The organism is Methylobacterium sp. Gmos1 (assembly GCF_053764715.1).
Genome location: NZ_JBSNCC010000004.1, coordinates 556,784 through 597,301, shown reverse-complemented (window position 1 = coordinate 597,301; position 40,518 = coordinate 556,784). Strand labels below are relative to the sequence as shown.

General features: G+C 68.0%; 43 protein-coding genes and 4 pseudogenes (1 of these 47 running past the window's edge). 15 read left to right on the top strand and 32 right to left on the bottom strand.

Annotated features, from left to right (window positions below):
* Window positions 1–125: 125 nt before the first annotated feature.
* From ACS5PV_RS11900 to ACS5PV_RS11885, 4 genes and pseudogenes are all read right to left on the bottom strand, one after another.
* A pseudogene (locus ACS5PV_RS11900) lies at window positions 126–398 on the bottom strand (transposase domain-containing protein); the annotation flags it as partial.
* Window positions 399–495: 97 nt separating this feature from the next.
* Window positions 496–783: an IS66 family insertion sequence element accessory protein TnpB gene (tnpB, locus tag ACS5PV_RS11895; RefSeq protein WP_455395528.1), complete on the bottom strand. Its 288-nt coding sequence runs from the start codon at window positions 781–783 to the stop codon at window positions 496–498.
* Window positions 780–1,181, bottom strand: coding sequence for an IS66-like element accessory protein TnpA (tnpA, locus tag ACS5PV_RS11890; protein ID WP_455395527.1), 402 nt, complete (start codon window positions 1,179–1,181; stop codon window positions 780–782). The genes tnpB and tnpA overlap by 4 nt, the downstream gene beginning before the upstream one ends.
* Before the next feature lie 110 nt (window positions 1,182–1,291).
* A pseudogene (locus tag ACS5PV_RS11885) lies at window positions 1,292–1,852 on the bottom strand (IS481 family transposase); the annotation flags it as partial.
* A gap of 409 nt (window positions 1,853–2,261) precedes the next feature.
* Here ACS5PV_RS11885 and ACS5PV_RS11880 point away from each other — a divergent pair.
* A complete protein-coding gene (locus tag ACS5PV_RS11880; protein WP_455395526.1) occupies window positions 2,262–2,699 on the top strand; it encodes a hypothetical protein in 438 nt (145 codons plus the stop codon).
* Window positions 2,700–2,712: 13 nt separating this feature from the next.
* On the top strand, window positions 2,713–2,982 hold the full coding sequence (locus ACS5PV_RS11875; RefSeq protein ID WP_455395525.1) for an HGGxSTG domain-containing protein: 270 nt from the start codon (window positions 2,713–2,715) through the stop codon (window positions 2,980–2,982).
* 97 nt (window positions 2,983–3,079) lie between these two features.
* Here ACS5PV_RS11875 and ACS5PV_RS11870 read toward each other — a convergent pair.
* The 10 genes and pseudogenes from ACS5PV_RS11870 to ACS5PV_RS11825 form a co-directional block, all read right to left on the bottom strand.
* Window positions 3,080–3,937 (bottom strand): annotated as a pseudogene (locus ACS5PV_RS11870) (DUF3987 domain-containing protein); the annotation flags it as partial.
* Between the two features lie 11 nt (window positions 3,938–3,948).
* On the bottom strand, window positions 3,949–4,764 hold the full coding sequence (locus ACS5PV_RS11865) for an IS5 family transposase (protein WP_455395524.1): 816 nt from the start codon (window positions 4,762–4,764) through the stop codon (window positions 3,949–3,951).
* 3 nt (window positions 4,765–4,767) lie between these two features.
* Complete coding sequence (locus tag ACS5PV_RS11860) at window positions 4,768–5,574, bottom strand: DUF3987 domain-containing protein (protein ID WP_455395523.1); 807 nt, start codon at window positions 5,572–5,574, stop codon at window positions 4,768–4,770.
* Entirely contained in the window at window positions 5,564–6,427 is an 864-nt protein-coding gene (locus ACS5PV_RS11855) for a bifunctional DNA primase/polymerase (RefSeq protein ID WP_455395522.1), read from the bottom strand. The genes ACS5PV_RS11860 and ACS5PV_RS11855 overlap by 11 nt, the downstream gene beginning before the upstream one ends.
* 312 nt (window positions 6,428–6,739) lie before the next feature.
* A complete protein-coding gene (locus tag ACS5PV_RS11850) occupies window positions 6,740–6,883 on the bottom strand; it encodes a helix-turn-helix transcriptional regulator (protein ID WP_455395521.1) in 144 nt (47 codons plus the stop codon).
* A 206-nt stretch (window positions 6,884–7,089) separates the two neighbouring features.
* A pseudogene (locus ACS5PV_RS11845) lies at window positions 7,090–7,380 on the bottom strand (transposase); the annotation flags it as partial.
* Between the two features lie 411 nt (window positions 7,381–7,791).
* Window positions 7,792–8,502: a hypothetical protein gene (locus ACS5PV_RS11840; protein ID WP_455395520.1), complete on the bottom strand. Its 711-nt coding sequence runs from the start codon at window positions 8,500–8,502 to the stop codon at window positions 7,792–7,794.
* Between the two features lie 20 nt (window positions 8,503–8,522).
* Window positions 8,523–9,719 carry a tyrosine-type recombinase/integrase gene (locus ACS5PV_RS11835; protein ID WP_455395519.1) on the bottom strand — a complete coding sequence of 399 codons (1,197 nt, stop codon included), beginning with the start codon at window positions 9,717–9,719 and terminating at the stop codon, window positions 8,523–8,525.
* 415 nt (window positions 9,720–10,134) lie between these two features.
* Entirely contained in the window at window positions 10,135–10,872 is a 738-nt protein-coding gene (gene aqpZ / locus ACS5PV_RS11830) for an aquaporin Z (RefSeq protein WP_455395518.1), read from the bottom strand.
* Window positions 10,873–10,992: 120 nt separating this feature from the next.
* Window positions 10,993–11,448, bottom strand: coding sequence for a PRC-barrel domain-containing protein (locus tag ACS5PV_RS11825; RefSeq protein WP_455395517.1), 456 nt, complete (start codon window positions 11,446–11,448; stop codon window positions 10,993–10,995).
* Window positions 11,449–12,089: 641 nt separating this feature from the next.
* Between ACS5PV_RS11825 and ACS5PV_RS11820 the strand changes: the two genes are divergently transcribed.
* From ACS5PV_RS11820 to ACS5PV_RS11800, 5 genes are all read left to right on the top strand, one after another.
* Window positions 12,090–12,263 carry a CsbD family protein gene (locus ACS5PV_RS11820; protein ID WP_455395516.1) on the top strand — a complete coding sequence of 58 codons (174 nt, stop codon included), beginning with the start codon at window positions 12,090–12,092 and terminating at the stop codon, window positions 12,261–12,263.
* 109 nt (window positions 12,264–12,372) lie between these two features.
* The gene (locus ACS5PV_RS11815; RefSeq protein WP_455395515.1) at window positions 12,373–12,885 is read left to right on the top strand and encodes a CsbD family protein; all 513 of its coding nucleotides are present in this window, start codon (window positions 12,373–12,375) and stop codon (window positions 12,883–12,885) included.
* A 45-nt stretch (window positions 12,886–12,930) separates the two neighbouring features.
* Window positions 12,931–13,260 carry a CsbD family protein gene (locus tag ACS5PV_RS11810; RefSeq protein ID WP_455395514.1) on the top strand — a complete coding sequence of 110 codons (330 nt, stop codon included), beginning with the start codon at window positions 12,931–12,933 and terminating at the stop codon, window positions 13,258–13,260.
* 72 nt (window positions 13,261–13,332) lie between these two features.
* Window positions 13,333–13,827: a YidB family protein gene (locus tag ACS5PV_RS11805; protein WP_455395513.1), complete on the top strand. Its 495-nt coding sequence runs from the start codon at window positions 13,333–13,335 to the stop codon at window positions 13,825–13,827.
* Window positions 13,828–13,948: 121 nt separating this feature from the next.
* Window positions 13,949–15,667, top strand: coding sequence for an Ig-like domain-containing protein (locus ACS5PV_RS11800; RefSeq protein ID WP_455395512.1), 1,719 nt, complete (start codon window positions 13,949–13,951; stop codon window positions 15,665–15,667).
* A 124-nt stretch (window positions 15,668–15,791) separates the two neighbouring features.
* Here the strand turns inward: ACS5PV_RS11800 and ACS5PV_RS11795 are convergent, their stop codons facing one another.
* From ACS5PV_RS11795 to ACS5PV_RS11745, 11 genes are all read right to left on the bottom strand, one after another.
* Window positions 15,792–16,334 carry a hypothetical protein gene (locus ACS5PV_RS11795; RefSeq protein ID WP_455395511.1) on the bottom strand — a complete coding sequence of 181 codons (543 nt, stop codon included), beginning with the start codon at window positions 16,332–16,334 and terminating at the stop codon, window positions 15,792–15,794.
* Window positions 16,335–16,421: 87 nt separating this feature from the next.
* Window positions 16,422–16,985, bottom strand: a complete 564-nt coding sequence (locus ACS5PV_RS11790) for an Hsp20 family protein (RefSeq protein ID WP_455395510.1) — start codon at window positions 16,983–16,985, stop codon at window positions 16,422–16,424.
* 400 nt (window positions 16,986–17,385) lie between these two features.
* Window positions 17,386–18,132 carry a YebC/PmpR family DNA-binding transcriptional regulator gene (locus ACS5PV_RS11785; protein ID WP_455395509.1) on the bottom strand — a complete coding sequence of 249 codons (747 nt, stop codon included), beginning with the start codon at window positions 18,130–18,132 and terminating at the stop codon, window positions 17,386–17,388.
* Window positions 18,133–18,323: 191 nt separating this feature from the next.
* On the bottom strand, window positions 18,324–19,193 hold the full coding sequence (phnE, locus tag ACS5PV_RS11780; RefSeq protein ID WP_455395508.1) for a phosphonate ABC transporter, permease protein PhnE: 870 nt from the start codon (window positions 19,191–19,193) through the stop codon (window positions 18,324–18,326).
* Window positions 19,190–20,074 (bottom strand): phosphonate ABC transporter, permease protein PhnE, encoded by an 885-nt coding sequence (gene phnE / locus ACS5PV_RS11775; protein ID WP_455395507.1) that lies wholly within the window; start codon window positions 20,072–20,074, stop codon window positions 19,190–19,192. Before phnE (ACS5PV_RS11775) ends, phnE (ACS5PV_RS11780) begins: the two co-directional genes overlap by 4 nt.
* Before the next feature lie 189 nt (window positions 20,075–20,263).
* On the bottom strand, window positions 20,264–21,205 hold the full coding sequence (gene phnD / locus ACS5PV_RS11770) for a phosphonate ABC transporter substrate-binding protein (protein WP_455395506.1): 942 nt from the start codon (window positions 21,203–21,205) through the stop codon (window positions 20,264–20,266).
* Between the two features lie 32 nt (window positions 21,206–21,237).
* Window positions 21,238–22,059, bottom strand: a complete 822-nt coding sequence (gene phnC / locus ACS5PV_RS11765) for a phosphonate ABC transporter ATP-binding protein (protein ID WP_455395505.1) — start codon at window positions 22,057–22,059, stop codon at window positions 21,238–21,240.
* A 75-nt stretch (window positions 22,060–22,134) separates the two neighbouring features.
* Window positions 22,135–22,752 (bottom strand): chloramphenicol acetyltransferase, encoded by a 618-nt coding sequence (locus ACS5PV_RS11760; RefSeq protein WP_455395504.1) that lies wholly within the window; start codon window positions 22,750–22,752, stop codon window positions 22,135–22,137.
* Between the two features lies 1 nt (window position 22,753).
* Complete coding sequence (locus ACS5PV_RS11755; protein ID WP_455395503.1) at window positions 22,754–23,431, bottom strand: DUF1045 domain-containing protein; 678 nt, start codon at window positions 23,429–23,431, stop codon at window positions 22,754–22,756.
* 116 nt (window positions 23,432–23,547) lie between these two features.
* Entirely contained in the window at window positions 23,548–24,192 is a 645-nt protein-coding gene (locus ACS5PV_RS11750) for a L,D-transpeptidase (RefSeq protein ID WP_455395502.1), read from the bottom strand.
* 215 nt (window positions 24,193–24,407) lie between these two features.
* Window positions 24,408–25,958, bottom strand: a complete 1,551-nt coding sequence (locus tag ACS5PV_RS11745; RefSeq protein ID WP_455395501.1) for an acetolactate synthase large subunit — start codon at window positions 25,956–25,958, stop codon at window positions 24,408–24,410.
* A 228-nt stretch (window positions 25,959–26,186) separates the two neighbouring features.
* On the opposite strand from ACS5PV_RS11745, the gene ACS5PV_RS11740 reads away from it, so the two are divergent.
* From ACS5PV_RS11740 to ACS5PV_RS11710, 7 genes are all read left to right on the top strand, one after another.
* The gene (locus ACS5PV_RS11740) at window positions 26,187–26,630 is read left to right on the top strand and encodes a RusA family crossover junction endodeoxyribonuclease (protein WP_455395500.1); all 444 of its coding nucleotides are present in this window, start codon (window positions 26,187–26,189) and stop codon (window positions 26,628–26,630) included.
* Complete coding sequence (locus ACS5PV_RS11735) at window positions 26,627–27,310, top strand: hypothetical protein (RefSeq protein WP_455395499.1); 684 nt, start codon at window positions 26,627–26,629, stop codon at window positions 27,308–27,310. Before ACS5PV_RS11740 ends, ACS5PV_RS11735 begins: the two co-directional genes overlap by 4 nt.
* Window positions 27,311–27,434: 124 nt before the next feature.
* Window positions 27,435–28,496, top strand: a complete 1,062-nt coding sequence (locus ACS5PV_RS11730; RefSeq protein ID WP_455395498.1) for a zinc-binding metallopeptidase family protein — start codon at window positions 27,435–27,437, stop codon at window positions 28,494–28,496.
* Between the two features lie 161 nt (window positions 28,497–28,657).
* Window positions 28,658–29,653: a fumarylacetoacetate hydrolase family protein gene (locus ACS5PV_RS11725; protein ID WP_455395497.1), complete on the top strand. Its 996-nt coding sequence runs from the start codon at window positions 28,658–28,660 to the stop codon at window positions 29,651–29,653.
* 321 nt (window positions 29,654–29,974) lie between these two features.
* Entirely contained in the window at window positions 29,975–31,231 is a 1,257-nt protein-coding gene (locus ACS5PV_RS11720) for a TadE/TadG family type IV pilus assembly protein (RefSeq protein WP_455395496.1), read from the top strand.
* 85 nt (window positions 31,232–31,316) lie between these two features.
* Window positions 31,317–31,760: a VOC family protein gene (locus ACS5PV_RS11715; protein WP_455395495.1), complete on the top strand. Its 444-nt coding sequence runs from the start codon at window positions 31,317–31,319 to the stop codon at window positions 31,758–31,760.
* A gap of 307 nt (window positions 31,761–32,067) precedes the next feature.
* Entirely contained in the window at window positions 32,068–32,946 is an 879-nt protein-coding gene (locus ACS5PV_RS11710; RefSeq protein ID WP_455395494.1) for a GGDEF domain-containing protein, read from the top strand.
* Window positions 32,947–33,016: 70 nt separating this feature from the next.
* Here the strand turns inward: ACS5PV_RS11710 and ACS5PV_RS11705 are convergent, their stop codons facing one another.
* The 4 genes from ACS5PV_RS11705 to ACS5PV_RS11690 all read right to left on the bottom strand — a co-directional run bounded on the left by ACS5PV_RS11705 (window position 33,017) and on the right by ACS5PV_RS11690 (window position 37,683).
* On the bottom strand, window positions 33,017–33,778 hold the full coding sequence (locus ACS5PV_RS11705) for an SDR family NAD(P)-dependent oxidoreductase (RefSeq protein WP_455395493.1): 762 nt from the start codon (window positions 33,776–33,778) through the stop codon (window positions 33,017–33,019).
* 65 nt (window positions 33,779–33,843) lie between these two features.
* Window positions 33,844–34,290 carry a Crp/Fnr family transcriptional regulator gene (locus ACS5PV_RS11700; RefSeq protein ID WP_048449164.1) on the bottom strand — a complete coding sequence of 149 codons (447 nt, stop codon included), beginning with the start codon at window positions 34,288–34,290 and terminating at the stop codon, window positions 33,844–33,846.
* Entirely contained in the window at window positions 34,287–37,358 is a 3,072-nt protein-coding gene (locus tag ACS5PV_RS11695) for an ABC transporter transmembrane domain-containing protein (protein WP_455395492.1), read from the bottom strand. Before ACS5PV_RS11695 ends, ACS5PV_RS11700 begins: the two co-directional genes overlap by 4 nt.
* Before the next feature lie 106 nt (window positions 37,359–37,464).
* Complete coding sequence (locus tag ACS5PV_RS11690) at window positions 37,465–37,683, bottom strand: hypothetical protein (protein WP_455395491.1); 219 nt, start codon at window positions 37,681–37,683, stop codon at window positions 37,465–37,467.
* Window positions 37,684–37,985: 302 nt separating this feature from the next.
* On the opposite strand from ACS5PV_RS11690, the gene ACS5PV_RS11685 reads away from it, so the two are divergent.
* Window positions 37,986–38,180, top strand: coding sequence for a con-10 family general stress protein (locus ACS5PV_RS11685; protein ID WP_048467100.1), 195 nt, complete (start codon window positions 37,986–37,988; stop codon window positions 38,178–38,180).
* Window positions 38,181–38,392: 212 nt separating this feature from the next.
* Here ACS5PV_RS11685 and ACS5PV_RS11680 read toward each other — a convergent pair whose 3' ends face one another.
* From ACS5PV_RS11680 to ACS5PV_RS11670, 3 genes are all read right to left on the bottom strand, one after another.
* Entirely contained in the window at window positions 38,393–38,602 is a 210-nt protein-coding gene (locus ACS5PV_RS11680) for a hypothetical protein (protein ID WP_455395490.1), read from the bottom strand.
* Window positions 38,603–38,650: 48 nt separating this feature from the next.
* Window positions 38,651–39,169 carry a hypothetical protein gene (locus tag ACS5PV_RS11675; protein WP_455395489.1) on the bottom strand — a complete coding sequence of 173 codons (519 nt, stop codon included), beginning with the start codon at window positions 39,167–39,169 and terminating at the stop codon, window positions 38,651–38,653.
* A gap of 472 nt (window positions 39,170–39,641) precedes the next feature.
* A protein-coding gene (locus ACS5PV_RS11670; RefSeq protein WP_455395488.1) for an aldehyde dehydrogenase family protein crosses the window boundary here: on the bottom strand, window positions 39,642–40,518 show its 3' portion. It continues 653 nt past the right edge of the window; 877 of the gene's 1,530 nt are visible here — the last part of the coding sequence; the start codon falls outside the window, past its right edge; it ends in the stop codon at window positions 39,642–39,644.

Genomic DNA, 40,518 nt, shown 5'->3' with positions numbered 1-40,518 from the left:
CAAGCGGCGCGCCGGGCTGGTGGCGCTGCCAGTGCGGGAACCAGCCGTTCCCGCGTGAGGGGTGGGTCAGGTTACGATCGGCGACAAACCAAAAGGTGGGTCAGACTTCAATCGGCGTTGACAAAGGCGCCCCGGTTCGCGCGCCGCCGCGCCGTGCGCGCGGCCTTCACCGCCGGTGCGTTCTCCTCGGCGGCGTGGCCAGCGGCCTCAACCTGCTCGGCCTCCTCCAACCCGAGCAGGAGTTGATCCTCGGGCAGGCTCTCGGCGCGGCGCCCAAAGCGGTGACGCTGCATGGCCTTGATGATCTGGCGCAACCGCTCGTTCTCGGCCCGCTCCTCGGCGAGCAGCGCCTTGAGCGTCTCGGGATCGTCGGGTGAGGGCGAAGCAGGGGCAGCCACGAAGCCGATTAGAGCAGATCCATCAGCTACTTACCAGCGTCGCAGACCTCTTTGACCCCGCCTTCTTGCTCAGCCTGCCACCGTCGGCGCGATCACCTCATGAGCCTTGTGCACGCGCTTCCAGTTCAGCCCTTCCAGGAGCGCCGAGAGCTGCGCCGCCGTGAGCCGCACGACGCCGTTTGGCCACGAGGACCACGCCGCTGCCGTCCCAGAACAGAAGCTTGACCCTGTCCGCCCGTTTCGAGCGGAACACGTAAACGGTGCCGGAGAACGGATCGGTGCCCAGGGCGTCGCGCAGCAGCACGGCCAGCCCATCGGCACCCTTGCGGAAGTCCACGGGCCGCGTGGCCAGCAGAACGCGGACCACGCCGGAGGGCCCGATCATGCCGGGGCCTTCAGCGCCCGGATCACCGCCGCGATCTGAGGCTCGCTCGCCTCCGGCCCGACCCGCACCGTGGCGCCCGCCACCGCGATCTCAATCCCGGCGAAGGCGGCGCATCGCGGTGAAGGGACGCTCGGGTCGACACGCGCCGGTTCCGGCAGGTTCGGCGCCAGCACGGCCGGCACGAACCGCAGCTCGGCCATCACGGCCTGACGCGCCAAGCGCCGCCACGTGAACAGCTGCGAGGCGCTCAATCCGTGCCGGCGTGCCACCGCGCTGATCGAGGTATGGGGCGCCTCACTCTCGGCGACGATGGCCGCCTTCTCCGCCTCAGACCACGTCCGCCACCGGCCGGTCCCGGTGAACAGCTCCAGGCGCCGTACCGGCTCCGACATAGCCATACGCCCTGACATCGACATAGAACGGAGCTCTCCACCCGCTCCGTATCCCACGCCCAGCCGAGCGGCCGAAAGGTGCTTCCAGGACGACGCTTACGGAGCAGAGCTGCGACGGCCTCATCCAGGACGGCGATGGCCGACGCCGTTGTCTCGTCGTCCTCGACCGCGAGATGCACGAAGCGCGAGGCGCGCTCGATGGCAACGTACAGATTGCGTTTGCGGGTTGATCCATCTTTGTCCCACAATTCGGGCAAGTGCTTCACGTCCATGTGCAGGAAGCTGACCTCGTACTCCTTGAACTCGACATGTGGTCTAGGGATTTGTTTGCGGCTGGGAGGCGGTTGAGACCTTCGGCCTTGAGGATGCGGTAGACGGCATCGCGGTTCAGGTGAGACAGGGTGTGGGTGACCACGAAGGTCAGGTCGTCGAGGAGAAAGCCGGTGGAGCGACGCAGGGCACAGACGATGGCGCGCTCCTCCTCGCTGGCGTTCCAGGACAGGTGTGGTGATGGGCCGAGCGGTCCTGGCAGTCCTTCGGCCCGCGTTTAGGCCACTTGCGGATGGTCTCGGTGGCGACGCCGTAGCACCGAGCGAGGACTCCGAGGGATCACGCGAGCGGGCGATGTCGGCGCGCACGGCGGGAGTGATGCGGGCGTTGGGGTGGATCGCGTGCATTAGCGCGTCCTCCGGGAAGGGTAGCGGTGTGCTCGCTTGAAGCGCCAGGCTTGCCTCTCAATCGCCCAAGGCGCCTCGCCCTAACAATATTTAGCCACCAAACAGCAACGATGTATAGCGGCGCTCCCCGAGGGAATTTTTTGCCGGCATTCCATATCTGTTGACTGCGACTTCAAGGACTGTAATCCTAGCTTATGATGCCGCCTAAGTGCTGCGGCGTAACCTAGGCTCTCGAATGACAGAATTGCATCCGCAGCCCGTTTCCCGACCACCATCAGCAGCAGAAGCTGCTGCAATTGAACATTCGCGGGTTCGGCATACGCAGCGACCCAGGCGCCCTGCGATCAAGGCTCAGCCTGCCGGTGCCCCTGCTCACTTTGAAGCCGAGCACAACGACACTCACGGCTTGATGGGCATGGTGCTCGACGCCTTTGCGACCACCTCCGATGACTTCGGGCAGCTAGGCATCAATCAGCTACTCAACGCGATGGCCGACCCTTCGCGCTCAGCCGTTCAGGGCCTGAACGCCGCACTCGCTGTGGTCGCCGGCATCGAAGCTCGCAACGAAGCCGAAGCGCAGCTCGGCATTCAGATGGCTGCTACTCACGAAGCAGCGATGAAGATGCTTCGTGTCGCGGCCAGCGGCGCCGACCCGAAAACGACCGAGGTGTACGGCAATCTCGCGACGAAGCTGCTGCGGACGTACACGGCTCAGATCGAGGCGCTCGCGAAGCTTAAGCGGGGTGGGGAGCAAACCGTCAGGGTTGAGCATGTGCATGTTCATGCTGGTGGACAGGCCATAGTCGGCAACGTCAGCACCAGTCAGGGAGGGGGGAGTGAGAGATAGCGAAGCCAACCCCATGCACTCCGTCGAAAGGCAGCCCCTCCCCTTCCGATCAGCCCTACGATGTGGTGCCAAGACCCGGAGTGGTGAGCCTTGCTTATCTCCTGCTGTAACCGGGAAGGCCCGTTGTCGCATGCACGGCGGAGCCAAGGGCAGCGGCGCTCCGAAGGGGGGGCGCAACGGCGCTTATAAGCACGGTCTCTGGGCAGCCGAAGCCGTGCAGCTCCGCCGGGAATGCAAAGCGGTGGTGGAGCAGTCGCGAGGGACCCTCAAAAACCTACGCTGAGAACCTACGAGGCGTATCGAATGCCGATAGAAGTTCTGAGGGTTTTGAGGGTTCACTGTAGAGGGGTTTCTGGAGAACGCTGGCCGGGACAGCGTGGCTATATCCACATTTTCGGATTTATGCCATAGATTGTTTTCGGCCGACCTCCCGTAGCAATCTCCGTAGGCCGGAGCCAATTGCAATCAACAAGCAATTCTAATCCTGATTGTACCTGCTTTCGATCCGTCAGATTTGACCAATCTCGCTGATGTATGTCCCGCTGTGTAAAGCCTTCCGATAATTCGCCTTTCTTGATTCGGCTTAAAATCGCACTCGCTGCAGCGGCATCATTCATAAGGCCTGCTCTGTAGGCCCTATTCGCATGAGACTCAAGATAGGCAGCGTAGTCGATAGCTTTTTTCATCGCTAGAGCAGTAACGGGCCCTTGTGCTGTGCTCGCCATGTGATTTATCAAAGCAAGAGACGGAACCAATTTTCTATATTTCGCGATGTGAATTTCCATGGCTACATGTAAAGTCTCCGATCGCAGCCGCCATTCGAGATTTGATAACCAATAAATAAACATCTCATAAGCGTGAGGATCAAGCGTTAGATACCTGCTATTGTCATGTGTGTCGATATTTGGCCTAACATGATCCCAATTTGGACTTGCAAGCCATTCGAACATCCTGTGAGCTTGGTCTTTTGCTTGGCTATCGGGATAACGATCTACAATTCGCCATGGACCGTTGGTGTCGGGCCATACCAAAACTCCAAAGCGTTGAATCAACCCGTCATCTCCGTCGCCACCTTTCAAAGCACGTCCTATATAAGATCCTAACTTCCCCGGCTGTGTCGAACCTAACATTGAGACACAAACAGCCTCAAGATATTGATGCCCACGTCCAATGCGGTCAAATATGTAAGAGTCATTCCCATTCCATGCAGTTAAAAAGAATCCACGGGCTGCAGCTTGTTCTTCCCTGTCTAGAGGCTGTTACGGACCGCAGCGAAGTCTGCCGCCCTTCGGAGCAGCAGGACGCTGAAGGCGACGAGGTGCAGTCCCGCGAGGGTGGCGGGCAGGCGTTCGTAGTCGCGGGCCAGGCGCCGGAAGCGCGCCATCCAGGCGAAGGTGCGCTCGACCACCCATCGGCGTGGTAGCAGGACGAAGCCGCGCTTGGCCTCGGGCAGCTTCACTACCTCCAAGCCGATGCCGTGGTCGGCCGCCGCCTTCGCCGCGCGCTCGCCCGTGTAGCCTTGATCGACATAGGCGAGGTCCACGCTGTCACCGGTGGCCTCCTGCACGGCGTCAGCCAGAGCGGCGACGGCAGATCGGTCATCGGCATTGGCAGGCGTGACGTGCAGCGCCAGCACCTGGCCGAGCGTGTCGACCGCCGTGTGCAGCTTCGAGCCGCGCGTGCGCTTGTGTCCGTCCCAGGCGGCACGAGCGCCACTCTCGGGCGTCGAGCGCAAGGTGCGGCTGTCGAGCACGACGGCCGAGGGCTCCTCAGCCCGGCCCGAGGCCAGGCGCAGCACAGCCCGCAGATCGTGAACGAGGCTCTCAAAGCAGCCGGCTCGCAGCCAGCGTTGAGCCTGATCGTATACGGCATGCCAGGGCGGCAGGTCGTGGGGCATGGCGCGCCACGCCACGCCGTAACGCACCACGTAGCGCAGCCCGTTGAACACCTCCCGCAAGCTGTGCTCGCGCTGAGCGGCGGTCTCGGGCAGCAGCGTCAGGTAGGGCGCGACCAGCGCCCATTCGTCATCACTGACATCGGAGGGGTAGGCGCGGCGCGACTGCATCCCTCAAAAATGGGGTACTCGCCGGTCCGTAACAGCCTCTAGGGTCTTAAGTAGCGCGATGATCTCATCTCGATATGTAAGAATCCCGTTTTGATTGTATGATAGAATATCCCCAAGAGCCTCATACGTCGCATCGCCGATAAGGTATCTCTTTGGCTTAGGCTCTACGGGATCGTACATTTCTCCTAAATCAATGTCTGCCTTGATGTTGTTTTTAAGGGATTTTTTTGCCAGTTCGTCGATAGCATTTTTGCGCAACTTGTGTTTATGCATCTCAGCCTCAAACTCTCTCTCGACAACCGAGAAATCTTCGCGAGCCTTAGCCTCCAAGTGTTTCAATGGCACGAGTGCTTCGCTCATAGCAGGTGATTTCATTACGCCAGGGCGCCCCACTATTAATCCCCACACATTCGCAACTTCTGTCCAGCTGTCATTGAGCTTTGGACGAATGCGGATCTGCCTGCCGATGACAGATCCCAGCGCAACAATAGCTGTCGCTGCTGGGAAATCTGGTGGGCATTGCATTCTGTCGGCAATGTCCATGATCCAGCGTTCGGTACCATGAGGTAGATAGTCTGGACTGAACGGAAGCACAGGAGCCAATCCCACCGGCAGCGGAATTGGGTCTTCCCAAACGACTTCTGGAAACGCGGTAGCCACCGCCTCAGCTGGCCGAACTCCTGCCGTACCAAAGCTTGATGGCTGGGCACCCCCAAAACCTTCAAAACCATGCGGATGAGTGTGAGGGGGCGCTGCCCAGCTCGCCGGTGCCTCATCGAGGATGGGCTGATTTGAATTTCTAATTTTCATGACGCCGTCCCGCCATACCCTTGCGCATACCGCTTGCGATTGTGTTTCTTATTTCGCAATCATTCAGACCTGCAGCACGTGCGGACTGGTATAAAAGATTATATGCGTCGACATCAGAAATACCGCCCGCTACCACGAGCTCACCGCATCGGCAGGCAGCCCAGTGAAGCGATCTGTTTCGCTCACCTATGGGCGCGTCGCGTATAACAGAGATTATGCCCCGGAGCTGACGTCCGTTGACTTGATGATTGTTAACGGTCGGTTTTGGGCGTACGGCTTGAGTTGGCGGCGACGCTAAGTGGACTAACCATGACGGTACTGGGAGCAACGAGTGTTCTGCTATTGCCCTACCAAGCTGTGCAATCGTTCCGTTTGTAAGTCTATACTCTCTACCATCCGGTAATATGGTACCCGGTGCAATCACATACCCCAGATCTCGCACGTCTATTGCTGGTGCAATCACACTCTTTGTTCGTCCGAGTTCACCCGGTCGCGCAAATAGAACATGAAGGCCATCACGTGGGGTATTTACAATTGGGACATTGGACCAGTCGAACTTATAATGGGCAAAAAGTGTCATTAGTGATTGAACACCGTCACAACCGCCGTGCCTATCGGCGTCCAGTACAAACAGGCCATTTGCCGAACACGGTATACCATATATCGCGTCCGGATAGGTCGCCGCCCATAACGACATGGTATGAGATGCCGCACTTGAGCTATGATGACCATTTCTCGTATATGGCGCTTTGGCTTTTCCTCTAGTAGTATCGCGTTCACGGCAAGGAAACACTCTGACGCCGCACTCGGCGTAAATTGCAGCAAGATCGGTATTTTTATTTACGGAATTCATGCCGGCCGCCTAGTTTCAGGTCTGAGGGCTTGATATCGCGCGAGCGCAAGAATGCTTGATATCTCGATCACTTCTCAGGCGCGACGCGCTAGACGTGTTGAAATATCTTTTTACTCTTCCGCCTCGTACGCGTTTTATAATAGTGAGATTTACCTCGCCTCCGACACCGAATTCGTCGGCGGCGAAGATGGTGACGTAGAACTCTCCATCAGAGAATTTTTCGAGCTCTGAATTTTCGACGAGGGTTGCGCACGAAATACTCACGATCATCGGCCACGGACGGATGATCCGGTTTGACAGGTATAATATTTTTCACTTTCTACCCCTCCCTACCATGTTTTTCTGCTCAGAGTCGGCAATGCGCTCTATTAGCCAGCTTCTTATAATATGCTCTGGCCACCCAACAGCTCGTGTGCTGATACGTATAGGTTTTTGAAATCTTCCAAGCGCAATCAACGAATATATAACTTCGGCTCAAACCTATGATTCTTTCAACGTCCTTGCGGCGAAGCACCCGCGTGACGTTTGTATACTCTGACATTTTGCTGTCCTCTCGTGTCCGTGTCGGCACGCATCGGACCCTGTCAGAACTCACGACTCGAAAAAATCGGGAGATTTCGGCTAAAAATTTCTCCCCCGTATTTTCTACCTAGCGCACTGACTCAGACGGAAGGTGCAGCTTGGCTGTTGAGGAGGGCGGCGGCGGGCTTGGTCCAGACGAAGGGCCTGGTCCGCTCGTTGTGCTCGGCAATGTAGCGCTTGATGATCGCCTGCAGGTCGACGATCCCGGTGAACGTGCCTCGTCGCAGCCGCCGACGTGACAGCGCCGAGAAGAAGCCCTCGACTGCGTTGAGCCACGAGGCCGAGGTTGGGATGAAGTGGAACACCCAGCGCGGGTGGCGTGAGAGCCAATCCCGCACCTTCCCGTGGGTGTGGATGCGATCATCGTCGAGTTGATGGCCCAACCCGCGCCTCGGCCGAATTTCGGACGAAGGTTGAGACCCTGCGGGCCGAGCTTGATCTGGTGCGCCTGCTGGCGGCGTTCAGGACGGCGCAGCAGGCCTTGGTCGGGCTGGCTGATCAGCCGGCTGTGCAACCAGCGCTTAGCCAAGCTCCCCGGTGCCGTGGTTTATCCAGGCGATCCGGCGCGTCGCGATGAGGCTGGCGCCGCGGTGCATTGAGCCGCGTTCCGTACTCGCTTGATCAGCCTGGCGGCGCGCCTACCAAGTGGCCGCTCAGCAGGCCAGGCTCTAAAGAGTATGCAAATTAAATTTTTATGTTCTTGAGCTGCACTGAAACTGGAAAACGTCCTAACTGCCACAAGATCGTAATAATTTCGTTTATCATATTATTAAATAGCCCACCTATCTCCTCCTGCCTATTTGAAAATTATCGGGCTCAGGAATTTTTTTCAATATATCTTTCCATAATTCTTTGTCTTCGGCTGTCCGATACAAAGCCCATCGCATCCTTATTTTTTGCTCGCGAGTCCGATAAATCTTAGTTTTTTTGATTTTACCGCTAACTGGGTCTAGAAATTTGTACACCGAAATAAAATGCGGAGATTTTATTTTGCATCGCCATTCGTTAACATAACATTTCTCAATTGTGCTTGCTCTGAATGGCTTTAATCCGGGATATGTGTCGGCGTGCCATACTACGGCTTTTCTGCATGCAACTGCGAGCGATGCTCCTACACTGATAAGGTTCGCTATCACAAATAAGGCTTGCTGCTTTGCCTCCTCTGTGGCACGACTGCGGTAAGAATCAGCGCGCGCCCGACCTTCTCGCCTGAGTTGGATTGCATGTTTTACTTGCTCGTTTAATGTCGGAGAGTCAGTAATCTTGTTATCAAGCATCAAGATAATAATTTCATCTGTATAATATAGATCTTTCGTTCTAACCCAGTTGCTAGCCATGGCGGCAAGACCGCGCGAGATGTCAAAGCTCGTTTTAGCACTTAGCTCCACTACTATCTTTTCATAGACCTTCCGATAATCGGGAGTAGACTCTCCAACGGATTCTCCTATCTCCCACAGGCGCTCTAGCTCGCTCATGCGCTCGGATACGTTCATCAAGATCTCACTGTCTCTTTTCAACAGTTATCCAGCGATTTTCCACCACAAATATAATCGGCCCAAGCAGCCATCAATTTGCGGCGTTTCTCGAATAAATCTGACCGGGCATAAGCAGCCTCAGCCTTATCTTTGATCACGTGAGCAAGTGCGAATTCACAGACCTCTCGTGGGAAGATTGTTTGTTCACCTGCCCAATCCCGGAAGGAGGAACGAAAGCCATGCGGGACGGCGTCAATGGATAGTTCCATCAATAATTTAGAAAGCGTCATATCTGACAGCGGCTTTCCTGCTATTGAACCTGGGAATATATACTCGGATTTATCGGCTTTTAGCGATTTTGCTTGAGCCAAGATCTCTAGGCAGCGACGTGATAATGGCACGCGATGAGGACGTTTCGCCTTCATGCGCTCAGATGGTATGACCCACTCAGCTTTGTCGATGTCGATCTCTGTCCAAACAGCTTCACGCGTTTCTCCTGATCGCGTTGCGGTAAGAACTAAGAACTCTAGGGCCAACTTCGATGAAAGCGATGCGTTGCTACCGCGCGCCTTTTCGATAGATAATGCGACTGCCGAATATGGAAGAGCTTTTTGATGCTTCACTTTCGAGCGATCATGCTTTGGTAGAGCCTTTGAGATGCTGTCAGAAGGCTCGTCGCTTCGCCAACCCTGAGCAATAGCCCACTTCAACACCGTGCCAATGCGTTGCTTCACGCGCCGCGCAGTTTCCGGGTGAGAGTTCCATATCGGCATTAAGGCGGCTAGCACATCAGCACTGTTGATTGCGTCGACACGCTTCTTGCCGAAATGCGGGAAGGCATATGCACGTAGTGTGCTAATCCATTGATCGCCGTGCTTCGCATTGCGCCAATTGGGAAGATGTAGTTCATGGACGCGCTGCGAAGCTTCCTCAAACGTCAGGATTGCCTCGCTCTGTCGCCGTGCGGCCAATGGGTCCCCACCGGTGCGCGCCAGCTTGCGGTTTTGAAGGGCCGCCTCTCGCGCCTCCGCAAGGCGCACCATCGTCACTGAACCCAGCCCGATGTCGCGTCGCTTACCTCTAATGACCAGGCGCTGGATCCAACGCTTAGCTCCGGAACCGTCGACCTTAAGATACAGCCCGTTTCCGTCTGCGTAGAAGCCTGGGTCCTTGAGGCTGCGAACCGCCGCTGCCGTCAGATGGCTTTCTTTGTGTTTTCCAACCGATTTCGCCACGTGGAGGTCGCCCGCCCAACATTCCACCCAACATATGAGAGCGGAACATAGCGGAACACGCTGGCTCGCGATAGACCTACTAGTGTGGTTAAATTGCTGATATGGAAGGCTATTCCGTGCTTGCCTGGATTCTATCGGAATCGCAAATGGCGGACTCCGTCTCCGCCATTCGGATTTTCCAAACCTGCCGAGCTTTCGACTGGCGGCAGCCCTCGGTGGCACAGCGCCCCGCCTCGGCCCTGCTCCTCGCACCTCCCGACGCGGCGGCATCCGCCGCCACGTACCTCGGCGGGCCCGAGCGCCCTTCCTCGTACGCTAGCCCTCTTGAAGGCACGGCCGGTCGCGGGCCGGCGCCCTGACCGGGTCCGATCCATCGTCGCCGGCGCACGGGCGGGGCGCGGGCCTCGATCCGGCGTCAGGCGGCCCGCTTCTCGATGACGACCGTGTCGTAGATCCGGCGATCCTCGTAGAGCCACTTCGCCAGGGCACCGGCGAGGAGGGCGCCGGCGACCGGCGCGAGCCAGAACAGCCAGAGCTGCGCGACGTACTCGCCGCCGGCGAACAGGGCGACGCCGGTGGAGCGCGCCGGGTTCACCGAGGTGTTGGTCACCGGGATCGAGATCAGGTGGATCAGCACCAGCGCGAACCCGATCGGAATGCCGGCAAAGCCCGTTGCGGCGCCCTTCGCGGTCGCCCCGATGATGATCATCAGGAAGAAGAACGTCGTCAGCACCTCGGTCGCGGCGCAGGCGGCGAGCCCGTAGCGGCCGGGGCTGAGCGCGCCGTAGCCGTTCGAGGCGAAGCCCTTCGGGACCCAGCCGGCCTTGCCCGAGGCGATCAGGTAGAGGGCGCCCGCCGCCGCGACGGCGCCGACGAGCTGGGCGAGGATGTAGGGAACCACGTGTCGGTTGGCGCAGCGGCCGGAGGCCCACAGACCGAGGGTGACGGCCGGGTTGAAGTGCCCGCCCGAGATGTGCCCGACCGCGTAGGCCATGCTGAGCACCGTCAGGCCGAAGGCCAGGGCGACGCCGACGAACCCGATGCCGAGCTCGGGGAAGGCCGCCGACAGCACGGCGGCGCCGCAGCCGCCGAAGGTGAGCCAGAAGGTGCCGAAGAACTCGGCGGCCGCGCGGCGTCTCAGATCATGGTCCATGGTCGGTCTCCTTCGCAATCCTCAAGGGTTCAGGTCATCGTGGGCTTTCTGGCGTGATGTTCGGGCCGCCGTTTCCGGACGGGAGGACGGACACGGCGCGTCGGTCGGCTTTCGCCCGCGCTACTTCTTCGTCTCCGCGCCGAGATCGATGTATTCGGGGGCGGCCCGGAGCTGGTCCTTGTCGGTCTCGATCACCGCGTCGAGGCCGCCGCCGTCCTTGCGCGACACGCGCAGCGTCTCGGGCGCCACGGCGACGTACTTCGCGTTCAGGCCGAGGAAGCCGCCGACGCTGACGACGTAGGATTTGATCCCGTGCTTGTCGTCGAAGACCACGTCGGCGACCGAGCCGACGGTCTCGTTCGCGCCGTTGCGGATGCTCAGGCCGACGAGCTTGGAGGCGACGAGGTCGTTGGGGCCTTGGGCGACGAACCTCGCCTTCAGGTTGTCGTTCAGGGTGGCGGGCGTCCCGGGTACGGCCACGGGCGACTGCGCCAGGGCCGGTGCGCCCGCGAGGGGGAGCGTGGCCAGGACGGCGCCCAAGACGAGCGCGGCTGCGACGGATGCGTGACGGTTCATGCGCGAATCTCCGTGTCTCGTTGGGGTTCGGGGTGACGGCGAGGCAGCCGGCAGGACTGCAACCTCCGGATCGCAACTCCGAAGATCGCATCAGGGGTCGACATCCCCGCGCGAGATCACACGGACGAACGCGGCGGCGATGCGCCAGTGTCCGCCAACATGCTGCACGGGAGTAATCTCACCGTCGTCTTGGATGACTGCGCCCAGGATCGGTGGACCGTCCCACGGGCGCGGTCGGCGTCAATCTTTGGTCGACGATCCCGACTTCAATGATATGCGCGTACCAGGATGATAAGATAATTTTTCGGAACCGGCTCGCGCGCAACTTGTTTGTGGATCACTGCCGCATGGGCAGTAACGAGACGCGGGACCGAGAGAGGACGAGACCGGCCGCGGCCACCGGTCGAGACGCTGCGGCAATCGCCGATGGATGCGGCCCGAGCCCGGAACCGTACGCCCCCCCGGCGCTGCGCACGCTGCGACAGCAGGATCCAGTTGCCTGAAACAGAGAGGATCGTCCTGCGTCCCGGATTTGCGAATAGTATCAGTCGTACTACCAGTATGATTGGATCATTTAAGGTCGATACCGGAGCATCATCTCACACCCGATTCATGGTTTGACTGAGCGTGAAGGAGAATCCATGACCGGAGACAGGAATTCGACCTCCGCCGAGCACCTCAAGGGCTCGGTCAAGGAGGCCCTGGGCAAGCTCACCGGCGACGTCCGGGTCGAAGCGGAAGGCCGGCGCCAGAAGCGGGAAGCGCCTCCGCCGAAGGTCGGGCGGTCCGGACCGGCGGGGTCGGGGCGCGGCTGACGCGCCTTCCGCCCGGGAGCGCCCGAGCGTGCCGTCCCGTCCAATCCTCTCACCGGGACGAGGCCAGCGGAATTTCGAGAGACAGAATTTCGAGGGACAGGAGAACGACATGATGGACACGGACCGGATCACCGGCGCCGCCCGGGAGCTCGGCGGCAAGGCGCAGGGTACGATCGGCGATCTCACCGGCTCGCACCGGGACTCGGCCGAGGGCCGCGTCCGCGAGGCGGCCGGCCAGGCCCAGAACCTCTTCGGCCAGGCCAAGGACCAGGCGAGGGACACCGTTCGCGACGCGGTCGAGCAGGTGGCCGACACCGCCCGCGACATCGGCGGCCGGATCCGCGAGACCGTCGGCGGCCTCGTCGGCTCCGACGACGTCGAGGACCGCGCCCGCCGGGCTCAAGGCGCCGTCCACGACGCCTTCGAGGAGCATGCCGACCATGCCCGGCGCTCGGTGCGCCGCGCTGCCGACGAGGCCGGGGACGCGGTCGAGCGCGGCACCCGCGCCCTGCGCCACGGCGGGGCGGGCGGGCCGGTCGCCGAGTACCCGCTCGCCTCCCTGCTCGTCGCCGGTGCCGTCGGCTTCGGCCTCGCCCTGCTCGTCACGGCGAACCGCGACTGACCTGCCCCGAGGCGGGACCCGTTCAACCCGTTGCAGGAGAACCGCATGAACCGCGACCAGATCAGCGGCGCGTCCCGTCACCTCAAGGGCCGTTCCCAGAGCGCCCTCGGCGGCCTGACCGGCGACCCCGCCCGCCAGGTGCGCGGCGCCGTGAACCAGATGGCCGGCGGGGCGCAATACGCCTACGGCCGCGCCCGCGACCGGGCGGAAGATCTCGCCGAGGACGGCCGCCACCTTGCCGAGGAGGCCGGCCGCCGGGTCGCGACCCACGGCCGCCGCGCGATCCGCTACGCCGACGCCCACCGCACCACCACGCTGCTCGCCGTCGTCGGCGTGGCCTTCGCCCTCGGCTGGCTCGCCCGCTCCCCGCGCTGACGCCGCGACCCGACGACCCCTCGGCCGCCCCCGCCGCTCCACCCCAGACCATCCAACGGAGAAGGACACGACATGAGCAACGGGTATCCCTCGATGACCGCCCTTCTGGGACTGCTCGCGGTGGCGGGCTACCAGAACCGGGACAAGATCGCCGAGTGGCTCGGCACCCCCGCCCGGGACGCCCACGGCACGGTCGTGCCGCCGGTCACCCGGACCACGCCCGTGACCGGTTCGGCGATCCCGGCCAGCGCGATGCCGAGCAACCTGGAGCGCGTGCTCGGGGGCGTTGGCTCGGCCGGGGTCGGCGGGCTGATCGCCAACGGTCTGGCCGAGCTCGTCGAGCACTTCACCAAGGGCGGCCACGGCGAGACGGCGAATTCCTGGGTGGGCCAGGGCGCCAACCGGGCCATCGCCGAGGGCGAGCTGGAGCGCGCCATCGGCCCGCAGACGCTCGACCACCTCACCCACCAGACCGGTCTCAGCCGCACCGAGATCCTGGCACGCCTGTCGCGCGAGCTGCCCTCGGCCATCGACCGCTACGCGACCGACGGCCGCCGCTTCGCCTGAGACACCGAGCCCGAGACACCGGCTCCGCGTCCCGTCGTCCCCGGAGGTCGGGACGCGGAGCACCATCGAGGGCCGGCACCGCCGCTCCCCCTCGCCGAGGACTGAAGGGGACCTGCACCACATGATCGCCCGCTTGCGTCGCATCCTCGTCACGCTGCTGCTCGGCATCCTCGTCGGCCTCGGCGTGCTCGTCACGGCGCTGCTCGGCCGGCAGCCGCGCAAGCGGGTCACGTTCGACGCGGATCCACCGGTGGTGGTCCGATCCCCGGTCCCCCGGGCGAGGAGCCGCCGGCGCGGCCTGGCGGTCGCGGCCCTCGCGAGCCTGCTGCTCCTCGCCGGGCTCGCGGGCCTGCTCCGCCGGCACCTCGATGCGCTCGGCGATCTCAGGTCGTCCTCGCCGGCCGTCGGGAGCGGCGCGCCGCTCGCCGCCCTGTCGCCGCCGGGCGCCGGGCGGGACCGCCCGCCGGCTCCGGAAGCCGACAGGCCGGCCGATACCCCCGCGGCCTCCGCCCCCGGCGGGCGGGCGCTGCTGCCGGTCCCTCCGGCCGCTCCCGCCCCGACCGGACCGAGCTTCGACGTCGTGCGCGTCGAGCCGACCGGCGAGACGGTCGTCGCCGGACGGGCCGCGCCGAACGCCTCGGTCGAGGTACTCGTCGACGGCCGTCCCGTGGCGCGCGCCCAGGCCGACGCCGAGGGCAGCTTCACCGTCACGCCGCTGCCGCTCGCGGCCGGGAGCAGCGAGATCGGCCTGCGCGCGACCGACGCCCGGGGCGAGTCGCGGCGCTCGCCGGCCCGCGTCGCGGTCGTGATCGCCCCGTCCCGGGACGCCAGGCCGCTCGTCGCCCTTACCTCCCCCGGCAAGCCGACGGTGGTCCTGTCCCAGCCGGAGAGCCCGGTCGCGAGCCGCGCGGCGCCCGCCGCGGAGCCCGGCCGGCAGGCACTTCGGGAGGAGCGCGGTGCGGCGCCGAGCCGGGACATTACGGTACCCGGGGGCGAGGGGCGAAGCGGGTCCGAAGCCGGCGGCCCGGCACCGGGCGTCGCCGCGGGAGCCGCGAACCGGGCGGATGGCGGCCCCGCGTCATCCGGTCCAGCCAATCCTGCACCGGAGTCGCGCCGCGCGGAGGCGCCCGTCGCGGCAGCGGCGACGCTGCCCAAGGTCGTCAGCATCGATGCCGGGAGCGGCGGATCCCTGTTCGTCACCGCCAAGGGGGCCGCCGGGGCCTATGTGCGGCTCTACCTGAACGAGACGCTGATCGCCCCGGCGACGATCGGCCGGGACGGGATCGTGACCTTCGCCATCGGCCAGGGCGTCAAGCCGGGAGCCTACAAGGTCCGGCTCGACTTGGTCGATCCCGCGACGGGCAAGGTCCGTGACCGGGCGGAGGTCCCGTTCACGGCGCCCGATCCCGGCCGCGACGACGGGATCGCGGATCCGGCCGCGCGGCAGGACATGGCGCGCGAAACGCCGGGCACGACCGAGCGGCACGCCCGCGACGATGCCGCGGCCGGCCGCGGCCCGGCCGGCCCGCCGCAGCCCTCCAGCACCGGCAGCGTGACCACCGGCAGCCTGTCCGCGAACGTCCCGCCCGGATCCGGGACGAATTCCTCGGAGGTGTACGTTCCGGGCATCGAGACGGTCCGCATCATGCGCGGCGACAGCCTGTGGCGGATCAGCCGACGCACCTACGGCGAGGGCGAGCGCTTTACCCTGATCTACGACGCCAACCAGGATCAGATCCGCGACCCGGATCTCATCTACCCGGGCCAGGTCCTCGTGCTTCCCAACCAGGAGACTCGCGACGGCGACCGGGAGGGGACGGGCAAGGGAGCCGGCAAGTGAACCGGCAAGCGAGCCGGCAAGCGAGCCGCGAGGCACATCCCTCGGCCGGGGCGTCGATCGCCGGTCGCCTTCCGGGTCCGTCGCGAGGGACGGCGGCCGGCCGTTCCGGGCCGGCCGCTTCCGGTCACGCCGGAGCCGCGAGCAGCTGCGCCTCGGGCCTGCGGCGCGCGACGGTGCGCAGGGCGAGCGCCGCGGCACCCGGCGGCGTCCGCGGCCGGGGCATCGCTACCGCCGGGCAGGGCGGCGGGTCGTCGTCATCGTCGTCCCGCCGGCGGGGGCGGACGTAGCGGTGCAGGTTTGCGAGGCCGCGGGTGCGCTTGCGCGGCGGCTCGCTCGTCGCCGGGCGGGTCGCGTCGTGGTCGAGCCGGGCCAGCGCCGCCAGCACGGCATCCACCGGGACCGGCTCGGCCCTGGCACCGGCCAGGCAGCGCAGGCCCGGTGCGCCCTCGAGGGCGCAGGCATCCGACGCCCAGGACGCCAGGACCTCGCGCTTCTCGGCCCGGGTCAGGTGCGGGTGCGCCAGGACCTCGCGCGGGTGCCGGAACACGTCGCCGGGAGCGGCGAGCGCCTGCCACGCCTCGAACGAGGCGGGCGGCATGGTCGGCGGGTGGGCCGGCCCGGACGTGATGGATCCGGAGCGGACGAGATGCATCTCCCTCATCGACATGGATCATCCTCCCTGATGGTGCACGACAAGAAGGGACGGACCCGGGGGCGACACCCCGGGCCGGTTCATCGACGGGCGGCGCGGGGATCAGGCGGCCCTGGCGCGGTCCGCGGAGGCCCCGTTCCCGGCGATCTCGACCTGCGCCGGCGCGTTGTCCTGACCCAAGCTGTCCTGACCCAAGCTGTCCTGGCTCAAGCTATCTTGGCCCAAATCCCGACCCAAGGCGGCCTGCCGACCGCCGATGGCGATGCGGCGCGGCTTGAGCGCCTCGGGCACCTCGCGCTTGAGGTCGACGGCGAGCAGGCCGTGCTCCAGGCGGGCGCCGGTGACCGTCACGTGGTCGGCGAGGTTGAAGGTCTGGCGGAAGGCCCGGGCGGCGATGCCGCGGTGCAGGTAGGCGCGCTCGGCGTCCCTGTCCTTCTTCTGGCCCGTGACGACGAGCGTGGTGTCGTGCTGGGTCAGCTCGATCTCGTCCGGCGAGAAGCCGGCGACCGCCATGGTGATGCGGTAGGCATCGTCCGCCACCTTCTCGATGTCGTAGGGCGGCCACTGCGTCGACGGCTCGACCCGGGCGGCCTGGTCGAGCATCGAGAACAGGCGGTCGAATCCGACGGTGGAGCGGTAGAGCGGGGCGAAGTCGTAGGTCCTCATGACCACATCCTCCTTGAGAGCAACGTGATGACGAGGGCCGCCGGACACCTTCTGTCCGGCGCCCAACATGCGAGCCCGTCCGGGCCTCGCGCGCGTGAAACGCGCCGGGACAGGCCAGGTTCCGCAGGTGGGCGAATTATTCTTCGGTCGGCGGAATACCGGCCGGCGGGCCGCCGGTCCGGTCAGGGGTGGGCAGGCGGACAGCCACCCTCCTCGTCATCCCCGGGGCTCGACGAAGTCGAGAACCCGGGATCCACAGCCGCCGAGTCCGCGGGAGCCGTCGCAGCGCGTTCCGCTGCGTTCGGCGCCGCCGACGGCCATGATTCCGGGTTCCGCTGCGCGGCCCCGGAATGATGCGGAGGAGGTCGGTACCGTCGGGACAGTCACGCGGCTCCGGGGGCTACCCCTGCATCTTCGCCATCATGGCGTCCGAGACCGCGAAGTTGACGAAGACGTTCTGCACGTCGTCCTGGTCCTCGATGGTCTCGACGAGGCGGATCAGCTTCTCGGCGGTCTCGTCGTCGACGTCGACGGTGTTCTGGGCGCGCCAGATCAGGGCGGTGCGGCGGGGCTCGCCGAAGCGGGCCTCCAGGGTCTTCGAGACCTCGGCCATCGCGCCCTGCTCGCAGGTGATCTCGTGGCCGCTCTCGTCGGACTTGACGTCGTCGGCGCCGGCCTCGATGGCCGCCTCCAGCATCGTGTCGGCGTCGGCCACCTTGGCGTCGAAGGCGACGAGGCCGACGCGGTCGAACATGAACGACACCGCTCCGGTCTCGGCGAGGCTGCCGCCGGACTTGGTGAAGGCCGAGCGCACGTCGGAGGCCGTGCGGTTGCGGTTGTCGGTCTGCGCCTCAACGATCAGGGCGGCACCACCCGGGCCGTAGCCCTCGTAGCGGATCTCCTCGTAGTTCTCCGCGTCGCCGCCGGCGGCCTTCTTGATGGCGCGCTCGATGTTGTCCTTGGGCATGTTCTCGGCCCGGGCCGCCAGGATGGCGGCGCGCAGGCGCGGGTTCATCGAGGGATCGGGCGTGCCGAGCTTGGCCGCCACGGTGATCTCTCGGGCGAGCTTGGAGAAGACCTTCGAGCGGACCGCGTCGACGCGGCCCTTGCGGTGCATGATGTTCTTGAACTGTGAATGCCCGGCCATGGCGCTCCCCGGCGGATGATCGTCCTTGCGCGCGGAGAGCGCCCGGCGGGGCTCTCGACGCCGCGACGGACGCGTGAGACAGCCGGCTTATAGGCGCCCGCCGAGGGGGAAGACAATCATGGCGCGCGAGGTTTTCGCCGGCCTTCGCGGCTGCGAAAACGCGGTGGAATCAGGCTCCTACGCGGTGCGGCTCAATGCGCCGCGCCGCCGATGATCGCCCGGCGCAGGCGGCCCGAGACGAGGTCGATCAGCGCCACGGTGACGAGGATCATCAGGACCAGGAAGGCGACCTGCTGCATCTCCAGCACCCGGATCAGCTCGGTCAGGTACTGGCCGATGCCGCCGGCCCCGACGATGCCGATGATGGTGGCCGAGCGGGTGTTCGACTCGAAGAAGTAGAGCACCTGGCTCGCGAGCACCGGCAGCACCGCCGGCACCAGGCCGAAGCGGACCCGGTGCAGCCGGCTGCCGCCGGACGCCGTCACGCCCTCCTGCGCCTTGCGGTCGGCGGTCTCGATCGCCTCGGAGAAGAGCTTGCCGAGCGCGCCGAAATCCGAGCACGCGATGGCGAGCGCGCCGGCGAACGGCCCGAGGCCGACGACGTTGATCCAGATCAGCGCCCAGATCAGCACGTCGACCGAGCGGATCACGTCGAAGCCGCGGCGCACGCCGAAGCGCAGGAAGGGGTTCGGAACCACGTTGCGGGCGGCGAGGAACGCCACCGGAAAGGCGAGGCAGGCCGCCGTCAGCGTGCCGAGGAAGGCGATCGCCAGGGTCTCAGCCAAAGCCGTCAGGAACAGGCCGAGGCGTCCGCCGGCGGACGGCGGCAGCATCATGCCGGCGAAGTCGCCCAGCCGGTGCAGGCCGTGGAGGATGCGCAGCAGCGAGAAGTCGAGCCGCACCATCGCGAAGGCGGCGAGGCCGATGACGGCCGCGAGGATGCCGAGGACGGCGGCGCGGCGGGCCCGAGAGGGCCGGAACACCGCGGGATGGCGGGCGCGCAAGCCGTCGAGGTCGGCAAGCGCGGCCCGGCGCAGGGCGGAGGGCGGGCGGCGTGTCACGCGTGGGCCTCCCGGCCGAGGAGGTGGTGGCGCAGGCGCTCGGTGGCGAGGTCGATCGTCACCACGGTGAGGATGACGAGGAGCAGGATCGCGCTCACGTCCGAGTAGTAGAAGTTGCGGATCGCGACCAGGAATTCCTGGCCGATGCCGCCGGCGCCGACGAAGCCCATCACGCCCGCACCCCGCACGTTGATCTCGAAGCGCAGCAGCGCGTAGGAGGCGAAGTTCGAGAGCACCTGCGGCACCACCGCGAAGCGCACGGTCTCGACGAATCCGGCCCCGGTGCCGGTCAGGCCCTCGACCGGCTTCATGTCGATGTTCTCGACGACTTCGGAGAACAGCTTGCCGAGCGCGCCGGTGGTGTGGATGGCGAGCGCCAGCACGCCGACCATCGGCCCGAGCCCGAAGGCGATGACGAAGATCAGCGCGAACACCACCTCGGGCACCGTGCGGCACACTTCCAGGAAGCGCCGGGCGCAGAAGCGGATGGCGCTCGAGCGCACCAGGTTGGCCGAGGCGAGGAAGCACAGGCAGAGCGCCGCGATGCCGCCGAACAGCGTGCCGAGATAGGCCATCAGGATGGTCTCGGCGAGCAGCCCGAGCCATTTCGGCAAGCCCCAGTACCAGGCGGCGAGATCGGCCGGGAGGTTCGCGAGGGTCAGCGGCGGCAGGATCTGGGCGATGTAGGCGGTGAAGTTCTGGATGTTGTCGAGGAAGGTGAGCGGCCGCACCTCGGCCATCCAGCCGGCGAGGAGATAGAGCGCCACGATCGCCACGAAGACCGCGAGCGTGCGCAGTCTCGTGGATGCGACGGAGCCCGCATAGGCCGCGAGCAGCGCTTTCTCGCGCTCGGGCGGCAATCTGTCGATCTGGACGGTCACGGGTGCTTGCGTCTCCGGTGCCGGATGAGGCGCCCGCAACGTCTGGGGCTGTCCGGCAAAAGCGGAGCGCGGGATCCCCTCTCCAGGCGATGCCGGGCTTGCCCGGTATCGCTGCAAGGTGTGGGAGAGGGGGGACCCGCGCCTCTTTCGTTGTCGTCGGCTCTCCTCACCGGAGGAGAGCCGTGAGCCTCACGAGCGCTTGCGCTGCTCGTCGTTGTGGCGGAGCATCTCGATGATCGGCTGGTAATCCTTCAGCGTCACCGGGTTGAGGCCGAGGTCCTTGCCGTCCGACAGCTTGTCGAAGGTGGCCTTGTCCTTGGTCGGCAGGTCGAGGAAGGCCTGGCGGATCTTCTGCTTCAGGTCGTCGGGCAGGCTGGAGAGCACGGTGAACGGGCCTTCCGGCAGGAACTCGGACTTGAAGACGACGCGGAAGTCCGATTGCTGCATCTGCGAGCCGTCGGGCTTCTTCAGCATGCCCTTGGCCGCCATGCGGGTGACGGTGGTGTCGGTGTCGGAATTGTAGAGGTTGGCGGCGGCGTCGGCGGTGCCCTGCACCAGCGCCAGCACGGCGTTCTCGTGGCTGCCGGCGAAGAAGGTCTTGCCGAACAGCTTCTCGACGTCGTGGCCGGCCTTCTGCAGGAAGAAGCGCGGGGCCTGATTGCCGGAGGTCGAGTTCGGATCGACGAAGGCGAGGCTCTTGCCCTTCAGGTCCTCGATCGACTTGTACGGGCTGTCGGCGCGGACGTAGATCACCGAGTAGTAGCCCGACGCGCCGGTCTCGTGCTTCTGGTTGACCAGCGGCTCGGTCTTCACGCCGGTCATCACCGCGCGGGCGAAGGAGGCCGGGCCGTAGAAGGCGAGCTGGATGTTGCCGGCGCGCTGGCCCTCGATCACCGCCGCGTAGTCGTTGGCGACGCGCAGCTTCACCGGCACGCCGATCTCCTTCGAGAGGTAGGCGGTGAGCGGGGTGTAGCGGTCGACGGTGCCCGACGCGTTCTCGGACGGGATCACGCCGAGGGTCAGCTCCGGGTACTTCGCCTTCCAGTCCTGCACCGAGGAATTCTGGGCCAGCGCGGGGCCGGCGGCGAGCGCGAGGGCGACGGCGCCCACGAGGGTACGGCGGTTCAGCATGGTTCGGGTCCTTCCTGGAACGGGAAACAGTCTCAGGCGCTCAGCGCCTCGGCGTGGCGAACGGGAGCCCGCACCGGCAGCGGCGGCGCCTCGGGCTCGCCCCGGTCCATCACCTCGCCGGCCTCGAGCCCGTAGAGGGTGCGGGCGACGTCCTCGGTGAGGTCGAAGCCGCGGCCGTCGAACACCACCCGGCCGGCCGAGAGGCCGATCAGCCGGTCGCAATAGGCGCGGGCGAGGTCGAGGGAGTGCAGGTTGCACAGGACCGTGATGCCGTAGCGCTTGTTGGCGTCGGCGAGCGCATCCATCACCAGGCGGGTGTTGCGCGGATCGAGCGAGGCCACAGGCTCGTCGGCCAGGATGATCTCCGGCTCCTGCACCAGGGCGCGGGCGATGGCGACGCGCTGCTGCTGGCCGCCCGAGAGCTGGTCGGCCCGGTTGGCGGCGAACGCCCCCATGTCGAAGCTCTCCAGCGCCGCGAGCGCCAGCGCCCTGTCCTCCTCGCTCCACAGCTTGAGGAGCGAGCGGTGCGCCGGGACCTGGTTGAGCCGGCCCATCAGCACGTTCGTCATCACGTCGAGGCGGCCGACGAGGTTGAACTGCTGGAAGATCATCGCGCAGCGGGCGCGCCAGGCGCGCAAGGCCCGGCCGCGCAAGCGCGTCACGTCGGTGCCGTCGAACAGGATGCGACCGCCGGTCGGATCGGCGAGGCGGTTGAGCATCCGCAGCAGGGTCGACTTGCCGGCGCCCGAGCGCCCGATCACGCCGACGAAGCTGCCGCGCTCGATGGAGAGGCTGACGCCGTCCACGGCACGGCGCGTCCCGTATTGGCGCGTGAGGTTCTCGACAACCAGCATCCGTTCGCCCGATTTCGCTGTCCGGGCGAACGTAAACGCCGGTTAAGCGACAGCCAGATGACAGTGCGTCATCGATTAGCCGGCGTACTTATCAAGGAAGGCGGCAATCGGAAGGTTGCGGAAGTCCGCAAGCGCCGCGCGCAGGCGGTCGTGGTCCCAGTCCCACCAGGCGAGCTGCATCAGGCGCTCGGCCGTGGTCTCGTCGAAGCGGCGCCGCACCGGGCGGGCCGGGTTGCCGACCACGATGGTGTAGGGCGCGACGTCCCGGGTGACGATGGCGCCCGCGCCGACCACCGCGCCGGTGCCGATGCTGCGCCCGGGCAGCACCACGACCCCGTGGCCGATCCAGACGTCGTGGCCGATCGTCACCGGGCTCGCCCGGCGGCGGTCGAAGAAGGCCGGCTCATTCGCCTCCTCCGGCCAGTACGAGGCGGCGCGGTAGGTGAAGTGGCTCTGCGAGGCCCGCTCCATCGGGTGGTTGCCCGGGTTGATCCGCACCATCGCGGCGATCGAGCAGAACTTGCCGATTTGCGTGTAGATCACCTCGCCGTCGTTGCCGATGTAGGAGTAGTCGTCGAGCACCGTCTCGGCGAGGCTGGTGCGGGGACCCACCTCGGTGTAGCGGCCGAGGCGGCAGTCCCGCACCCGGGCGGTCGGGTCGATGGCGGGTTCGAGCCCGAGCTGTCCGGCCATATCAACCTCCGAGGGCGAGGCGCTGCACGACCCGGAACGGGCCCGCGCCGTCCTGGCGCAGCACCGACAGGGCGTCGAGGGTGAGGGGTTCGCCCGCGCCGTAAATCCCCGCCAGGCGCTCGCGCCAGGGCGCGCGGTCGGCCTCGGGCAAGGCGTCGGTCAGGGTCATGTGGAAGCGGAATTCCTCGAAGACGTGCGGGTAGCCCCAGGCCGCCAGCAGCGCCCGGCCGCGGAGGCTCAGGCGCTCGGGGTGCCGGCGGGCGGTCTCGGCCTCGGTCAGGGGGGCCCGGAACGGCTCGAAGGCGGCGACGCATTCGGCGGCGAACAGGCCGAGTTCGGGGGGGGCGGCCCGCGGAATGAGGGCCGTGAAGGCGCCCAGCGTCGCGACGTGCAGCGGGCCGACCGGGACCCGGGGGTGATCCGCCGCCAGGGCGGCGGCGGCCGCGAGCAGGTCGGCCTCGGTCACGCCCGGGGCGAGCCGCATCGGCGCCTTCAGGGTGGCGTGGAAGCCGTAGCGGCGCGGGGAACCGGTCACGCCGGCGAGGTCGTCCATCCCGTCGGGACGGGGGATCTCGGCGCCGGTGTGGTTGTCGTAGCCGAGCACGGCGTTGCCGAAGCGGGCGAGGTCCGAGCCGGGCGTCGGCGTGAAGTACAGGGCGTAGCGGGGGGTGCCGGTCACGCGGTTCTCCGTGTTCCGCGTGATTCAGCACGCGGGCGTGACTGAACGGTGACGGTGTGGCGCGAGGGGCGCCGCTCCTTGCCGCGCCGGATGCTCGTCCGGGCCCGGGACGGGCCTTACACCCGGTACTTGCCGTGCCGCTTCACCAGCACGGTCGTGCCCACCGGCACCCGGTTGTAGAGATCGACCACGTCCTCGTTGAGCATGCGCACGCAGCCCGAGGACATCTGCTCGCCGATGCTCCAGGGCTCGTTGGTGCCGTGGATGCGGAACAGGATGTCGCGACCGCCCTGGTAGAGGTAGAGGGCGCGGGCGCCCAGCGGGTTGTCGACGCCGCCCTTGCGCGAGCGCGGCAGGTCGGGGTTGAGGCTGACCATCTTGGCGGTCGGGCCCCAATCGGGCCAGACGCCCTTGCGGCCGACCGTGGCGGTGCCCTTCCACGAGAAGCCGAGCTTGCCGACGCCGACGCCGTAGCGCAGCGCCTGGCCCCCGTCCTGCACGAGGTAGAGGACGCGCTCGTCGATATCGACCACGACGGTGCCGGGCTTCTCCAGGCCCGTATAGGCGACGGTCTGGCGCCGGTATTTCGGGTCCATCCGGCTGCGGTCGACCAGCGGCACGTCGTAGGGCTGGTCGGGCATGCTGCCGATGTACCAGGCCGCGTCCGGATCCACCGCCGCGACCTGTGCGGGCCCGCGGGCGTTGCAGGCCGCGAGCGGCAGCCCGGCGAGGAGGGCGAGGACGAGACGGCGCGGGGGCATGCGGGCGTGACCTGTCGGCAGGGAATGTGTCCCATGCCTAGCCGCTCCCGGGCGTGCAGGTTGTGTCCTCCCGGACTCAACACCCGGGAAACCGGGTGGCGGGACTCGGGCGGCGAGCCTCGAGGTCGCCGCCATCCGGGGTATCGCCGCGACCGGCCGGCGGATCCCGGCCGCCGGCTCCATCGCGACTCGACGCGTCCTCGGAACGAAATCCCTTATCCCAGCGCCACCTCGATCAGGAACGGCCCGCGCCGGGCGAGCGCCCCCTTCAGCGTGTCGACGAACTCCGCCAGGGTCTCGACCCGGCGCCCCTCGACGCCGTAGCCCTTCGACAGGCTCACCCAGTCGATCGGCGGATCGTCGAGGGTCAGCATGTCGATCGCCTTGCGGCCCGGATTGGCCCCGACATTGGTCAGTTCGTGGCGCAGGATCGCGTAGGAGCGGTTGGCCCAGATCAGCGTCACCACGTCGAGGCGCTCGCGCGCCTGGGTCCACAGGGCCTGGGCGGTGTAGAGGGCGCTGCCGTCGGCCTGGAGCGAGATCACCTTGCGGTCCGGGCAGGCCACGGCGGCGCCGGTCGCCATCGGGATGCCCAGCCCGATCGAGCCGCCGGTGAGCTGGAGCCAGGTATGGGGCGCCGCCGCGTGGGTGGCGGGAAAGAAGTTGCGCCCCGTCGTCACCGACTCGTCGCAGACGATCGCGCCCTCGGGGATCAGCGCGCCGAGCACCCGGGCGATCGCGTCCTGGTCGAGGGCGCCCGCCGTCGGCAGGTCGGGGCGGGAGAGCGGCGGCAGCGGCGCCTCGGCCGGCGCGCCGACCGCCTCGGCGAGGCGCTCCAGAGCGTCGATCTGGTCCTGCTCGGGGGTGGCGAGGGCAAAGACGTCGCAGGTGGGGCCGGCGAGTGCGCTCGGCTTGCCCGGATAGGCGAAGAACGCCACCGGCAGGGTCGCGCCGACGAGGATCACGTGCTTGTAGGGCGCCAGCACCTCGCGGGCCGGATCGACCGGGTAGGGCAGGCGCTCGATCGGCACCGTGCCGGCGCCGCGATCGATGCGGGCGTTCGACGTCATGGCGAGGAGCTTCGCGCCGGTCTTCTCGGCGATGCGGGCGGCGATGCGCCGTCCCTCGCTCCGCACCGCCCGGTCGCCGAGATGGAGCAGCACCGGCTCGCCGCTGCGCAAAGCCGCGACCGCGTGGGCGATCGCCTCGTCGCTCGCCCGCGGGCGCTCAGGCGTCGGGGGCAGAGGCGCGATGCCGGAGCCCTCCTCCCAGGCGGTGTCGGCGGGCAGGATCAGGGTGGCGACGCCGCCGGGCGCGGTGCGCGCCGCCACGATCGCGTCGGCCCCGTCCGCCGCCACCGCCTTGGCGCTCATCCCGGTGCGGACCCAGGCCGAGACCGGGCCGGCCAGCCCCTCGATGTCGGAGGTGAGCGGTGCGTCGAAGGCGCGGTGATAGGTGGCGTGCTCGCCCACGATGTTGACGAGGGGCGAGCGGGCGCGCCGCGCATTGTGCAGGTTGGCGATGCCGTTGCCGAGGCCGGGTCCGAGATGCAGGAGCGTCGAGGCCGGCTTGTCGGCCATGCGGGCGTATCCGTCGGCCGCGCCCGTGGCGCCGCCCTCGAACAGGCACAGGACCGCCCGCATCCCCTCGACCCGGTCGAGGGCGGCGACGAAGTGCATCTCCGAGGTGCCCGGATTGGTGAAGCACACCTCCACGCCCCCCGCCACCAGGGTGCGCACCAGGCTCTCGGCCCCGTTCATCGCCATCGGCGTCTCCTCTCGCGCGGGCATCTTGTCGGCCCGGTTCGGGTTTGCGGTCTGGTGATAGGGGATTTCCGGCTCGGCCGTGAGGGCCTGGGAGGCATGGGTGGGCGGCAGCCCACCGATCGGGCTCCGTGGTGACTGACCGCGCGGGCGCTGATATCGTAGGGGCAGGACGTGGATCGAGCGTCGGTGCGATTGTGCCCAACCATGCCTGTGCGAGCCGGCCGTTGAATGGACGATCTGAACGACGACCTCGCCGTACCCTTTCCGCTTGAATTCGTGATCCTGGCGACGCCGCGCTCGCTTCAATCCTCGAATACGGCCAGGGAGGCCTGGAAGTCGAAGGTCGGCGACGCTGCCCGCAGCCGCATCGCCCGGAGTCGCGAGTTCACGTTTCTCGACAGACGGCCCTTGTCGGTGACGATCTTCTACTTCCCACCGGCACCCATGCAGGGGGACGTCGACAACATCGTGAAACCCATCCTCGACGGCCTGCGAAACATCGCCTACCCGGACGATCAGGTCATCGAAAGGGTGGTCGTTCAGAAATTCGAGCCGGGCGTGTTCGCGGAGTTCGGATCTCTCACGCACGCGTTGCAGGAGGCCGTCGCTGCCGATCCTCCGGTCTTGTATGTCATAGTCAATGACGGCGCCAGTTGGAGGCGAGTGCCATGACTGTCCGATCCTCGTCCGAAGATGCCCTCGCGTTCCAGGCACAACGCCTGCTGCACAGCCTCCGGCAGGATGCGGAACGACGCGGCTGGACGTTCTACGCGCCGCCGCCGAAGGACGTGATCCCCGACTTCGCGGAGGATTACAAGCCCGACGCCATTGTGATCACGCCCGAAGGCGGGGCGATGATCGCGATCACGGATCGAGGCAGTCTCGCCCGAAACACGCGATTGGCCGAGATCGCCCGGAGGGTGTCCGAACGGCCCGGCTGGTCGTTCCGCCTCTTCTACGCCAACACGTCCACTCAGGCCGAACCGTCGCCGCCGCGGTCGACGGTCGAGGAGGTCCAGTCCGGCATCACCGAGGTCCGCGTCCTGGACGAGACGGGACATGGCCGCGCCGCGCTGGTGATGGGATGGGCGACCTTGGAGGCCATCGCCCGCCTGGTCATGGATAGGCGCGGCATCGAGCCGACGGGGCCCGTCTCGCCGATCCAGGCCGTGCAGGTCCTGGTCCAGGAAGGGTATCTCGACGACGACGACGCCCGTCGACTGAGGGCGCTGGCCCGCACCCGGAACGAGATCGTCCACGGTGGATTGGGGACGCCGATCTCGCGCGAGGACGTCACGGGTTTGATCAGGGACCTGGAAGCGATGGCAGGTACCCTCCGGCAAGCCGCGTAAGCCGGGCGAGCGGGCATGGAGCGCAGCGGAGACGTACCGCACCGAGCGGGGTCGCAACCTCCGCATCCCTAGCACGTTCGTTGCACCGTGCGGCGGGCGCTTCCAGCGCCCGGGGGAGATTCCGATGAAGCTGTTCCAGTGCCAGTCCTGCGGCAACATCCTGTATTTCGAGAACAGGACCTGCCAGCGCTGCGGCCACCGCCTCGCCTACCTGCCGGAGACGCGTACGCTCTCGGCGCTGGAGCCCGCCGGAGGGGAGGACTGGACGCCGCTCGCCGCCCGCGACCGGCCGAGCCGGTTCTGCGCCAACGCGGTGCACGATGCCTGCAACTGGCTGGTGCCGCCGGGCTCAGGCGACGCGTTCTGCCTCGCCTGCCGCCACAACGGCACGATTCCCGATGTCTCGAACCAGCGCTACCTCTACGAGTGGCGCGAGATGGAGTTCGCCAAGCACCGCCTGTTCTACAGCCTGCTGCGCTGGAACCTGCCGCTGAGGACCCGGGCCGAGGATCCCGAGCACGGGCTGATCTTCCACTTCCTGGCCGACCCGCCGGAGAACCAGGGCCCGAAGGTGATGACCGGCCACGACAACGGCGTCATCACCATCGCCCTCGTCGAGGCCAACGACGCCGAGCGCGAGAAGCGCCGGCGCGAGATGGGCGAGCCCTACCGCACGCTGCTCGGGCACTTCCGCCACGAGGTCGGGCACCATTACTGGGACCTCCTGGTGCGCGACGCCGGCCGTCTCGACGCCTGCCGGGCGGTGTTCGGCGACGATTCGCAGGACTACAACGCGGCGCTCCAGCGCCACTACGAGCAGGGCACCCCGGCGAACTGGCAGGAGAACTACGTCTCGGCCTACGCCACCACCCATCCGTGGGAGGATTTCGCCGAGACCTGGGCGCATTACCTGCACATCGTCGACACGCTCGAGATGGCGAGCGCCTTCGGCATGCAGGTCCATCCGCTCCTCGACGCCGGCGGCGAGCTCGCCGCGCGGATCGACTTCGACCCCTACGAGGCGCAGAGCATCGAGCAGATCGTGGCCGCCTGGCTGCCCTTCGTCTTCGCGCTGAACAGCGTCAACCGGGCGATGGGCCAGGGCGACCTCTACCCCTTCGTGCTGGCGCCGCCGGTGATCGGCAAGCTCGGCTTCATCCACGGCCTCGTCCATGGGACGATCTGACGGGCGCGACCTGACGTAGGGCGCGCTTCCCCCGTCCCGGCCGTAGCGTCCACGGCCGGGGCGGTCCATGATGGGGCAACGCGCCCGACGAACCGGGCCGCCCGCCTGCCGTCCCGGCAGGCTCGAACGCCCGCACGAGCGGGCGACAGGAGGGACGCCGAATGAAGCTCGCCAGCCTCAAGCACGGCCGCGACGGCCGCCTCGTCGTGGTCTCGCGCGACCTGACCCGCGCCACCGACGCCTTCATCGTGGTGCCGACCCTGCAGCAGGCCCTCGACGACTGGGCGCGCTTCGCCCCGGCGCTCGACGCCCTGGCCGAGCAGCTCGAGCACGGCTCGGTGCCCTCGTTCCGCTTCCACGAGCACGATTGCGCCGCCCCCCTGCCGCGGGCCTATGCCCGCCGGCACGCCGCCGCCTGGCCGGGCTACCCGGCGCTCCTGCGCCAGGCCGCGGGCGCCGAGGCCCCGGCCGGCGAGGCGGGGGGCTTGCGCCACGCCGCCTCCGACGGCTTCCTCGGGCCGCGCGACCCGCTGACCCCCGACGATCCGGCCGCCTCCCTCGACCTCTCGGCCGGCCTCGCGGTGATCACCGGCGACCTTCCCCGCGGCGCCGACGCGGCGGCGGCCGGAGAGGCCATCCGGCTGGTGACGCTGGTGGCGGAGGTGATCCGCCACGACCGCCTGCGGCCGGACGGGCTCGACCTCGACGGGGCGGAGGCGCCGGCGCTCGCCGCCAGCCTCGCGCCGGTGGTGGTGACCCCCGACGAACTCGGGAACGCCTGGCGCGACGGCAGCCTGCACCGGCCGCTGCTCGTCAGTCGCAACGGCAAGGCCCTCGGCTGCCCCGAGGCCGGCGCCGATCTCGGCCGCAGCCTCGTCGCCCTGGTGGCGGAGGCGGCGCGCCATCGCGGCCTCGGCGCCGGCACTCTGGTTAGCGCCGGCCCGGTCTCGAACCGCGGCATCGACGGCGGCCCCGGCCGCCCCGCCGCCGAGGGCGGGGCCGGCTACGCCTGCCTCGCCGAGGCCCGCGCCGCCGAGGCCCTGAGCGGCGGCTGGGTTCGCACGCCGTACCTCGCCGCCGGCGACCGCCTGCGGGTCGAGATGAAGGATGCCGCCGGGCACTCGATCTTCGGGGCGATCGAGCACGACGTCGCCTGACGCAAGGGACGACCGACGCGGCGCGGGAGCACGTCCCCGGCCCGGCGGATGTCGGTCGGTCGAAGAAGATACAGAAAAATCAAAGCTCCGGAGCCCCATCCGACGGCAGCGTCATCGGATGGGGCTCCCGACAGCCGCGACGAGGAGCGGCGCGATCGACCAGTGGAAGATGCCTCGTTCGGGCGTTGACGGGCGAATGTGTTAGGACTTTTTTTCGGAATCGGCGCGCAGAACCGGATTGTATTGGCTCCGCGTGTCCAGGGAAACAACTATCGGTAGTGGTTGTTTCGGGCACAACCTGGATTATAGTCCGCCCCGACGATGCGTCTTTGCCCGGACCTCGCCCTGTGCCTCGCCCGCTTCCGGCGCTGCCGGAGCGGCACGGTCGGCATGCTGTTCGGCGTGCTGCTGCCGATCCTGGCGGTGGGGGCGGTCGGCGTCGCCGAACTCGCCGAGGTGATGCAGGCCAAGGCGAAGCTCCAGCGCAACGTCGACGCCGCGGCGATCCAGGGTGCGGGCGAGTTCGGCGTCGACCAGTCGGCGGCCACGACCGAGCGCACCCGCCTCTACGCCGACGCCATGGCCGAGGCCCTGCGCCTGCGCTGGACGGTCGCCTCGACCGCCACGGTCGAGGCCGCGTCGCGCACCGTGACGGTGCGCCAGACCGCCAACCGCGCCTCGTTCTTCGGCAGCCTGCTGCCGCCGGGCGGCTGGACCATCGCGGCGACCGCGACGGCGGTCCGCACCGCGCGAAAACCCCTCTGCGTGCTCGGCCTGCGCGGCGGCGGCCTGCTCGATCTCGGCCAGGACAGCATCGCGCTCCAGTCCAGCTCCGCGATCACCGCGAACGACTGCCTCGTCCAGAGCAACGCCAACCTGACCGCCGGCCCGGGCACCACCCTGTCGGCCGGCGAGGCGCGCGCCGTCGGCAGCGCTAACGGCCCGATCCGGCCGGCCGCGGTGACCGACGCGCCGTCGATGGCCGATCCGTTCGCGGCGATGCGGCTCGACGCGCCGTCGCTCCTGTGCGACTCGCTCGCGCTCAGCCTCGGCTCCGGGACGTTCTACCTCAATCCCGGCGTGCATTGCGGCGCCATCGCGCTCCTGGGCACGGCGAGCCTCGTCCTCGCTCCGGGCGAGCACTTCTTCGTCGGGCCCGGCCTCAGCGTCGGCGGGCAGTCGACGGTCACCGGCACCGACGTCGTGCTGGTCCTCAAGAACCTGCTCGCGGCGCAGGTCACCGGCGAGGCCGTGCTGAACCTCGAGGGCCGCAAGAGCGGGCCCTTCGCGGGCTTCGTGCTGATCGCGGACCGCAGCTACGTCGGCGACGTCGAGATCTCCACCACGAACGCGCGCAAGCTCGTCGGCACGATCTACCTGCCGAATGCCAGCCTCACGGTGAACGGCACCAACAACAAGGTCGCCGACCAGTCGCCCTGGACGGTGGTGGTGGCGCGCACGATCCGCACGCTGGGCAGCGCCAGCCTCGTCATCAACGCCGGCTACACCACCTCCGGCGTGCCGGTGCCGGCCGGGGTCGGCCCGGCGAGGGACCAGCCGGTCCGCCTAGCGCAGTGACGCTCCCCGCCGCTGTGCCGGTGCGGAACCTCCGGTGCGCGGCACGGATTTCTTCCTGTGCCGCACTGTTCATGGACGACCGACGATGCCGGAGACCGAGATCCTCCCCGAACTCGTGCCCGAGGTGCCGGAGACGGTCGTCCGTCCGGCGATCCACCTCGACCACTGCGTCATCCACGTCTCGGACTGGGAGCGCTCCACCGCCTTCTACCGCGACGTCCTCGGCGCCGAGGTGATCCCGGTCGGGCGCGGCTGCGCCTACCGCTTTGGCGGCGTGCAGCTGAACTGCCACGGCCCGGGCCAGATCGGCGAGCCGCGGGCGAAGGCGCCGGTGATGCCCGGCAACAGCGACCTGTGCTTTCGCTGGCACGGCCCGATCGAGGAGGCGATCGTCCATCTTGAGCGCCACGGCGTCCCGGTCGAACTCGGCCCGGTACCGCGCCACGGCGCGGTCGGCGAGGGCATCAGCGTCTATTTCCGCGATCCGGACGGATCGTTGATGGAGTTCATCACCTACCCGACGGCGTAGGGCCCGTCTCCGTCGGCCCGGCCGGGAGCGGGGCCCGCGCGCATCCGGCGTCGGCACCGCGTCTCCAGCGTCATCCCGAGGTTAGCTGGCAGGCTCACGCTGCGAAGGTGCTGCCTTCCGCAGTAGCAATTGTTCACTTTGTGACATTACGATCGTCTCTCGGGATGGACGCCGGCCACCGCGTCAGAGCATTTTCCGACGAAGTGGATACCGGGTCGTCGCAGAAAATGCGGCAAAATCAAAGACCTGGAGAGCATTACGATTGCACCGCGATCGTGAAGTGCTCCAGGCGCCGAGGTGATTCGTGATGTTCGTGGCGGTGTTCCTGTTGACCATCATCGGCGTCATCGCCCTCGTGTCCGCGTTCGCCCCAATCGCCAGAATGATGCCCCTGATCGGCTCGGGCCGGATGAGACAGGGCTGGATGGGTCTGAGCGCGCTGATCGTGGCCTTCGTCGTCGGCTACGCGTCGTTCCTCTGGCTCTGCGCCGCGACGGAGGTGGACGGGATACACCTGGTCGTATCGATGATCCTGGCGGCCGGAGGCGTGTTCGTGCTGGTCGTGGCGCATCTCAGCTACGCGACGGCGTTCGACATCAGGCGGCTGGCCGCGCTGGAACGCGACGTCATCCTGGATCCGCTGACCGGCATCTTCAACCGGCGCTACCTCGATGCCCGGCTGGTCGAGGAGGTCGCGCGGTCGCAGCGCAGCGGCTCGTCCCTGTCGGCCGTGATGATCGACATCGACCACTTCAAGTCGATCAACGACCGCTTCGGGCATCAGATCGGCGACGTGGTGATCAGGAAGACGGCCGAACTCGTCGTCCGCACGTGCCGGACCGACGATACGGTCGTCCGCTACGGCGGCGAGGAGCTCATGATTCTGGCACCGGGAATCGCGGCCCGCGAGGCGGAGGTGCTCGCCGAGAGCATCCGCACGGCCATCGCGCGTCTCCCGTCCCTGGTCGACGGCCACGCCGTTCCGGTGACGGTCAGCGCCGGGGTCGCGACCTGGAATCCAGGCGAGGTCGCCGCGTCGCTCGTGCAGCGGGCCGACAACGCGCTCTATCGAGCCAAGAGGCAGGGCCGCAACCGCGTCTGCCTCGCACCGCACCGTCCAGGCGACGCGCCGGCCGTGGACGTGGTCCGCGACCGCACGCCGTTGGCGAGCGCCCCGGCGGGGTGAGCGGACCGGGTGCCCGGGTGCAGGACGAGGGCGCCGGGCCATCCGCGAGAAGCCGCGAGGGCGGGTTCTGTCACAACCCCGACACCAGATGCCCGCCATCGACCGGCACCGTTGCCCCGGTCATCCAGCCCGAGGCATCGCCGGCGAGCAGCAGGAAGGCGCCGTCGAGGTCCTCGGGGCGGCCGAGACGACGCATCGGGATGCGCTTGAGCATCGCCTGGCCGGGCGGCGTCTCGAAGAACTCGCGGTTGATGTCGGTGCCGATGTAGCCCGGAGCCAGCGCGTTGACGCGAATGCCGTAGCGGGCCCATTCGAGGCCGAGCGCCTGGGTCATCTGCACCACGCCGGCCTTCGAGACCGTGTACGGGCCGACCCCGCCGGCGACCCGCAGGCCGAGGATCGACGCGACGTTGACGATCACCCCGCCGCGGCCGGCCTCGCGCCAGGCTCTCGCCGCGGTCGTCGACATCGCCCAGACCCCGCGCAGGTTGGTGTCGATCACCCGGTCGAAGGTCGCGAGGTCGACGTCGATCGCCGCCCCGCCCTCGGCGATGCCGGCATTGTTGACCACCACGTCCGGCAGGGCGTGCAGGCTCGCGAAGGCGGCGGCGATCGAGTCCGGATCGGCGACGTCCAGGGCGACGGCGCGGGCCTGCGGAGCGCCGGCCTCTCCCAGCTCGCGCACCAGGGTGTCGAGCTTCTCCCGGCGCCGCGCCGCCACCGTGACGGCGGCGCCGCACCGGGCGCAGAGCCGGGCGAAATGCTCGCCGAGCCCGCCGGAGGCGCCGGTGACGAGGACGTGGCGGCCCCTCAGGCCGGCGGCGAGATCCATGGCGTTTCCCCGGTCGGTCGCGGGCGCGCCTCTTTTCCGGGCACGCCTCGTCGGTGGCGTGTCGTTCAGCCGGTCCGCATCTGGGCGAGCTGCTGGTTCGTCATTTCGAGGCGGTGGGCGAGCTCGCGCATCACCGCGATGGCGATCTGCGGGAACTGGCTCAGCAGTTCGAGGAACACCCGCCGGTCGATGCGCAAAGCCGTCGTCGGTACCACCGCGGTCACGGTGGCGGAGCGCGGCTGGTCGGCCAGGATGCCCATCTCGCCGACGAGGGCGTTGGCGCCGAGCAGCGCCAGGCGGATCGGCCCCTGCGGCCCGTCGAGCGTGACGGCAGCCTCGCCCTCCAGGATCAGGTAGGCGGCGTCGGCCGCGTCGCCCCGGTCGAAGAAGCGCTGTCCGTCGGCGAAATGCACCCGCTCGCTGGTGAAGGCGAGCAGCTTCAGGCGGGCCGGATCCACCTCGCGGAACATCGGCACTTGGCGCAGCGACTGCACCTCGGTCTCAAGCGTCATGCCTTCACATCCTGCTCGACGCGCGCCGGCTCCGGCCCCGTCTCGTCCTCGGCGCGTGCGGAGACTGCCGCAGCCGGCGCCGCAACGCCAGCCCCCGCCGGCGCGTCTGCGGGGGATGCCGCCGCACCAGGCGTCTCCGGCCCCTGGATCTGCGTGCCGGCGGCCCGCAGCACCAGGGCGAACCGGTCGGCGACGCGGTCGTTCGGCAGCACCACCACGAGGCTGTTCTCGCGGCCGTACCGCTCCAGCAGCAAACCGAGCACCGTGCGGGCGCGGTTCTCGCCCATCGGCGACAGAGCGCCGTCGAGGACGAGGAGGTCGGGCCGGCGCACCAGGGCGCGCACCAAGCTCACCACCGCCCTCTGCACGCTCGACAGGAAGCGCCCCTCGGGGCCGACCTGGTGGTCGAGCCCGACCCGGGTGATGGCGGGGGCGAGCTGCATCTCCTGCACGAGGGCGGTGCCGGTCGCCGTGACCGTCTCGACGGCGTCGGCGACCGACTGGTTGATGCGGCCGAACAGCAGGTTGTCGCGCAAAGGAGCCGCGGCGCAGACCTGGTCGGGATCGTAGAAGTCGACGCCCCCCATCCCGGCCTCATCGAGGGCGGCACGTAGCTCGCCCCGCGCCTCGACCAGCCGATCGCGAAAAGCGTCGTCGATCAGGCCGAGGCGGTGGCGGGGCTCGATATAGGCGAGCGGCAGGGCGATGAGCCGGGTCGCGTCGGCCGAGCCGTAGCGGCCGAGCCCGATCCAGCGCCGCCGGATCCGGTTGAGCGCGCCGCCGCCGTGGCGCTCGGCGGAGGCCTCGGTGGCGGTGCGGCGGGCGAGGATCGCCTCGAATTCCGGCAGCTCGTCGGCGGAGAGGAACGAGAACTGCTCGAACAGCGGGTGCCCGCTCGGCAGGCCGCGGAAGATCTCCAGCATCGTGGCGGCGATCCGCTCGCCCATGGTGACGAGGTCGTCGGCGAGCCCGGTGCGGTCGAGGACGAGGCGCACCACCGCGTGCTCGGCGAGCGCCCGGCCGGTCAGCGCCGTGGTGGTCGGCACGCCGAACAGCAGGTTCTCGGCCACCGTAGCCTGGCGGTTGTAGCGGGCAGGGTCGAACGGCTCGACGAGGTGGGCGTGGCCCTCCGCCGCCAGGCGCTCGCGAAAGGCGATCCGGGCCTCGATCAGCCGGGCGGCGAGGTCCGGATGGCGGTCCGGGTCGACCTGCCCGAGGAGGCCGAAGCGGTAGACCTCCTCGCCCATGCCGATGCGGGTGAGCCAGTCAAGGATCAGGGCGTCGAGGGCGGCGGCATCCGCGACGCCGGCCTGGGCGTAGTCGATCCAGTCGGCCGGGAACGGCTCGATCGGGTTGCCGGTGCGGCGGGCCTCGGCGAGCACCTTGGCGTCGGTGGCACCGGTCCCGGGCGGGCGGCGGTTGAGGCCGTAGACGATGTTGTCGCGCAAGGAGCCCGGGAACAGGATCGGGTCGACCCCCGCATAGGCGATGCGCCGCGTGAGCGCCGCGCCGGACCATTCCGCGAGGTCGTGGTCGTTGAGCGTGATCCGTCCCGAGGTCGGCACCGTGCGCCGGGCGAGCACCCGGGCGAAGGTCGAGGCGGCGGGACCGCCGTCGCTGACGATGCCGACGAGCGCCGGCAGGGGCAAGGAGAGGGAGACGTTGGCGAGCACCGGCCCGTGCGGCTCCTGGACGCCGACGCCCTCGGCGGCGAGCCGCCCGCACAGCGAGTCGTCGCGGCCGGGCGCGTCGACCCCCAGCAGCCGCTCGGGCAGGAATTGCTGGAGCACCTGCTCGTACTTCACCTGCACGTCGAGGCGCTGCTGATCCCAGTCGATCAGTTCCTTCAGCGGCGGCGGCAGGTCGCGATAGGCGGCGATCACCGCCACCAGCTGGCCGATGCTGAGCTGCCCTTTCAGGGCGAAGTAGCCGCCGATGCAGTAGAACAGGAACGGCGTCATCTGCGCGAGCAGGTTGTTCAGGAACTTGACCATGAACTTGCGCCGGTAGATGCGCAGGCGCAGGTCGAACAGCCCGCCGAGCCGGTGGCCGATCTCGGCCCGCTCCCAGGCCTCGGCCCCGTTGGAATGCACCGCCGCGATGCCGTCCACCACCTCGCCGACCCGGCCGGCGAGGCGGCGCGAGGCGAGCTGGCGCTGGCGCCCGAGGCGCAGAAGCTCGCGCCGCAGGCGGGGAATCACCACGAACTGCACGCCAACGACGCCGGCGGCCAACAGCCCGAGCCAGACGTTCTGGAGCAGGATGAACGCCATCGCGGTGGCGGCCTGGGTGCCGAGGAAGGCCGGCAGGATGTAGGCGTCGCCGATGAAGCCGCCGATCGGCTCGACCTCGTCGCGGATGATGGTGGCGACCTCGGACGCCTTGGTGTGGCGCAGCGCATCGGGCGAGAAGCGCATGATCAGCGAGAACAGCTGGAAGCGCAGGCGCCGCAGCATGCGCTCGCCGAGCGCCCCCTTGGCCACGTTGATCCAGTACTTGAAGGCGCCGTTGATCAGCACAAGCAGCAGGAACATCGACGAGAGGCCGAACAGCAGCTCGAACCGGTCGACGTCGAAGCCGGAGAACAGCGCGATGTCGTGGCCGAACCAGTCCGGCATCTGGAGGCGCAGGACCAGGAACTTGGCGGTCTCGTTGCCCTTCTCGAAGGCGTGGCCCTGGATCGCCTCGTTGACGATGCGCCGCGGCAGGTCGAGGGAGGCGAAGTAGAGCGGCAGCGAGGACAGAACGACGGCGCAGATCAGGATCTGGTCGCGCTTCGAGTGGCGCCAGATGTAGCGGAACAGGCTGCGGTCGAGGCCGCCCGAGGCGTCGGCGGCCTCCGGATCGTTGCCGCCCGGGGCGGCGGCCAAGCCTGCCTGGGCCAAGCCTGCCTGGGGCGATTCTGCCTGGGGCGATGCTGCCTGGACCGAGGCCGCCTGACCCCGCGGCCGGTCCCGCCCCTCCCCCCGCGCGTCGGCGCGGTCCGCGCGCTCGTCGGCCGGGCCCCCGCCCGCCGCCGGAGCGATGCCGCCGCCCGTCCGCTCCGCCGCTTCCGCCCCGCCGCTCATGCCGGTCCGCCGTCCCGGATCCCGCCCGGATCCTGTCTGCCTGTGTAGAGGGCCGGAGCGGGACTGGAAACCGTCGCTGCGTCAGTGCCCGCCGGGCGAATCCGGCCTAATCCCGCCGGGGATATTCCTTGCGGGTGGTCAGGCCGCCGATCGGCTCGTCGCCGAACTGGCGGTTGGGCTGGGGCGAGTCGCCCGGCTCCTCGGTGGTGGTCGGGCGCGGGCTGCCCTCCTCGGCCGGCATCGGCGGCGGAGCGGCGCGGTTCGGAGCCGGCGCGGTCTCGGGGTGGGCGGCGGCCTCGGGGCTCACCATGGTCTTGTTGGTCATCGGCTGCTCCGGGAGCGTGCGAATGCGGCGGGCGGCCGCAGGCCGCTCCACCGCGCAGTCCGGGGCGAACGCCGGCATGCCCGCCCGGTTCCGCCCCGCGACGCCGCTCGCGGGCAGGTCTCGCCGCGGAGGCGCGGTGTTAGCGCAAGTCACCGGCGCAAACCGAGAACTGGCGCCCCCGCGCAGGCCTTGCCTGTACTGCCCCGATTCGGGACCATCTCTGCACCGGCCCGCATGCGTGGCAGGAACCATCATTTCCGCTGAAGGTTGTCCGGACTGAGAACACGGCCAAGGAGGCAATCATGGCTACCGGAAATTCGACCTCGAAGCGCGGCTTCGCGTCCATGGATCTGGAGCGGCAGCGCGAGATCGCCAGCAAGGGCGGCCGCAGCGTGCCGGCCGAGAAGCGGTCCTTCTCGCAGGATCGCGAGCTGGCCTCGTCGGCCGGCCGCAAGGGCGGGCAGGCCTCGGGCAGCGGCCGCACCACCGACGAGTGATCGGATCCAGGCCGGCGGCGGGAACGCCCGGCCGGACCGTGCCGCGGGCGTGAGGCTTCGCGGACAGGTTGAGACCCACTCTCATGCGCCGGAGGGAGACCATCTCGCCTCCGGCGCATCAGCATGGGCCGTCACGACGGTCGCGAGGCACGACGAAGCACCCCGGGCGCGGCGGCGCCCGGGGTGCTTCGCGTTTGGTGCGGGGGATCGCGTCAGGCCGCGAGCGGCCGCGCCGTGACGACGAGGTTGCGCCGCGCCAGATGCAGGCAGACCACGTCGTCGACGGGCCGCACAGCCATGACGCCGGCGAGCAGGCTGGCGAGGCGGTCGGCATCCGGCTCGACGTGATGGCCGTCGCGATGGATCCGCTCCGGGGCCGGCGGCTGAGGCGAGGGCACCTCGTATTCGCGCAGGTCGATCATGGTTGGCGTCCGTTGGCTTTTCTTCGATAAAATCCCGTGCGGCGCGTTTCAGAGCGTCGCGACCGGGATGTGGGGGAGACTGGCCGGCACGGCGTCGCCGGCATCCGCCAGGCAGCGGCTCGGCAACAGGCGGCGGGCCTCGTGGCCGGCGAGCCCGCTGATCGCGCCCTCGCAGCCCTCGGGCATCCGCCGCACCGCCTGGCCCGTGGGGACCGGATCGCGCTGCGCCACCGGGGCACCGGCGCGCTCGCGCACCGTCACGTGAGGGATCGCGGTGTCGCGGGCGACCAGCGTCGTGTTGCGGGTCGAGTCGGCCTGGTAGACCACGTCGCCGGCGGCGTTGCGCAGGGTGACCTTGGCGGCGCCGAGCCCGGTGATCTCGACCGCCACCGGAACCTGCGCTTTCGCGGCCGGCCGGACCGGCGCGAGGCGGTCGCCCTTGATCGCGGCCTGCTCGACGGCCGGGCGGGCGACCGCACCGACGGAATGCTCGATCAGCGGCTGCCCGACCAGGGCGAGGAACGCGGCCGGAACCGTAATGCCGAGGAAGAAGTGCGGGCGGAGCATACGCGTGGCCCTCGCGGCGAAGCTTGAGAATGCTTCCTTAACGCGGACCCTCGCCAAGTAGTTCCCACGACGGTGCCGGCGCGGGACAGTTCATGGTGCGAATGCGAGGGAACCCGTCAACCCCTCGTTAACCGACGGGCGAGGCGCCAGCGTGGCTATAGGGCGCGGCAATTCCGCCACAGGCAACGAAAAAGAGCTGGTGCGTGCGGCTGCGCGGAACCAATCGGTGAGGATTCCCGTTGATGTTGCAACCCGGCCACCTGGTCCTCCCCGCATTCCCCTTGTGCATTGGCCGGAAACTCTTCCAACGGGCCGGATCCTGATCCGGCCCGTTCTTTCGTATTGGGGCCGGATCCTCGACAACCGCGAAGTCTAGCGAAGGTTCGCGCACCGCGGACGGTGGCGCCCCGCCACGATGGTCGGCGCATCGAGAGCCGGGTGATCGGGGCCGCGTCCGCACCGGATGGATCGTTCAGGCGCCGACGCCGGGGGCGTAGCCGAACGAGGCGGCGGGCGCGGCGGCGGTCTCGACCCAGACGCTCTTGACCTGGGTGTATTCGTGCAGGGCCTCGATCCCGCTGGAGCGCCCGTAGCCGCTGCGCCCGGAACCGCCGAACGGCGAGGCGACGTGGATGGTCTTGTAGGCGTTGATCCAGAACGTGCCGGCCCGCACGAGCGCCGCGACCCGGTGGGCGCGGCCGACGTCGCGGGTCCAGACCGCGCCGGCGAGGCCGAACTCGGAATCGTTGGCGATCGCGACCGCCTCGGCTTCCGTGTCGAACGGGATCACCGTCACCACCGGCCCGAAGATCTCGGTGCGGGCGCAGTCCATCGTGTTGTCGGCCTGCGCCAGGATGGTCGGGCGCACGTAGTAGCCGCCCTCCTGCGCGGTGCCGTCGCTGCCGGCGGCGAGGGTTGCGCCTTGCGCGAGGCCGCCGCGGATCATCGCCATGACGTGCCGGTACTGGGCGGCGTTGTTGATCGGCCCGATCTCGGTCTGCGGGTCGAGGGGATCGCCGACGCGGATGCGGTTCGCGCCGTCCGCCAGCATCGCGACGAAGCGGTCGTAGACCGGACGCTCGACGAGGAGCCGCGAGCCGGCGACGCAGGACTGGCCGGCCCCGGCGAAGATCGCGGCCTGCGCGCCGAGGCACGCCCGCTCCAGGTCGGCATCGGCGAACACGATGTTGGCCGACTTGCCGCCGAGCTCGAGCACGCAGGGCTTGAGGTGGCGGGCGGCGCTTTCCGCGATCTTCGCGCCGGTCGCCGGCGAGCCGACGAAGACCACCTTCGCCACCGCCTTTTCGGCCAGAGCCGCCTGCCCGGTGGTGTGGCCGTAGCCGGCGAGC

Excerpts from the sequence above, each read along its gene's own strand:
- ACS5PV_RS11710 (WP_455395494.1), top strand. The coding sequence starts at position 32,068 with ATGTTCGTGGCGGTGTTCCTGTTGACCATCATCGGCGTCATCGCCCTC.
- ACS5PV_RS11680 (WP_455395490.1), bottom strand. The coding sequence starts at position 38,602 with ATGATCGACCTGCGCGAATACGAGGTGCCCTCGCCTCAGCCGCCGGCC.
- ACS5PV_RS11860 (WP_455395523.1), bottom strand. The coding sequence starts at position 5,574 with ATGAAAATTAGAAATTCAAATCAGCCCATCCTCGATGAGGCACCGGCG.
- ACS5PV_RS11865 (WP_455395524.1), bottom strand. The coding sequence starts at position 4,764 with ATGCAGTCGCGCCGCGCCTACCCCTCCGATGTCAGTGATGACGAATGG.
- aqpZ (WP_455395518.1), bottom strand. The coding sequence starts at position 10,872 with ATGGACCATGATCTGAGACGCCGCGCGGCCGCCGAGTTCTTCGGCACC.
- ACS5PV_RS11805 (WP_455395513.1), top strand. The coding sequence starts at position 13,333 with ATGAGCAACGGGTATCCCTCGATGACCGCCCTTCTGGGACTGCTCGCG.
- ACS5PV_RS11715 (WP_455395495.1), top strand. The coding sequence starts at position 31,317 with ATGCCGGAGACCGAGATCCTCCCCGAACTCGTGCCCGAGGTGCCGGAG.
- ACS5PV_RS11800 (WP_455395512.1), top strand. The coding sequence starts at position 13,949 with ATGATCGCCCGCTTGCGTCGCATCCTCGTCACGCTGCTGCTCGGCATC.
- ACS5PV_RS11855 (WP_455395522.1), bottom strand. The coding sequence starts at position 6,427 with ATGAATTCCGTAAATAAAAATACCGATCTTGCTGCAATTTACGCCGAG.
- ACS5PV_RS11730 (WP_455395498.1), top strand. The coding sequence starts at position 27,435 with ATGAAGCTGTTCCAGTGCCAGTCCTGCGGCAACATCCTGTATTTCGAG.
- tnpB (WP_455395528.1), bottom strand. The coding sequence starts at position 783 with ATGATCGGGCCCTCCGGCGTGGTCCGCGTTCTGCTGGCCACGCGGCCC.
- ACS5PV_RS11875 (WP_455395525.1), top strand. The coding sequence starts at position 2,713 with ATGCACTCCGTCGAAAGGCAGCCCCTCCCCTTCCGATCAGCCCTACGA.
- ACS5PV_RS11735 (WP_455395499.1), top strand. The coding sequence starts at position 26,627 with ATGACTGTCCGATCCTCGTCCGAAGATGCCCTCGCGTTCCAGGCACAA.
- ACS5PV_RS11745 (WP_455395501.1), bottom strand. The coding sequence starts at position 25,958 with ATGGCGATGAACGGGGCCGAGAGCCTGGTGCGCACCCTGGTGGCGGGG.
- ACS5PV_RS11705 (WP_455395493.1), bottom strand. The coding sequence starts at position 33,778 with ATGGATCTCGCCGCCGGCCTGAGGGGCCGCCACGTCCTCGTCACCGGC.
- ACS5PV_RS11750 (WP_455395502.1), bottom strand. The coding sequence starts at position 24,192 with ATGCCCCCGCGCCGTCTCGTCCTCGCCCTCCTCGCCGGGCTGCCGCTC.
- ACS5PV_RS11725 (WP_455395497.1), top strand. The coding sequence starts at position 28,658 with ATGAAGCTCGCCAGCCTCAAGCACGGCCGCGACGGCCGCCTCGTCGTG.
- ACS5PV_RS11760 (WP_455395504.1), bottom strand. The coding sequence starts at position 22,752 with ATGGCCGGACAGCTCGGGCTCGAACCCGCCATCGACCCGACCGCCCGG.
- ACS5PV_RS11840 (WP_455395520.1), bottom strand. The coding sequence starts at position 8,502 with ATGAACGTATCCGAGCGCATGAGCGAGCTAGAGCGCCTGTGGGAGATA.
- ACS5PV_RS11690 (WP_455395491.1), bottom strand. The coding sequence starts at position 37,683 with ATGACCAACAAGACCATGGTGAGCCCCGAGGCCGCCGCCCACCCCGAG.
- ACS5PV_RS11880 (WP_455395526.1), top strand. The coding sequence starts at position 2,262 with ATGGGCATGGTGCTCGACGCCTTTGCGACCACCTCCGATGACTTCGGG.
- ACS5PV_RS11825 (WP_455395517.1), bottom strand. The coding sequence starts at position 11,448 with ATGAACCGTCACGCATCCGTCGCAGCCGCGCTCGTCTTGGGCGCCGTC.
- phnD (WP_455395506.1), bottom strand. The coding sequence starts at position 21,205 with ATGCTGAACCGCCGTACCCTCGTGGGCGCCGTCGCCCTCGCGCTCGCC.
- ACS5PV_RS11720 (WP_455395496.1), top strand. The coding sequence starts at position 29,975 with ATGCGTCTTTGCCCGGACCTCGCCCTGTGCCTCGCCCGCTTCCGGCGC.
- ACS5PV_RS11700 (WP_048449164.1), bottom strand. The coding sequence starts at position 34,290 with ATGACGCTTGAGACCGAGGTGCAGTCGCTGCGCCAAGTGCCGATGTTC.
- ACS5PV_RS11810 (WP_455395514.1), top strand. The coding sequence starts at position 12,931 with ATGAACCGCGACCAGATCAGCGGCGCGTCCCGTCACCTCAAGGGCCGT.
- phnC (WP_455395505.1), bottom strand. The coding sequence starts at position 22,059 with ATGCTGGTTGTCGAGAACCTCACGCGCCAATACGGGACGCGCCGTGCC.
- ACS5PV_RS11815 (WP_455395515.1), top strand. The coding sequence starts at position 12,373 with ATGATGGACACGGACCGGATCACCGGCGCCGCCCGGGAGCTCGGCGGC.
- ACS5PV_RS11795 (WP_455395511.1), bottom strand. The coding sequence starts at position 16,334 with ATGTCGATGAGGGAGATGCATCTCGTCCGCTCCGGATCCATCACGTCC.
- ACS5PV_RS11740 (WP_455395500.1), top strand. The coding sequence starts at position 26,187 with ATGGACGATCTGAACGACGACCTCGCCGTACCCTTTCCGCTTGAATTC.
- ACS5PV_RS11685 (WP_048467100.1), top strand. The coding sequence starts at position 37,986 with ATGGCTACCGGAAATTCGACCTCGAAGCGCGGCTTCGCGTCCATGGAT.
- tnpA (WP_455395527.1), bottom strand. The coding sequence starts at position 1,181 with ATGGCTATGTCGGAGCCGGTACGGCGCCTGGAGCTGTTCACCGGGACC.
- ACS5PV_RS11820 (WP_455395516.1), top strand. The coding sequence starts at position 12,090 with ATGACCGGAGACAGGAATTCGACCTCCGCCGAGCACCTCAAGGGCTCG.
- ACS5PV_RS11695 (WP_455395492.1), bottom strand. The coding sequence starts at position 37,358 with ATGAGCGGCGGGGCGGAAGCGGCGGAGCGGACGGGCGGCGGCATCGCT.
- ACS5PV_RS11785 (WP_455395509.1), bottom strand. The coding sequence starts at position 18,132 with ATGGCCGGGCATTCACAGTTCAAGAACATCATGCACCGCAAGGGCCGC.
- ACS5PV_RS11790 (WP_455395510.1), bottom strand. The coding sequence starts at position 16,985 with ATGAGGACCTACGACTTCGCCCCGCTCTACCGCTCCACCGTCGGATTC.
- ACS5PV_RS11675 (WP_455395489.1), bottom strand. The coding sequence starts at position 39,169 with ATGCTCCGCCCGCACTTCTTCCTCGGCATTACGGTTCCGGCCGCGTTC.